At 47.1% G+C, this 57,671-nt stretch carries 45 protein-coding genes and 2 tRNA genes; 13 read left to right on the forward strand and 34 right to left on the reverse strand.

Annotated features, from left to right (window positions below; genetic code table 11):
- Positions 1-103: 103 nt before the first annotated feature.
- From C9I89_RS14255 to C9I89_RS14280, 6 genes are all read left to right on the forward strand, one after another.
- On the forward strand, positions 104-4,138 hold the full coding sequence (locus tag C9I89_RS14255; protein WP_211315257.1) for a type I secretion C-terminal target domain-containing protein: 4,035 nt from the start codon (positions 104-106) through the stop codon (positions 4,136-4,138).
- Positions 4,139-4,218: 80 nt separating this feature from the next.
- Positions 4,219-6,402: a type I secretion system permease/ATPase gene (locus tag C9I89_RS14260; RefSeq protein ID WP_107284011.1), complete on the forward strand. Its 2,184-nt coding sequence runs from the start codon at positions 4,219-4,221 to the stop codon at positions 6,400-6,402.
- The gene (locus C9I89_RS14265) at positions 6,395-7,777 is read left to right on the forward strand and encodes an HlyD family type I secretion periplasmic adaptor subunit (protein WP_107284012.1); all 1,383 of its coding nucleotides are present in this window, start codon (positions 6,395-6,397) and stop codon (positions 7,775-7,777) included. The genes C9I89_RS14260 and C9I89_RS14265 overlap by 8 nt, the downstream gene beginning before the upstream one ends.
- Positions 7,778-7,803: 26 nt before the next feature.
- Complete coding sequence (locus tag C9I89_RS14270; protein WP_107284013.1) at positions 7,804-9,207, forward strand: TolC family outer membrane protein; 1,404 nt, start codon at positions 7,804-7,806, stop codon at positions 9,205-9,207.
- Entirely contained in the window at positions 9,204-9,830 is a 627-nt protein-coding gene (locus C9I89_RS14275; RefSeq protein WP_107284014.1) for an OmpA family protein, read from the forward strand. The genes C9I89_RS14270 and C9I89_RS14275 overlap by 4 nt, the downstream gene beginning before the upstream one ends.
- A 172-nt stretch (positions 9,831-10,002) precedes the next feature.
- Positions 10,003-11,943 (forward strand): EAL domain-containing protein, encoded by a 1,941-nt coding sequence (locus tag C9I89_RS14280; RefSeq protein WP_170107705.1) that lies wholly within the window; start codon positions 10,003-10,005, stop codon positions 11,941-11,943.
- Positions 11,944-12,054: 111 nt separating this feature from the next.
- Here the strand turns inward: C9I89_RS14280 and rimI are convergent, their stop codons facing one another.
- From rimI to ubiT, 4 genes are all read right to left on the reverse strand, one after another.
- Complete coding sequence (gene rimI / locus C9I89_RS14285; protein ID WP_107284016.1) at positions 12,055-12,501, reverse strand: ribosomal protein S18-alanine N-acetyltransferase; 447 nt, start codon at positions 12,499-12,501, stop codon at positions 12,055-12,057.
- The gene (locus C9I89_RS14290) at positions 12,491-12,892 is read right to left on the reverse strand and encodes a DNA polymerase III subunit psi (protein ID WP_107284017.1); all 402 of its coding nucleotides are present in this window, start codon (positions 12,890-12,892) and stop codon (positions 12,491-12,493) included. Before C9I89_RS14290 ends, rimI begins: the two co-directional genes overlap by 11 nt.
- 189 nt (positions 12,893-13,081) lie before the next feature.
- Positions 13,082-13,585, reverse strand: coding sequence for a GNAT family N-acetyltransferase (locus tag C9I89_RS14295; RefSeq protein ID WP_107284018.1), 504 nt, complete (start codon positions 13,583-13,585; stop codon positions 13,082-13,084).
- Entirely contained in the window at positions 13,575-14,096 is a 522-nt protein-coding gene (gene ubiT / locus C9I89_RS14300; RefSeq protein ID WP_107284019.1) for a ubiquinone anaerobic biosynthesis accessory factor UbiT, read from the reverse strand. Before ubiT ends, C9I89_RS14295 begins: the two co-directional genes overlap by 11 nt.
- A 340-nt stretch (positions 14,097-14,436) precedes the next feature.
- On the opposite strand from ubiT, the gene C9I89_RS14305 reads away from it, so the two are divergent.
- The 3 genes from C9I89_RS14305 to C9I89_RS14315 all read left to right on the forward strand — a co-directional run bounded on the left by C9I89_RS14305 (position 14,437) and on the right by C9I89_RS14315 (position 18,498).
- The gene (locus tag C9I89_RS14305) at positions 14,437-16,476 is read left to right on the forward strand and encodes a sensor domain-containing protein (protein ID WP_107284020.1); all 2,040 of its coding nucleotides are present in this window, start codon (positions 14,437-14,439) and stop codon (positions 16,474-16,476) included.
- A gap of 126 nt (positions 16,477-16,602) precedes the next feature.
- Positions 16,603-17,610, forward strand: a complete 1,008-nt coding sequence (gene ubiU / locus C9I89_RS14310) for a ubiquinone anaerobic biosynthesis protein UbiU (RefSeq protein ID WP_107284021.1) — start codon at positions 16,603-16,605, stop codon at positions 17,608-17,610.
- 12 nt (positions 17,611-17,622) lie between these two features.
- Positions 17,623-18,498, forward strand: a complete 876-nt coding sequence (locus tag C9I89_RS14315; RefSeq protein ID WP_107284022.1) for a U32 family peptidase — start codon at positions 17,623-17,625, stop codon at positions 18,496-18,498.
- A 73-nt stretch (positions 18,499-18,571) separates the two neighbouring features.
- Here C9I89_RS14315 and nlpI read toward each other — a convergent pair whose 3' ends face one another.
- From nlpI to rlmE, 15 genes are all read right to left on the reverse strand, one after another.
- Positions 18,572-19,468, reverse strand: a complete 897-nt coding sequence (gene nlpI, locus C9I89_RS14320; protein ID WP_211315261.1) for a lipoprotein NlpI — start codon at positions 19,466-19,468, stop codon at positions 18,572-18,574.
- 213 nt (positions 19,469-19,681) lie between these two features.
- A complete protein-coding gene (pnp, locus tag C9I89_RS14325; RefSeq protein ID WP_107284023.1) occupies positions 19,682-21,805 on the reverse strand; it encodes a polyribonucleotide nucleotidyltransferase in 2,124 nt (707 codons plus the stop codon).
- Between the two features lie 402 nt (positions 21,806-22,207).
- A complete protein-coding gene (gene rpsO / locus C9I89_RS14330) occupies positions 22,208-22,477 on the reverse strand; it encodes a 30S ribosomal protein S15 (protein WP_107284024.1) in 270 nt (89 codons plus the stop codon).
- A 443-nt stretch (positions 22,478-22,920) separates the two neighbouring features.
- Positions 22,921-23,865 (reverse strand): tRNA pseudouridine(55) synthase TruB, encoded by a 945-nt coding sequence (truB, locus tag C9I89_RS14340; protein WP_107284026.1) that lies wholly within the window; start codon positions 23,863-23,865, stop codon positions 22,921-22,923.
- Positions 23,865-24,269: a 30S ribosome-binding factor RbfA gene (rbfA, locus tag C9I89_RS14345; RefSeq protein WP_107284027.1), complete on the reverse strand. Its 405-nt coding sequence runs from the start codon at positions 24,267-24,269 to the stop codon at positions 23,865-23,867. Before rbfA ends, truB begins: the two co-directional genes overlap by 1 nt.
- Before the next feature lie 124 nt (positions 24,270-24,393).
- Entirely contained in the window at positions 24,394-27,132 is a 2,739-nt protein-coding gene (gene infB, locus C9I89_RS14350; protein ID WP_107284028.1) for a translation initiation factor IF-2, read from the reverse strand.
- Between the two features lie 25 nt (positions 27,133-27,157).
- Positions 27,158-28,645: a transcription termination factor NusA gene (gene nusA, locus C9I89_RS14355; RefSeq protein WP_107284029.1), complete on the reverse strand. Its 1,488-nt coding sequence runs from the start codon at positions 28,643-28,645 to the stop codon at positions 27,158-27,160.
- Positions 28,646-28,667: 22 nt separating this feature from the next.
- Positions 28,668-29,123 carry a ribosome maturation factor RimP gene (gene rimP / locus C9I89_RS14360; protein WP_107284030.1) on the reverse strand — a complete coding sequence of 152 codons (456 nt, stop codon included), beginning with the start codon at positions 29,121-29,123 and terminating at the stop codon, positions 28,668-28,670.
- A gap of 178 nt (positions 29,124-29,301) precedes the next feature.
- A tRNA-Met gene (locus tag C9I89_RS14365) sits at positions 29,302-29,378 on the reverse strand.
- A gap of 57 nt (positions 29,379-29,435) precedes the next feature.
- A tRNA-Leu gene (locus C9I89_RS14370) sits at positions 29,436-29,520 on the reverse strand.
- Between the two features lie 11 nt (positions 29,521-29,531).
- Positions 29,532-29,864 carry a preprotein translocase subunit SecG gene (secG, locus tag C9I89_RS14375; RefSeq protein WP_107284031.1) on the reverse strand — a complete coding sequence of 111 codons (333 nt, stop codon included), beginning with the start codon at positions 29,862-29,864 and terminating at the stop codon, positions 29,532-29,534.
- A gap of 204 nt (positions 29,865-30,068) precedes the next feature.
- On the reverse strand, positions 30,069-31,406 hold the full coding sequence (gene glmM, locus C9I89_RS14380) for a phosphoglucosamine mutase (protein ID WP_107284032.1): 1,338 nt from the start codon (positions 31,404-31,406) through the stop codon (positions 30,069-30,071).
- Between the two features lie 78 nt (positions 31,407-31,484).
- Entirely contained in the window at positions 31,485-32,321 is an 837-nt protein-coding gene (gene folP / locus C9I89_RS14385) for a dihydropteroate synthase (protein WP_146155073.1), read from the reverse strand.
- Between the two features lie 76 nt (positions 32,322-32,397).
- Positions 32,398-34,350 (reverse strand): ATP-dependent zinc metalloprotease FtsH, encoded by a 1,953-nt coding sequence (gene ftsH / locus C9I89_RS14390; RefSeq protein WP_211315258.1) that lies wholly within the window; start codon positions 34,348-34,350, stop codon positions 32,398-32,400.
- A gap of 40 nt (positions 34,351-34,390) precedes the next feature.
- Entirely contained in the window at positions 34,391-35,020 is a 630-nt protein-coding gene (rlmE, locus tag C9I89_RS14395) for a 23S rRNA (uridine(2552)-2'-O)-methyltransferase RlmE (protein ID WP_107284034.1), read from the reverse strand.
- Between the two features lie 140 nt (positions 35,021-35,160).
- On the opposite strand from rlmE, the gene yhbY reads away from it, so the two are divergent.
- Positions 35,161-35,457 carry a ribosome assembly RNA-binding protein YhbY gene (gene yhbY / locus C9I89_RS14400; RefSeq protein ID WP_107284035.1) on the forward strand — a complete coding sequence of 99 codons (297 nt, stop codon included), beginning with the start codon at positions 35,161-35,163 and terminating at the stop codon, positions 35,455-35,457.
- Positions 35,458-35,590: 133 nt separating this feature from the next.
- On the opposite strand, the gene greA is transcribed toward yhbY, so the two are convergent.
- Positions 35,591-36,064 (reverse strand): transcription elongation factor GreA, encoded by a 474-nt coding sequence (gene greA, locus C9I89_RS14405; RefSeq protein ID WP_107284036.1) that lies wholly within the window; start codon positions 36,062-36,064, stop codon positions 35,591-35,593.
- Positions 36,065-36,551: 487 nt separating this feature from the next.
- Between greA and C9I89_RS14410 the strand changes: the two genes are divergently transcribed.
- Together C9I89_RS14410 and dacB are read left to right on the forward strand one after the other, a co-directional pair.
- Positions 36,552-37,472, forward strand: a complete 921-nt coding sequence (locus tag C9I89_RS14410; protein WP_107284037.1) for a porin — start codon at positions 36,552-36,554, stop codon at positions 37,470-37,472.
- Positions 37,473-37,594: 122 nt separating this feature from the next.
- On the forward strand, positions 37,595-39,019 hold the full coding sequence (gene dacB / locus C9I89_RS14415) for a serine-type D-Ala-D-Ala carboxypeptidase (protein WP_107284038.1): 1,425 nt from the start codon (positions 37,595-37,597) through the stop codon (positions 39,017-39,019).
- A 228-nt stretch (positions 39,020-39,247) separates the two neighbouring features.
- Here the strand turns inward: dacB and C9I89_RS14420 are convergent, their stop codons facing one another.
- From C9I89_RS14420 to murJ, 10 genes are all read right to left on the reverse strand, one after another.
- The gene (locus tag C9I89_RS14420; RefSeq protein WP_107284039.1) at positions 39,248-40,096 is read right to left on the reverse strand and encodes a magnesium transporter; all 849 of its coding nucleotides are present in this window, start codon (positions 40,094-40,096) and stop codon (positions 39,248-39,250) included.
- A gap of 561 nt (positions 40,097-40,657) precedes the next feature.
- The gene (gene carB, locus C9I89_RS14425; RefSeq protein ID WP_107284040.1) at positions 40,658-43,882 is read right to left on the reverse strand and encodes a carbamoyl-phosphate synthase large subunit; all 3,225 of its coding nucleotides are present in this window, start codon (positions 43,880-43,882) and stop codon (positions 40,658-40,660) included.
- A gap of 16 nt (positions 43,883-43,898) precedes the next feature.
- Positions 43,899-45,053, reverse strand: coding sequence for a glutamine-hydrolyzing carbamoyl-phosphate synthase small subunit (carA, locus tag C9I89_RS14430; RefSeq protein ID WP_107284140.1), 1,155 nt, complete (start codon positions 45,051-45,053; stop codon positions 43,899-43,901).
- Positions 45,054-45,596: 543 nt separating this feature from the next.
- Positions 45,597-46,406: a 4-hydroxy-tetrahydrodipicolinate reductase gene (gene dapB, locus C9I89_RS14435; RefSeq protein ID WP_107284041.1), complete on the reverse strand. Its 810-nt coding sequence runs from the start codon at positions 46,404-46,406 to the stop codon at positions 45,597-45,599.
- 114 nt (positions 46,407-46,520) lie between these two features.
- A complete protein-coding gene (gene ispH / locus C9I89_RS14440) occupies positions 46,521-47,462 on the reverse strand; it encodes a 4-hydroxy-3-methylbut-2-enyl diphosphate reductase (RefSeq protein WP_107284042.1) in 942 nt (313 codons plus the stop codon).
- 12 nt (positions 47,463-47,474) lie between these two features.
- The gene (gene fkpB / locus C9I89_RS14445) at positions 47,475-47,909 is read right to left on the reverse strand and encodes an FKBP-type peptidyl-prolyl cis-trans isomerase (RefSeq protein WP_107284043.1); all 435 of its coding nucleotides are present in this window, start codon (positions 47,907-47,909) and stop codon (positions 47,475-47,477) included.
- A 191-nt stretch (positions 47,910-48,100) separates the two neighbouring features.
- Positions 48,101-48,613, reverse strand: coding sequence for a signal peptidase II (gene lspA, locus C9I89_RS14450; protein ID WP_170107709.1), 513 nt, complete (start codon positions 48,611-48,613; stop codon positions 48,101-48,103).
- A gap of 5 nt (positions 48,614-48,618) precedes the next feature.
- The gene (gene ileS, locus C9I89_RS14455) at positions 48,619-51,468 is read right to left on the reverse strand and encodes an isoleucine--tRNA ligase (RefSeq protein WP_107284045.1); all 2,850 of its coding nucleotides are present in this window, start codon (positions 51,466-51,468) and stop codon (positions 48,619-48,621) included.
- On the reverse strand, positions 51,465-52,436 hold the full coding sequence (ribF, locus tag C9I89_RS14460; protein ID WP_107284046.1) for a bifunctional riboflavin kinase/FAD synthetase: 972 nt from the start codon (positions 52,434-52,436) through the stop codon (positions 51,465-51,467). Before ribF ends, ileS begins: the two co-directional genes overlap by 4 nt.
- A gap of 119 nt (positions 52,437-52,555) precedes the next feature.
- The gene (gene murJ, locus C9I89_RS14465; protein ID WP_107284047.1) at positions 52,556-54,115 is read right to left on the reverse strand and encodes a murein biosynthesis integral membrane protein MurJ; all 1,560 of its coding nucleotides are present in this window, start codon (positions 54,113-54,115) and stop codon (positions 52,556-52,558) included.
- A gap of 208 nt (positions 54,116-54,323) precedes the next feature.
- Here murJ and rpsT point away from each other — a divergent pair, with 208 nt between their 5' ends.
- The gene (gene rpsT / locus C9I89_RS14470) at positions 54,324-54,584 is read left to right on the forward strand and encodes a 30S ribosomal protein S20 (RefSeq protein ID WP_107284048.1); all 261 of its coding nucleotides are present in this window, start codon (positions 54,324-54,326) and stop codon (positions 54,582-54,584) included.
- Positions 54,585-54,688: 104 nt separating this feature from the next.
- Here the strand turns inward: rpsT and C9I89_RS14475 are convergent, their stop codons facing one another.
- The 4 genes from C9I89_RS14475 to nhaA all read right to left on the reverse strand — a co-directional run bounded on the left by C9I89_RS14475 (position 54,689) and on the right by nhaA (position 57,531).
- A complete protein-coding gene (locus C9I89_RS14475; RefSeq protein ID WP_107284049.1) occupies positions 54,689-54,988 on the reverse strand; it encodes an ArsR/SmtB family transcription factor in 300 nt (99 codons plus the stop codon).
- Between the two features lie 108 nt (positions 54,989-55,096).
- Positions 55,097-55,984 (reverse strand): transcriptional activator NhaR, encoded by an 888-nt coding sequence (gene nhaR / locus C9I89_RS14480; RefSeq protein ID WP_107284050.1) that lies wholly within the window; start codon positions 55,982-55,984, stop codon positions 55,097-55,099.
- Between the two features lie 101 nt (positions 55,985-56,085).
- Complete coding sequence (locus tag C9I89_RS14485) at positions 56,086-56,352, reverse strand: hypothetical protein (protein ID WP_107284051.1); 267 nt, start codon at positions 56,350-56,352, stop codon at positions 56,086-56,088.
- Positions 56,353-57,531, reverse strand: a complete 1,179-nt coding sequence (gene nhaA, locus C9I89_RS14490) for a Na+/H+ antiporter NhaA (RefSeq protein WP_107284052.1) — start codon at positions 57,529-57,531, stop codon at positions 56,353-56,355.
- Positions 57,532-57,671: the final 140 nt, after the last annotated feature.

A 57,671-nucleotide genomic window follows, 5' to 3' on the forward strand; every position in this document is an offset into this window, starting at 1 on the left:
GGCCGCGGTCAACAACGACGAGCTGGACCTGAAGAGCTTGACGGTCGAAGTGTCAGTGACAGACGGCGTCAACGATCCCGCATCGGACGCTGACAGCCTGGACGTGGTCCGTGTCAACGACGCGCCGGAAGCTGAAAACTTTACTATTTCACCTACAGGTGGGACTCCTGTAGGGGTCGTCTTTAACTCGGGTGATTTGGCAAAGGATCATATCTCTGATGAAGACGATGGTGATGATGCGCAGCTGAAAATCATTATCACTGACCTACCAGATAACGGAACATTGTTTTATACCTATACCGATTCTGATGACAAGGTTCAGGTTCGTGAAGTAACTGCTGATGACTTGAATAATACCGAATTTGAAGCTGACTCGATTACTTACCAAGCTTCTGAAGAAATCTCCGGTTCACCATTCTTACTGGGTGTTAAAGACGCGCCTTCTGATGATACCGGACCATCAACAACCGATTTCTATAACTGGGGAGAGCCTGTCGGAACCGACGGTATGGTTCGTCAGGTGACGTTAGCTAATGGCGACGTAATTACTGTTTCTTCTAATAACGGAGAATTAGCTCAGTATCGCGGTGGAAATACAGCTCATATTGGTCATGGTATTGGTGATAATGATGGTTCTGGTATAGAACATGGTGAAGTTATTACGATTGATTTCAGCCAAAACCCGGTTTCGGATGTTAAAGTCGGTCTTGATGGGTTAGGTGGTTTATTCGAAGCCGGCGATGAAAATGCGGCCCTTATTACCGTTCATTATGCCGATGGTTCATCAGAAACTATTGAGTATCAAAAACCAGCAGATTCATCTGGAGATACTGGCGTATTCCAAGAGCTTGAAATCCCGGGTAATGGTAAACAGATAGTATCATTAGATTTTTCTACTAAGTCTGAAGGTAACTGGGAATTACGCTATGTTGAAGGCACTCCGGCATCAGATGAATTTAAATACAAAGCAGTCGATCCTGACGGGCTAGAAAGTGAAGAGGCGACTGTCAGTATTGATTCGTCTCAACTCGATCTGGAACCAGTGGTACCACCAACGAAAGTGGACCTAGGGACAAGTAATGAAGATGAAGTTGTTGCGCTTGATCTGGAACTGTTACTTTCTGGTTCGTATGATCCTGAAGGAAATGAACTGAAAATCTCTGACTTAACTGTTGATGCCGCCTTTGGCGCAGTTGAAATGGTTAAAGACAGTAACGGGCATGTTATCTCAGCGCACTTTATTCCTAAGGATCATCTATCTATCGATGAAGTCGTATTTGACTACAAGGTGACGGATGGTGTGAATAGTAGCGATGCCCAAGCAACTCTAGAAGTGGCTCCAGTTGCGGATGGTGTTCATGTATCAGCTGAGCTATCAACACTTTCGACCAATCCGGTACAAAGTATTTTAGACTTAGTTAACAAAGAACTTACGGGGCGAACACCTGTAAGTTTAAATGAGAGTACAGACAACAGCGACTATATCGTAGCAACCGATAGCAATTGGGTTTATGGGAAAGGTGGTAATGATATTATTGAGCATGGAGACGGTGATACATTACTAGTGCTCGCCGGCAGTGGCAATGATATCGTAATCGGCGGTGCGAGCAATACTGATTACCTAAAAGGCGAAGATGATAACGATATTCTCATTGGCGGTATCGGTTCTTCATCTGTTACCTTACACGGTGATTCGGGAAATGATATTTTAATTTCACAAGACGCCACTATTGCATCGACAAGTTATTTTGGTGGCTCGGGAACCGATACCGCTTATCTGCAAGGTTCAATATCAGATTATACATTTACAACCGATGGTTCTCCTGACTTCATGCTGACACATAGTTCATCGAATGGACGTCATGAATTTTATAGCATCGAAAATGTCTATTTTGATAATGGGCACTACCAAGTCATTGATGGTGATTTAGTTAAAGTATCTGACCTATTCGAACTCAACATTGACGTTGATCTGATTGATATCGATGGTAGTGAAGTATTTACCGATATTATTATTTCGGGCCTGCCTGACGGTGGTAGCTTAAGCGTCGGTACAGAACTGGCCGACGGCACGTGGTCCATACCTAAAGAGCAACTAGATTTATATGGCAAACTGACAGTAACTGTTGAAGCCCCTGTTAGCTCCAATGGAATAAAACTGACCGTTACCGCTGGCTCTCAAGAGATTGACGAAAATGGACAGTCAGTTGGTGATGCTAAGTACAACGAAACAGATGTCGGTTTTGTTGCTACACCTGCGAACCCTAACGGTGATAATACAGTGGAAGGCGGCCGTGGTGACGACGTACTACTTGGTGATACCGGCGGCGTTGTTGTTTCTGTTCAGCCAGGGCTTGATTACAATATTGCTCTCGTTATTGATACGTCTGGCAGTATGGACTATTTCATCAAAGACGTTGATGGAAAGTACATTCAGAACGACGATGATTCCTATATGCGCCGTATTGATATGGTCAAGGAATCGTTAACGAGTCTGGTAGAAGACTTAGCGGACCATGACGGTACTATCAATATCAAACTGATTGATTTCCATTCTGACATCGATTTAGCACCTCAATTCCTTAATTTGAATTCAAAAAATCTTCCTGATTTAATCGCTAAAATTGACTCACTTTACGCAGATGGCGGGACGGATTATAAACCCGCACTTGAAGAAGCAAACTCTTGGTTTAATTCTGATGAGTTAAGTAATAATGCTGAAAACCTTACCTTCTTCCTGACGGATGGCGAACCCCATCCGAGTACTGTCGAGGGTTCTTTAACAACGTTTAATCAACTCAGTAGTAATAGTAAGGTCATGGCTATTGGTATTGGAGGCGACATCTCTGATAACCTATTGAAGTTCTTTGATAATACCGATATTACTAATTTGGAAGTTGTTGAAGAATTAACAACATCCGAAACGGTAACGGAATACAACTACGGTATTTTTGGTTCTCAGATAAGCTCCAGTTGGCAAGGTGATGTTTACACAACCGGCCGTAAACTAATACTCAGCGATGAGTATAATAATGGAATACCTGTGACTTATCGTTCATCGTCGATATCTGTCGATGCAGGTGAAAATGTTAACTTTGAATTTTCTATTAATGGCCAAGAATCAATGTCTTGGTCGCTGCATAATAACACAGGGAAAGTTGTTGATAGCGGTTACGGAAAAGGCACAATCACGACTGAAATGGTCCAGCAGGGAAATTATTTTATTGAGTTCTCATTTGATTCAACAAAAAATCATGGTAGCTGGAGTTCTGTTGATTACATCCAGCAAAATAATCTGACACTAGCACCGGCAGGCCAAGTAGAAATTGTCGATAGTCCTGATGATCTTCATGCTGCTTTACAAGGCGGTAAAGTAATATCTGAACTCGCCGATATGGGAAACGACATCGTCACAGGCAATGAAGGAAATGATATTCTATTCGGTGACTCTATTAATACCGATGAGCTTCCGTGGGGCGACGACGGGAACCCAGAACGTCCAGAAGGCTTAATTGATGGTTCTGGTATGTCAGCACTTGAAACATTCCTGAAGCTGGAAAATGGTGTTGAGCCTAATAGTGTTGAAATTTATGAATACATAAAAGCACACCATGACATATTTAACGTTGCTGGCGACACGCGTGGTGGCGACGATACATTAATGGGTGGGGCTGGCAACGATGTTCTTTATGGCCAAGGCGGCAATGATGTTCTTGTCGGTGGTTCAGGTGATGACCTCTTATATGGTGGCCAAGGCCATGATACCTATGCCTGGGCTGCCGGTGATACGGGTACGGACACTATCTTTGGTTTCAATGTCAATGAAGATAAGCTCAATCTTAGTGATCTGCTTAAAGATGCAACAAATGATACGATTGACAATTTTATAACCATCACAACAAGCGATGAAATCACCCAAACCACAATCAATATTGATGTCGATAATAACGGTGAAATAGATCAGAAAATCGTTCTTGATGGCATTGATTCGTCAACACTTGAAAGCAAGATTGGTATTATCACTAATGGGCTGCTTACCCACGATGGTCAAAATCTGGTGCTGCATCCTACTGAAGCTTCACATGATATATCGGTGTTCCAGTCGATGCATATTGATCTTCCGGATGATACCCAATAGTAACGAATGAACCGACCTCGGGTGCTGGCCTTTCGGCCGCACCCTTTTGTTGCGTCTTTAAATGAAAGCGAGAAGTAGTAGTGACAGCAACAGCAACCGCTGAAAAAATAAAACCGCAGTGGAGTATTTCGCCTTCGGTACAGACCACCGAAGACCCATTACTCGATTGCCTGGTGCTATTAACTGAACATTATGGCAACCCCTGCTCTGGTGATGCTTTAACGGCAGGCTTGCCGCTTTCTGGCGCGTGGTTATCCACCGATCTGTTGCCACAGGCGGCAGCAAGGGCAGGTCTAACGGCCAAGCTTATTCGTAAGCCGCTGGAACAGATCTCCCCTATCCTGCTGCCTTGTGTGCTTTTGCTCAAAGACAAGAAAGCGTGCCTGTTGCGAGAGCTGGATCTCGCCAATAATAAAGCCGTGATCCAATTGCCCGAAAATGGTGGCGAAACCGAGCTGGCACTTGAAGAGCTGGAAGCGCTCTATGTCGGCTACACCTTTTTAATCAAACAGCAATACCGCGGCGATCAGAGCGTTGATATCCACCAGCACAACCAGCAAGGCCATTGGTTGTGGCAGATGATTAAAGATGCCAGCCCGATCTACCGCGACGCTTTGCTGGCATCGGTATTCGTGAACCTGTTTGCGCTGGTTTCACCGCTGTTCATGATGAATGTCTATGACAAAATTGTGCCGAACCTGGCATTCGAGTCATTGTGGGTACTGGCGAGCGGTGCAGCAATCGCGTTTACTTTTGATTTTATCATGCGCCATATGCGTAGCCATCTTATCGATATCGCCGGGAAAAAAATCGATATCATTGTCTCGAGCCGGCTATTTGCCAAAGCCATGGGCTTACCGCTGGAGAAAAAATCCCCTAGCGTTGGTGCAATGGCAAAACAGCTAAGTGAATTTGACAGTGTGCGCGAAATGCTCACGTCGGCCACAATTACGACGCTTGTCGATCTGCCGTTCGCCCTGCTCTTTCTTACGATTATCTATCTCGTTGCTGGCGATCTGGCTGTCGTTCCCCTTATTGCCGGAATGATTATTATCGGTTATACCCTCTTCATTCAGCCTCGGTTAAAAGCCGCCGTTGAAGAAAGTAATAAATATGCCAGCCTCAAACATGGTCACCTGATCGAGAGCCTGGCGGCCATGGAAGCCATCAAATCTAACGTCGCAGAAGGTATTGTACAACGTACCTGGCAACAGATGATTTCCCACACAGCTAACTGGCAACTGAAAGTTAAGAAGATTTCAAATTCAGTCTCTTATCTGGCAACCTTTATTACCCAGCTCACCGCCATTGCGGTGGTGATCCTCGGGGTTTACCGGGTTGCCGACAGTGCCATTTCTATGGGTGGGATCATCGCCGCGGTCATGTTATCAAGCCGGGTTGTTTCCCCCATGGCCCAGCTGGCCGGCCTGCTAACCCGTGGCAACCAGACCATGAGTGCGTTGCGTCAGCTCGACACCATCATGAATGAAGAGGATGAGTTTGCCGACAAGGGGCATCTGATCAGCCGCAAACGACTGACCGGCCACATTCAGGCAGACAATATTAACTTTGCCTACCCCAATACAGAAAAACCCGTTTTGTATCCGATGTCACTGACCTTCAAGGCCGGTGAAAAAGTCGCGATTATCGGCAAAAACGGATCCGGTAAAACCTCAATCGCCAAGCTCATGGCAGGCTTATATCAACCCGGCCAAGGCAGCCTGCGTTTCGATGGTATCGACAGCAAACAGATCCACCCTGCCGATTTGCGCCGAAATATTGGTTACCTGCCGCAAGATATCACCCTGTTTCACGGCACCATTCGTGACAACATCATGTTTGGCACCCGCCAGGTCACCGAGCACCAGCTGATCCGTGCGGTTCAATTATCCGGCGTGGCGCTGTTTACCGCGCAAGATTCTGAAGGGCTTGATAAACAGGTTGGCGAAAGAGGGGAAGCACTGTCTCGGGGACAACGCCAGTCAGTAGCATTGGCTCGCGCTATTTTAAACGATCCCCCTATTCTGCTGATGGATGAACCGACCGCCAGCATGGATGCCTATGCCGAGAAACAGTTCATCCATGCCATGGATAGAGCGGGGCGCGATCGCACCCTAATATTGATCACCCATAAAATGTCTCTGCTGCAATTGGTTGATCGTATTGTTGTTCTTGAACGAGGGCAGATATTACTCAATGGGAAAAGGGATGAGGTACTGAAAAAGCTCAGTGCCGGTGTGAGTACCGGAGGCCGTAATGAATAAGTCAGTAATGTCGGCAGAGCTGGACATGACGGATGACGTCTACGGTGCCATGATGATCGATTCACCATTGCGCCACCGCTTATTAATTCGAGCGATTGCAGCGATGGTCGTCTCATTTCTGGTCTGGTCGTTTTTTGCCCAGCTGGATCTGGTCACCCGTGGCAGCGGTAAAGTGATCCCCTCCTCGCAGATCCAGATCATTCAAAGCCTCGATGGCGGGATATTACAAGCCATGTATGTCAAAGAAGGCATGATGGTAAACCAGGATCAACCATTAGCCCGTATCGATGATACCCGCTTTCGCTCTGATCTTGCCCAGCAAGAAGAGGAAGTTGATAGCTTACGGGCCAATATCATTCGCCTCCAGCATGAACTCGCCAGCATCGAAATCTCATCAAAGGCAACAGAGTGGCGCCAGCAAGTAAGGGTGATCCCACAGCCACTGACTTTTCCTGCTGATCTCACCAAAGGCGACCCCAAGATACTAGCACGCCAGCAAGCCGAATATACCGGACGCCTTGACGGCCTGATCAACCAGTTAGAGATCCTGGCCAGACAAATCCTGCAAAAACAACAGGAAAGCCAGGAGCTGACATCCAAGATAAAAACCTTAAAAAGCAGCCTGCAGCTTATTACCCGCGAATTGGAGATGACTCGCCCGCTCGCTAAAAAAGGCATCGTTTCAGAAGTCGACCTGCTCAAGCTGGAGCGCCAGGTCAATGACATAAAAGGCGAGTTGTCATCACTTTACCTGATGAAGCCAAAAGTCAAAGCAGCATCTGATGAAAGCATACTGAAACGCCGTGAAGCGGTATTGACCTATAACAAGGAAGCTAGGGCTGAGATGAACGAGCTTGATAGCCGTCTGTCTCGCCTGACGGAAGCCCAAGTCGGCGTTCAGGATAAAGTCGATAAAGCGGTGATTACCTCACCGGTAAATGGCACGATAAAAACCATACACATCAATACATTAGGAGGAGTGGTTCAACCTGGTGTAGACATTATCGAGATAGTACCAACCGAAGACCAACTGCTTATCGAAGCGAAAATTGCACCGAAAGATATCGCTTTTCTTCACCCCGGATTACCCGCTGTGGTCAAAGTGACCGCTTATGACTTCACCCGCTATGGCGGTCTTGACGGCACCGTAGAACACATTAGTGCCGATACCACTCAAGATGAAGAAGGCAACAGCTTTTATCTGGTCCGTATTCGTACTGATGTTTCAAATTTAGTCAAAAAAGATGGCACGCCAATGCCGATTATTCCGGGCATGTTAACCTCGGTCGACATCATCACGGGAAAACGCACGGTTCTTGAATATATTCTCAATCCGCTGTTAAGAGCTAGGGACACTGCGCTAAGAGAGCGCTAAATAATAATGATAATGGAGACAACTCAATGATACACCATGTTCGCCAGTCGCTAAGGAAAAGTATGGCGGCTCTGGCCGTGGCATCAGTGCTATTACCGGCTTCAGCACTCGCCCAGACTCTGGAGCAGGCAGTCGCGTATACGTTAGATACCCACCCGGAAATTCGGCAGGCTTTCAACCGCTTCAAAAGTCGTGAAGAACAAGTTAATCAAGCCTTTACTGGTTACTTACCAAAGGTTGATCTCACGGCAGGTTATGGCTGGGAGCAGACAGACAGCCCTTCAACCCGTCGTCAGGCACAAACCTCTAATGATGATGACAAGATTGATCTTGACCGTCGCGAATTGGGTATCAGTCTGAAGCAAATTCTGTTTGATGGCTTCTTTACCAGTAGTGAAGTCAGCCGTTTTCGTAACGAAGCCAGCTCAGAACAATGGACGTTATTCAGCACAGCGGAAAACACCGCGCTAGAAGTGGCCAAAGTCTACCTCAATTATATGCAGGCTCAGGAAGTCGTTAAGCTGTCGGAAAAAAACCTGGCTAACCACCAGGAAATTTACGAACGGATCAAAGAAAAAACCGAATCAGGATTGGGGTCAACCGCGGATCTTTCACAAATAAAAGGGCGCTTAGCCCGGGCGAAATCGAATCTGGTCTCAGCGAAAAATAACCTGTTTGATACTAGAAGCCAATACCAGAAAGTCGTCAACCGTGCGCCGGATGATATGATTTTGCCCGTTCCGGATGCTGTGATGATACCAGCCAACCTGGATGAAGCGCTTAAATGGGCGCAAGAAAATCATCCAACCCTGAAAGCGACTAATAGTGATATTCAAGCAGCCAAATATGAGCGCAAGTCGGCGAAATCGAACTATTACCCGCAAGTCAGTCTTGAACTCTCCGGAAACTGGGATGAAAACGTGGATGGAGTCGATGGCAGCGGCATAACCTCAGACGTCGGTGGTGAAAGCAATGAACTACAGGCCATGGTAAGGCTGAGATATAATCTGTTTTCAGGGGGAAAAGATCAGGCCAGAGACAGAGAAGCCTCCTATAAACTGGGAGAAGCCACTGAACTGCGTCAGCGTGCCTATCGCGATATTGTTGAGGGTACCACCCTGGCTTGGAATGCCCGAACGTTTGTTAATGAACAAAAGCGATATCTCCGTGAACATGTCATTGCTGCGAAAGAGACGCAACAGTCTTATGCGCAGCAATTTAAGATTGGCCAACGGACGTTACTTGACTTACTTGATTCAGAAAATGAGTTATTTGAAGCCCGTAAAGATTACCTTAGCGCCGAATTCGATGAAATCACGGCCCAGTACCGGATCCTCAATGCGACGGGTCAGCTACTCGGCGCACTTCGGGTCACCACACCTGATACCTGGCTTGGAGAAGAACAATATGAAGGAGGCGTGCGTCAATGAATGGATCTAAGCAAATAAACATGTGTCTTGCCGTTATCGCCACACTGCTGCTTGCCGGATGTGCCAATAACGACATTGTCGCGATGGATACCCCGACCGAACAGGTTCATGACTTGCAAGATGTCGATCGTGACGGGGTGATCAAAGCCAGAGAAATGTGCACCGACACCTTAAATGGTGCCCAGGTAAACAATGACGGCTGCGGTAAAGTCAGATCCATTGCTGAGCGGCGTGAACTGAATATTTTGTTTGCCAATAACTCATCTTATATTTCACCTCGTTACTACGGACAAATCGATATACTGGCAAAGTTCATGCGTAGCTACCCGGATACTCAGGTTACCATTGAAGGGCACTGCAGTAAGATTGGATCTCATGAGAAAAACATGACTCTTTCCCAGCAACGCGCTGATGCCATTGCAAATGCGCTTGTTTCAGAATTCGGTATTGATAACGTGCGGGTAAAAGCGGTCGGCTATGGCTTCACTCGCCCCGTCGATCCCAGCCTCAGTGAAATTGCCCACCAGCGAAACCGCAGAGTGATTGCGGAAGTAACCGGAAACAACAAGGCTACGGAAATGAGATGGGATATCTACACAGTCGATCAACAGCCAGATGAATAAAGCGTCGACTTATGCGGGCTTGCTGATAAAGCGGCCTGCCAATGACAAAAGTCACACTTGGCCATTACCGTCATTTTTTGTCATTAATACCAATGCCTTATGATTAATCATGCTGGTATCGAATGTGTCCGAAAAGTGCGGCATACATTCTGAACTTGGAATCTTGTTTTATATGTCTATTTTTAAACAATTTTACTCTCTGCTTCTGGGGCTTTTTCTGTTAGTTGTTACCGGTATCGGCTACATACAATTTACTGAGATCCGAGAACTTTTAGCGCACCAAATGGATTCTGAGCTTAACAATACCAGCCAGACCTTAGCGGTTACCCTGGAACCAGCCTTAGAAGCAGGTGATTCAGATCGCGTTGAAACACTACTCCAGGCTTTATTTACAAAAGGCAACTATCAGGAAATCACCTTAACCTGGGTGGTTGACGGCCACCAACAAAGCTGGACAAGCACCGATGAAAAGATGGTGGCCCCGGCTTGGTTTACTGGCTTGAACCTCTTCACCGTTCCTGAAGAAACAATCATGATCCGCTCCGGTTGGATGGATCTGGCTGAACTAAAAATGGTAACTCAAGCAGATGTTGCAAACACTCAGCTTTGGGAAATCGTCAGAAATAGCCTGATCATATTCTGCGGCTTATTTATTTTGATCGCTCTACTCGCCCGATTCATCTTAAGCCGCCTGCTACGTCCTCTCAGCGCCATTGCATCTCATACCCATAAAATTGCTCAACATCAGTTTGATGCACCGTTACCGGTACCGGAAATACAGGAACTTCGCCCCGTTGTTATTGGCATCAATAATATGTCGAAGCAGCTCCAGCAGAACTTTTTGATCCTCAATGAAGAGGTCATCACCTTACGGGAAAATAACCTTATTGATAAGGTTTCAGCCCTTCCAAACCGCCAGTATTTCATTGATCGTATCAACAGCTGGATGGATGAACCGGGAACCGGTGCCATTTTGCTGGCTAGATTCGATTGGTTGCAACAGCTGCATAATCAGCTTGGTTTCCAGATACGAGATGACACCATTCACTTATTGTCGCAGACACTTAAACAGAAGTTAAACCAGGCATCAAATACGGTCGTTGCCCGGATAGCCGACTATGAGTTTGCTTTCTTGTTCACCGAACAGGAACACAAGCAACTCCAAAAACAGCTGCATACCCTGATCCAGGCGATCAACCAAGAAATCAGCAAAGCGGGTTATCAGCCAAACCACGGTTTTGCCATTGGTATCAGTGAACGCAGCAATCAAAATTCAGCCTCCGAGCTATTGGCCCAGGCCGACAATGCGCTACAACAAGCCGTTCAAGGCAACACGGTTTACCACTGGTTCGAAAATCATCAACAACTGCTTTTCTCTAAAGAGCAGTGGCGTGACATGTTAAATAATGCGCTTACCCACCAGCAATTCAGCTTTCGCTGGCAACCCGTGCATTACCATCATGATGGCGCCATCATTCACCAGGAAATTTTTTGCCAGTTAAAACATGACCAGCAACGTATACCTGCCCGACACTTCATGCCCTATATTGAAATACTGGCGCTAGGGGCTGCATTGGATCGGTGTTTAATCGAGTCTCTGCATCAAAATGGCATTCTAAAGCAAAGCCAGACCCCGGTAGCAATCAACCTTACGACGCACAGTATTACCGACCCTGACTTCCGCGATTGGCTGGCCGGCTATCTGGCCGGTTCGCCGTATACAGATAAACTTCTCTTTGAACTGCCTGAATCGGCAATTTATGCCAATCAGCAGGCTTGTGAGCATCTGAGTGAAATATTCAAGGCTACCGGCGCCGAATGGGGGATCGACCACTTTGGTCGCCAGCTAAGCTCGATGGACTACCTGCAGTCGTTGCGCCCAAGCTATGTGAAGCTCGATCAGTCTTTTGCCGGAACCAAGGATAACCATCATAAAAACGAGTTATGCCGGGCCCTGATCAATATTGCGAGAGGGATGGAGATCAATATCATCCTGACCGGCATTCAGACCAGAGAACAGGTTGATTATGCCGCTACGCTTAACACTTGTGCATATCAGGGGTTCATTGCCCCTCCCGTCGATATTACTGAGGTAGTACAGGAATATGGCTAGGTTCGAGTATTGAGTACCAAGTCTCGAGTACCTCGATTCTCGATTCTAAACCATAAACAAAAAGCGCCTTTCGGCGCTTTTTTTGAAAAAAATTTTTCAGAAGCTCGTCTGTCAGAAAATCATGTAAGTCATGATCAGCGCATCTTCACGCCCGTTCTCAGCAGGGTAATAACCAATACGGCGATTAATTTCATTAAAACCGATAGCTTCATATAATTGGTACGCGCGGGTATTACTGGCACGAACTTCAAGCCAGATTTCTTCGGCATCACGCGCTTGTAACGCCTCGATAAAACCTTCTAGCAATACCTTGCCATACCCCTTGCCCTGACAAGCCGGATCAATGGCAATATTCAATAAAGTCGCTTCACCTGCCACATTCTGACCAAAGCAATAACCAATCACCTTCGCATCGACCAGCAAGACAAAGTTAGCTGCAATTTTATTCGGTGCATTACGAATTAACGATTCCGCCCATGGAAAGGCGTGAGCCGCCTGTTCAATGCGCCATACATCATCATGGTGCTGTGGTTTGAGAGGTACAATTTTATGTGTCATATGAACAAATCTGCTGCCATAAGGCTTTTTTAGTCGCCGGGTTAGAGTGCATAGCTTTCAACGAACTAGATGTCAATATCTGGCAACCTGCCGGGTGTACACCCTGGCAGCCTGCAAACCAACACCAGACTAAATGGTGCTCTCCCACTTGCTCCAATGCTTCAAGTGGTAAGGCCAGGGCCTGCTCTGGTGTCAGCTTCATGCTGTTCAGAATGCGGCCAAACAACCAGCCATCGTGTTCATCCAGTTCGTCAGAGGTAATGAACAGCAATTTGCAACTTTCAGGCAGATCAATGACCGGTATTTGCATCTCAGGAAAAAGCTCAGGCTTTCGCACCTGCCAATAGGTTATACCCATTTCCTGCAATACCTGAATATCACGCTGTTTCATTCAATTCCCGTCGTAAATTGTGTTATACCAATTGGTATTAAATCACTTGGGTGGCAATCCTACCTCAATACCAAAGACCTTTCCATCAGTACAAAAATACCACCCGCAGGTGGTATTTATAACTCGTCCTTTTGGAGGCCATGTTTTTGGCGCTACCGTATTATGCCGATTGGTATTACCGTTCGGATATTACAGTTCAGAGAACTCGGGACAATACTCAACGACGCCTGATTTACCGGCTAATGTATCAGGTATCAACTCAAGCACCATGAAAGCCTCTTCCGGTACCGGCCAGCTACACCGTAATCCGTGATCCGCCGCTTTTTCAAACCCCACTTGCGGGTAGTAATCACTGTGACCGAGTACAACAATAACCGGATAATCAAATTCTATCAGAATGTTTTTCGCTTCTTCCATCAGGGCTTTACCTATCCCCTGACGCTGATACTCCGATTTTACTGCCAGTGGTGCCAAACCTTGCCAGCGGTCATCTTGTCCTTCAACCGTTACCGGGCTGAAGAACAGGTGACCAATCACTTCCCCTTCATCGCTGCAAGCCACCAGCGACAAAGTCCGACAGCTGTTTTCCCGTAGCTTCATCACCAGATTTGCTTCGGCTTCAGTCTCGAATACGTCTTTGAGCAATCGGTCTATAGGAAGAATATCTGCTGGCGCTTCGGTTCTAATGAGCATTAATGACCTCTTTATCAACATCTGCGTCCTGCATCCCTTTCTGGATGAAATCTGCTGATTGCTGCAATATATATTTAAGGGGGGCTGGCAATGAATCCAGATCAATGCTGTCCATCAGGTTTTTCACTTCCAGTCCCAGTTCGGTATCTCCTTCGATACGAAGACGACGTTGAAAAAACAGAGTATCCGGATCTTCTTTGCGTGCCGCTATCAGCACTAAGTCATTACACTCACCGCTAAAGCTTACATCTTCCAGCTCGACCTGATCAGATACAACCAGTTTGTCATCCTGATAACTGATATACCAGTGCAGCCCCAGATCTCTGACTTCGACTTTTAGCCAGCGCTCATCGAGAAATTCAAAATCACCATCTTCGAGTGCTTCTTTGAAAACCGTCGTTAAGCCTTCTAACATCATTTTCTTCTGAATAGGAAATGGCGTCAGTTTTGCAGGAATACGCAGTAACGCCGGGCCGTGTTGAACCATGTGCTTTCGAAGTTGGGCTATCACTGTTGGTCTTTTCCTATCATTATCGCATTTAATACCTGATTGTATGGCAACCCAGGGAGACGGTTTTATGCCTTGAGTCAAAAAAAACGTTTCTCTCGACGCAAAGTTTGGAATTCTGCCTTGCTCACGGGTTATATTACAGAGCACGGCGGATGAATTACAACAATCGAATTCAATCGTCACGATTCTATCGCTGTTCAACTGACGGCTAGTTTGTCCAACAACAAAGAGAAAGCGCAAAGTTTATCGATATCAATGTGCTTTTTCTCTGTGGAGATTGGACGAAACAGCAATGAAGTAAATAGTTACACTTAACCTGCATACGGAATACGGTGCTTCAATGCCGACAGAGCAACTCAATTACTGGTTCCCTCTGCTCACAGACAACAGTCCGTTTCTGTTTGCAGTGCTAGACCAAGATCATAACTACCTTGTGGTAAATAATCGCTATTGTGAAGTCAGCGGTCTTCGTCGTGACGAGCTGATCGGACGCAATGACAAAGAAATCCTTGGTCAGGCCTACTATAACTCGTTACGCCCGTATTATGAGCGCGCATTCAGTGGCGAGTCAGTAGAAGGCGAAGTGGTGTTAGACGACAACCGTCATGATACCAGCATGCACTTTAGCCTCTCTCCTCTGCGTAATCGCTCAGACGATATTCAGCATATTGTCCTGCACTCTGCCGACACCTCTGAGCGACAGGTACTGGTCAATACCATAGAAGAACTCGAAAATCAGCTGTACCAGCTTAACGAGCTGATCTCTGATGGTATCTGTATTGTCGAAAGCAATACCGTTATTAACGCTAACGCAGCCGCTGCAACCTTGTTGGGCTTTGAATCATCAAAAGAATTATTAGGTGAAGATCTCGGCCGCCTGCTGATTGACAGCCATAGCCAGCGTATTTTAGGTGAGCAGTTACACCAGCAGCCAAAAAGTGGACCACGTAAATGCCATACCAGCCCCCGCTGCTGCAGCGAACGTCCACTACTGGTCTCGACCTCTGAGATCACTTTGCTTGGCTCACGCGCCACCATAGTCATGCTGAAAGACGCCTCTGAACACGTCGTTCAGCAAGGCCAGATCGAACATCTGGTTCATACCGATCCACTGACCGGTCTCTATAATCGCCATGGTTTCAGCCGCCGGTTAGAACAGCTGATTGCCAATGAAACGCCTTTGGTGATGCTGTATTTGGACATTGATAACTTCAAGAATATCAATGACTCACTTGGCCATCATATTGGTGACCGGGTGCTGCAGGAAATATCCCAGCGCCTGCGCCGTTTATTACCGGAAAATGCCATTCTCGGCCACTTGGGCGGTGATGAGTTCGGTGTTTTAATTCCGGATCCTGAACATGACCGTACCGGTGATTTGATTTCTGAACAGATCATCGCGTTGGTTAACCAACCGTTTGACCTTCACCATTTCAGTAAACACCTTGCCTGCTCTATTGGCATGGTCACCTCTCCCGGCAATGGCAATGATGCCCGAATTCTGCTGCAAAATGCTGATACGGCAATGTATGAGGCAAAGAACCGGGGCCGAAACCGCTTAGTCAAGTTCAGCGAAGCCATGAATAAAGAAGCGCGAATGCGTTTATGGCTGGAAATTGAGTTACAAAAAGCACTACAAAACAATAAATTAGAGGTTTGGTATCAGCCAAAAGTCAATGCCCGGGATTTTGCTATCAACGGCGCGGAAGCTCTCGTGCGCTGGAAGCACCCGGTTGAAGGTTATATCAGCCCAGCCCAGTTCATTCCGGTCGCTGAACGTTCCGGCTTGATTGAACAGGTAGGCCGGGTGGTCATGCGAGAAGTATTTACGACGGTACGCCGCTGGAAACAGCAAGGGATCTTCCCGGGTCGGGTCGCAATCAACTTATCACCACAGCAGTTTGGTAACCCTAATTTGATTAGCTTTGTTGAGAAGCTACAAAAAAGTATTGGCGTCAATGCCAATGACATTACCTTCGAGCTAACAGAAAGTGCGGTAATGAGTGATGGCGAGCACACCATCCAGATGCTTAATGGAATAAAGAAACTCGGGTTTGCCCTCTCTATTGATGATTTTGGTACCGGTTATTCCTCGCTCTCTTATCTGGCTCGATTCCCATTGGATGAACTCAAAATCGACCGTGCTTTTATCAATGATATCGATAGCGTGCCGAAACAGGTCACCCTGATAGAAAATATCATTAACCTGGGTAAGGCTCTCAACATGAGCATTGTCGCAGAAGGGGTCGAAACCCATCAGCAGGCAACGCTATTATCGAACCTGAACTGTGACTATATCCAGGGTTTCCACTTCTACCGTCCGTTACCGAAAAACGAACTGGAAGCGATTTTGGTTAAGAACAGTCGCCGAAAAGATTAACGAGATAGCCGTCATAAAAAATCATCCTAAATCAACAAAACCTGCCTAATGTCAAAACAAGGGGGCAACAAGCCCCCTACTATTTGTTTAATTACTTTCCTTCCCACACTGGTAAATAAAAATAATATGGAGCTACTTTGCCCCGCAGGCAACCTTCCAGCGTTAAAGACCGCCATTGATCATGGTGCAGATGCGGTGTACATCGGCTTTAAAGATGACACCAATGCCCGCCATTTTGCAGGTCTTAACTTCACAGGTCGTAAACTCGAAAAAGCCGTACAGTATGTCAAAGATCACAACCGCAAATTGCATGTTGCTCTGAATACTTTTGCTCACCCTGACGGTTTCAACCGCTGGAGCCAGGCTGTCGACAATGCAGCTGCCATGGGGGTTGATGCGTTAATAGTTGCCGATATTGCCGTGCTGGAGTACGCTGCGACAAAATACCCGGAGCTGGAACTCCATTTATCCGTGCAGGCTTCAGCGACCAATACCGCCGCCATTGATTTTTACCAGCAAAATTTTAATGTGAAGCGTGTGGTTCTGCCGCGCGTATTATCCATTCACCAGGTTAAACAGTTAGCCCGTAATACCGACATGCAACTCGAAGTGTTCGCCTTTGGTAGCCTGTGCATTATGTCGGAAGGACGCTGCTACCTGTCATCGTACATGACGGGCGAATCACCGAACACGGTAGGAGCCTGCTCGCCGGCTAAATATGTGCGCTGGCAAGAAACGTCTGACGGGCTGGAATCACGCCTTAATGACGTGTTAATTGACCGCTACAAAGAAGGCGAGAATGCCGGTTATCCAACCCTCTGCAAAGGCCGTTTTGATGTCAGCATCGAGGGGGAGAATAAGCGCTATCACGCGTTGGAAGAGCCAACCAGTTTGAACACCTTGGAAATATTGCCTGAACTGTTTGCAGCCAATATAGCGTCAGTCAAAATAGAAGGTCGCCAACGTAGTCCGGCTTATGTCGAGCAAGTGACGAAAACGTGGCGTGCTGCCATTGACCGTTACCTGGCAAACCCTGACGGCTATCGCGTCGATCCCGCTTGGAACGCATGTCTGGGCAATGTCTCTGAAGGTAAACAAACGACTCTTGGTGCTTATCACCGTAAATGGCAATAAAAGGAGCCAACAATGAAATACTCCCTGGGTCCTCTGCTATATTTCTGGCCAAAAACAGATGTCGAGGCGTTTTATCAGCAAGCCAAAGATGCTAATAGCGATATCATCTATTTAGGTGAAACTGTCTGCTCTAAGCGCCGTGAAATGAAACCGGCACACTGGTTTGAAATCGCTAAAGATATTTCAGCAACCGGTAAACAAGTCGTGTTGTCGACCATGGCACTGCTGGAGGCACCAAGCGAAGTCAATGCGATGAAAAAGTACATTGATAATGGTGACTTCATTGTTGAAGCCAACGATGTTTCGGCCATTCAGCTCGCACACGAAAAAGGTATTCCTTTTGTCGTTGGCCCGGCGGTGAACTGTTACAACGCCCAGACCCTGAACCTGTTCTTGAAAAAAGGCATGGTGCGCTGGTGCATGCCGGTAGAGTTGTCTCGCGAATGGCTGCAAAACGTCATGACTGATTGCGAAAAATTGGGGATCCACGGCCAGTTTGAAACCGAAGTGTTCAGCTATGGCTACCTGCCATTAGCCTATTCAGCCCGTTGCTTTACAGCCCGAGCTGAAGACAAAGCAAAAGATGAATGTGAAACGTGCTGCGTTAAATACCCCAATGGTATTACCGTCAACAGCCAGGAAACACAAAAAGTATTCACCCTAAATGGAATTCAGACCCAGTCAGGCTACTGCTATAACCTGATCAATGATCTGAAAGGGATGCAAGCGTTAGTCGATGTCGTGCGTTTAAGCCCGCTCAGTATCGATACCTTAGGATTAATCGATACGTTCCGGAGCAATGAAGGAAGTACCATTCGCCATCCGCTGGAGAATGGCCACCATTGTAATGGTTACTGGCATAACCTGGCTGGTCTGAACATCGAATAGCAGGGCGGGGACACCGCATAAAAACATAAAAGCCGCGAACATCGCGGCTTTTTTCTGAGTACGGTTTCAAATCCTATTCTGCTTCTTGCGTTCCATTTTGCGCTTCATACAGTGACATCACCCGGCTAAGCTCAAGCAATGCAAACCGATGCTCAACAAACTCGTACACATTACCTGCCAGGGTTATTTTGTACAGCATGATAGCGGCAGGGTAATCACCTTGCAGCTGATAAGCCTTGGCAAGGTAGAAATAACCTTCGGTTAAGCGCTCTGCCAGCTGAGTATTATCTTCGCTTTCTGAGCTTATTTGCTCCAAGAATTGGGATTCGGTGATTTCACCCAGGTACAAACGTACAATTTGCCAGCCCCAACTTTCTTTGTCACTCGCGTCAAAACGCAGCTTTAACTTGCCAAGCGCCGCTTCAGGTGTGCGTTCCCGGTCCAGTATATATAACCAGATCACCCGATAAGGATCATTCAGATCCTGCTGGTAATGGGCAAGAAGATCTTCATGCGCCAGATCCAGCCGACCACCATAATACAGGGCAATCCCACGGTTACGTTGGGCAAAGGGGTGCTGAACATTGAGCTCAAGGGTCGAATCAAAGGCTTCATATGCTGCATCGAAGTGGGCACTTTGGGTAAAATACACCCCCAGAATATTGAACACATCTGGCTGGTTCGCTTTCAGTGATAACGACTGATTAAAATCCAGACGAGCCAAATCACGCAGGCCCAGACTGTCATTCAGCAAGCCACGTTCATAATACATTTGCGCGACTGTTGCTTTATCCAGATCATTTCGCTTTAACAGCTGATCAATACGCGCTAACTGAATTTGTTGCTGTATCGTCGGCTGAAGTGGCACCGCCATCGGTGGATGAGTCCAATTCGATTGAGATGATGCTGTACAGCCCGTTAACATCATCAGCGCCGCAAGACATGCGAGCTTTAACCTGTTTGCTATCAATGCCGTTCTCCCTGACATACAAAAACCGTTCATCTCTTTCTGTCGCTGTTCAGTCACCGTTATATCCATCAAGAGCAAAAGAAAGGGCGGAGTTTATGGTTATAAATAAGCACTTTCGATAACGACTATTGGTTGATATTACAGTGTTCTGAATTGTTACTATAAAAAAAGGGGCTTATTAGCCCCTTTATAACATGCTTGAAGAAGAAAGACTTAGCCTTGTGGCTGCTCGTCTTGAGCTGGCGCAGGATTTTGGTCAGCTTGTGCTTCTTTCATGCTTAGGCGAATACGGCCCTGACGGTCGATTTCTAGAACTTTAACCTTAACTTCCTGGCCTAGCTCTAGGTGATCTGCCACTTTCTCTACACGCTCCTGAGAGATTTGAGAAATATGAACCAGACCTTCTTTGGCACCGATAACAGAAACGAATGCACCAAAGTCAACCACACGCATTACTTTACCAGTATAGATGCGACCAACTTCAACGTCAGCTGTGATTTCTTCGATACGGCGAATTGCTTCTTTAGCCGCCTTGCCTTCAGTTGCAGCAATCTTGATTGTACCGTCATCTTCGATTTCGATAGTTGTGCCAGTTTCTTCAGTCAGCTGACGAATAACTGCACCACCTTTACCGATAACATCTTTGATCTTGTCAGAGTTGATCTTCATCGTATAGATACGAGGAGCAAACTCAGAAATTTCATCACGGTGAGTACCGATTGCATCGTCCATCACGCTAAGGATGTGCTTACGCGCACCTTTAGCCTGGTTCAGAGCGATCTGCATGATCTCTTTAGTGATACCTTCGATTTTGATATCCATCTGCAGTGCAGTGATACCATCGTCAGTACCCGCAACTTTAAAGTCCATGTCACCCAGGTGATCTTCGTCACCAAGGATGTCAGAAAGAACAACAAAGTCATCGCCTTCTTTAACAAGACCCATTGCAATACCCGCAACAGATGCTTTGATTGGCACACCAGCATCCATAAGTGCCAGAGACGTACCACATACAGAAGCCATTGAAGATGAACCGTTAGATTCTGTGATTTCCGATACAACACGTACTGTGTATGGGAATTCTTCAACAGAAGGCATTACTGCAGCAATACCGCGCTTAGCCAGTTTACCGTGGCCGATTTCACGACGCTTAGGTGAACCAACAAAACCAGTTTCACCTACACAGTATGGAGGGAAGTTGTAGTGTAGAAGGAAGTGATCTTTCTTCTCACCCATGATGCTGTCAATAATTTGTGCGTCACGCTGTGTACCAAGCGTAGCAGTAACTAACGCCTGAGTTTCACCACGTGTAAACAAAGAAGAACCGTGAGTACGTGGAAGAACACCTGTACGTACGTCTAGCGCACGAACCATGTCTTTTTCACGACCATCGATACGTGGGTTGCCCGCAATGATACGGCTACGTACAACGTTCTTCTCTAGAGAACTTAGCATGCCGCGGATTTCGCGCTCATCTAGTTCTTCGCTTTCAGCAAGAAGTGCTTCAACAACGTCGTTCTTAATAGCACCAACTTCGTCGTAACGCGCCATTTTCTCAGTGATCTGGTATGCGTCAGCAAGACGAGTTTCAGCTTTATCCGCAACACGAGCTTTAAGCTCAGTGTTAACTTCCGGTGCTGTCCAATCCCAAGCAGGAGTGGCAACTTCCGCCGCAAACTCGTTGATTGCATCGATAACAACTTGCTGCTGGTCGTGACCGTAAACTACAGCTTGTAGCATTTGTTCTTCAGACAGACGATCTGCTTCTGATTCAACCATCAGAACAGCGTCTTTAGTACCGGAAACAACAAGGTCTAGACGGCTTTCTTCCAGCTCAGTGTTGCTTGGGTTAAGAACAAGCTGATCATTGATGTAACCAACGCGTGCCGCACCGATAGGACCATTGAATGGCAGACCAGAAATCGCCAGTGCCGCAGACGTTGCGATCATAGTGATCATGTCTGGGTTTACATCTGGGTTTACAGAAACTACAGTCGCAATAACCTGAACTTCGTTTTTGAATGCATCAGGAAATAGCGGACGAATTGGACGGTCAATCAAACGGGCAGTCAGTGTTTCGCCTTCAGAAGGACGACCTTCACGCTTGAAGAAACCACCAGGGATTTTACCTGCAGCGTAAGTACGCTCTTGGTAGTTAACTGTTAGCGGGAAGAAGTCTTGGCCTTCAACCGCTTTTTTCTTGCCAACTACAGATACGAACACAGACGTATCGTCCATGCTAGCCATAACAGCGGCTGTCGCTTGACGCGCCATAACACCAGTTTCAAGGGTAACGGTGTGGTTACCGTACTGGAAAGTCTTTACGATAGGATTCACGTGAATTTCCTTAAATATTATCCGCTTTCTATTTGCGTCGTTAAGTATATCTGACACAAGGAAAAGCGTCATGTGATGAAACCCACTTTACGATGATTTCACACATCGCGACTAATGATAATTATCTACTGAATAGCCAATATCGGCTTAATCGTAAAAAACTGTCATTAGCCGCGACCTTTAGGTCGGGAGAACGACTGATCAATCAGGGTAAAGTAAGTATATTTATATCTTGATTAGTAATTCAACTTGCCACTATTTCGTTCAAGATCTCGAAGAGAAAGCACGGAGTTTATCGCTAAAATTAGCACTTTCGATGCGGATACTGGACTAAATAGTGAGTAAGGAGAGTTACTGAATAAAAAAGAAAGGAGCCATAAGGCTCCTTTCTCGAAAGCAATCTTAGCGACGTAGGCCTTGACGCTTGATAAGATCTTGGTAACGATCAAGATTCTTACCTTTTAGGTAGTCTAGAAGCTTACGACGGCGAGAAACCATACGTAGCAGACCGCGACGGCTGTGGTGGTCGTGTTTGTGAGCAGCAAAGTGACCTTGAAGGTGGTTAATTTGTGCTGTTAAAAGCGCAACCTGAACTTCAGGTGAACCAGTGTCGTTTTCACATTGTGCGTATTCAGCAACGATTGCTGCTTTAGTTTCTGCATTCAGAGACATAACTCTTCCTAATACTAGATGTTTTAATTTGTGCCGCCAATCTCTGATTCAGCCGGCACCCAAGCCGCGAATTATACTGGCAGCAATAGTCGGCTGCAAGCGAAATAATCGCAGAAGATATTAGTTGCGAAGTTCGAGAGGTGAGGTAGATTTCTAGGTCCTATGGTCCTATGGTCCTATGGTCCTATGGTCCTATGGTCCTATGGTCCTATGGTCCTATGGTCCTATGGTCCTATGGTCCTATGGTCCTATGGTCCTATGGTCCTATGGTCCTATGGTCCTATGGTCCTGCAAGGCAGGCTCCCAGAACCACAAGGAAAAACAAGCTTTTTTGCTCTTCCTAGGAACCAAGGAACTCGTACCTTCATCTCCATAGGGCCACAGGGCCTTAGTGCCGCTCTTCCCCGCTTCTCGGAACGCAGCGTCACTCGCCTCTCGCTTCTTTAGTCTTGCTGGTTCGCCATCACGCGCTTTGGTGCCAGCATGTCATCTTGATCAATCACGCCCACCCCGATGAACTCACGCGGCTCACCGACGGTAATACGGACTAACGTTCCCGTTTCAGGCACACGACCCGCATTAACCGGATTACCGTTAAGGACATAAACCGCACTCGCCGGTAAGATATTCACTTCAGGTAAATCCTGAACGGCACTATCTGTCGGTAGCAATAGCGGATCAAGAAGTTCACTTGGTGCCATTCCCTGCTCATTCGCTTGATCAAGCAGTGCCTGTAACTGCTCCAATGTCACTACACGTTCCATTGGATAGTTAGAAACGCCGGTACGGCGAAGGTAGGTCACGTGCGCGCCACAACCTAGCATTTCCCCCAGATCATCAACAATAGTGCGGATGTAGGTACCTTTCGATACATGCAGTTCCATCTCGACTTCGTTGTTTTCAAACCGGAGCAGATCAACAGAGAACACCGTGATTTTACGTGACTCACGTGGAACTTCGATACCTTCACGGGCGTACTCATAGAGTTTTCGACCCTGGTATTTCAATGCCGAGTACATAGACGGAATTTGATCCGTTGTTCCGCGGAACTTGGCGATGCAACGCTCCAGCTGACCACGGTCGACTTTCACTTCGCGGGTTTCCACCACTTCGCCGTCAGAATCTGAGGTATCGGTACGCTCACCCAGTTTCGCAATAACACGATAGCGCTTATCTGAATCTAGAAGAAACTGAGAAAACTTCGTCGCTTCACCAAAGCAGATTGGCAGCATACCGGTAGCCAATGGATCCAGCGCACCGGTATGGCCCGCCTTTTGCGCAAAAAAGATACGCTTTACTTTCTGCAGCGCATCATTCGAGCTGAGTCCGGTTGGTTTGTCGAGCAGGATGACCCCATCGACCGGACGCCCCTTACGACGACGTGCCATTACTTATCCTCACCTTCTTGTGCGTCACCTTCATCAACGCGACGCTCGTTGTCATCACGAACCGCATTGGTAACCAGGTTGGAGATACGCATACCTTCCGTCAACGACTGATCGTAGATAAAGGTTAGCTCAGGCGTCACACGCAGGCGAATTTGCTTGCCCAAGAGTGAGCGAATGTAAGGTGCCATTTCCCGTAATACTTCAAGGCTGCCTTCAGGCGTCTGCTCACCGACAGTAAAGAAGGTAACGTACACTTTGGCATAACCCATGTCACGGGACACTTCAACACTTGATATAGTCGTCATGCCAATACGCGGATCTTTAATCTCACGTTGAAGGATAACCGCAAGTTCTTTTTGTAACTGTTGTGCTACACGCTGGGTGCGGCTGAATTCTTTTGCCATTTTAGCTATCTCTCTTAAAGAAGAGGGCTCTCTTAAAGAAAAAAGCTCTCTTGCAAGAATGGGGAGCCGAAGCTCCCCATTGGTTTGTTTGTTTACTTACCTAGATAAGTAACGATGTTGGCTATTAATCAAGGGTACGTTGAATTTCAACGATTTCATAAACTTCGATCTGGTCACCGACACGAACATCATTATAGTTCTTAACGCCGATACCACATTCGTAGCCATTCTTAACTTCGTTGACGTCATCTTTAAAGCGACGTAGTGATTCTAACTCACCTTCGTAAATAACAACGTTATCACGTAGTACACGGATAGGGTTGTTACGCTTAATCAGACCTTCAGTTACCATACAACCAGCGATTGCGCCGATCTTAGGTGACTTAAATACGTCACGAACAGCTGCAAGACCGATGATTTCCTGACGGAATTCAGGAGCCAGCATGCCGCCCATCGCTGCTTTCACTTCGTCAATCAACTGATAGATGATTGAGTAGTAACGCAGATCAAGGTTTTCATTATCAATGATACGGCGCGCAGGTACATCAGCACGAACGTTGAAACCAAGGATGATAGCGTTAGACGCTGCTGCCAGTACGGCATCAGTTTCTGTAATACCACCAACACCAGAACCAACAACGTTCACTTTAACTTCATCTGTAGACAGTTTCACCAAAGAATCAGCGATTGCTTCGATAGAGCCCTGTACATCCGCTTTCAGTACTACGTTCAGTTCAGCAACGTCACCGGCAGTCATGTTAGAGAACATGTTTTCAAGTTTCGCTTTCTGCTGGCGTGCTAGTTTAACATCGCGGAATTTACCTTGACGGTAAAGTGCAACTTCACGTGCTTTACGCTCATCACGTACAACAGTCGCTTCGTCACCAGATGCCGGTACGCCAGAAAGACCTAGAATCTCAACTGGGATCGACGGACCTGCAGATTCAATATCTTGACCATTTTCGTCGCGCATTGCACGAACACGGCCATGCTCCAGACCACAAAGAACGATGTCGCCCTTACGTAAAGTACCAGACTGAACCAGAACGGTTGCAACAGGACCACGACCTTTATCAAGGCGAGACTCAACGACAACGCCGCTTGCCATGCCTTCTTTAACTGCTTTCAGTTCAAGAATTTCAGCCTGAAGCAAAATAGCTTCTAGTAGGCCATCAATGTTGGTACCTTGCTTAGCAGAGATGTGAACGAACATGTTCTCACCGCCCCACTCTTCAGGGATAACATCGTACTGAGCCAGCTCGTTCTTAACGTTGTCTGGGTTTGCATCTTCTTTATCGATTTTGTTCACAGCAACAATCAGAGGTACACCTGCCGCTTTCGCGTGCTGGATTGCTTCAATTGTCTGTGGCATCACGCCATCATCTGCCGCAACAACAAGGACAACGATATCTGTCGCTTGAGCACCACGGGCACGCATAGCGGTAAACGCTGCGTGTCCAGGTGTATCAAGGAAGGTGATCATGCCGTTACCGATCTCAACGTGGTATGCACCGATGTGCTGGGTAATACCGCCGGCTTCGCCTGATGCAACGTGTGCTTTACGAATATAATCAAGTGTTGAGGTTTTACCGTGGTCGACGTGACCCATGATAGTGACAACAGGCGCGCGAGGTTCAGCAACAGCCGTGTCATCACGATCAGACATTATTGCTTCTTCTAGTTCATTCTCTTTACGAAGAATAACTTTGTGACCCAGTTCTTCAGCGACAAGTGCTGCCGTTTCTTGGTCGATAACCTGGTTAATGGTAACCATAGCGCCCATCTTCATCATGGCCTTGATGATTTCAGTCGCTTTTACTGACATTTTACTTGCCAGTTCAGAAACAACGATGGTTTCACCAATGACGACATCAGACTTAGCAACGGTTGCTGTTTTATCAAAACCGTGTTGCATTGATGTCGGCGCATTGACCTGGGCTTTCTTCTTGCCACCGCGACCGCGTTGGTTACGACCACCACGGCCTTTAGGACCACGTTCATCGACTTTAGCTGCTGGCTTTTTCTTCTTACGACGAGTACCGGTAACTTCTTCTTTACGGTCTTGCTCATCTTCCGCAGCACGGGCATGAGTAGACGTCGTAACGTGGTAATCGGCTTCTTCCATCTTTGTCTTAGTCTGCTGGTCTGTTTCCGTCCAACGTTTTTCGTTTACTTCTGCCATTTTGCGTGCCTCTTCTAGCTGACGCTGACTCTCTTCTTCGGCTTTACGCTTGGCTTCCTCTTCCTGGCGACGTTTTAGCGCCTCGGCTTCTATCTTAGCCTGTTGATCAGCGGCGGTGCGCTCAGCCTTATCGGCGGCTTTACGCTTATCTGTAACCTCTCGCTTAGTCGTTTCCTCGACCTTACGATTAGCCTTGTCTTCTGCGTCACGCTTAGCTTGTTCTTCAGCCAAACGTGCCTCTTCCGCTTTACGTGTTGCTTCTTCTGCATCACGCTTAGCTTTCATTTCTGCTTCTTGCTGAGCCTGAGCTTCACGTTGAGCAGCTTCTTCTGCCTGGCGCGTCGCCTCTTCCGCGGCACGCTGCTCTTCTTCAAGAGCCGAGCGTTTCACATAGGTGCGCTTTTTGCGCACCTCAACTTGTACGTTTTTACTCTTACCACCCGTACCAGAAACACTCAGTGTACTGCGCGTTTTACGCTGCAAAGTAAGACGCGATGGAGCTTCGCCATTACTGTCACCGCCATGCTCTTTTTTCAGATGGGATAACAGTGACTGTTTCTCGCTCTGGCTTACACTATCTTCAGCTTTCTTGCTAATACCAGCGTCTGAAAATTGTTGAAGCAACCGATCAATAGGCGTACCCACTTCTTCAGCCAATGCTTTAACTGTAACTTCTGACATACTGCTTCTCCCTTGCTTAATTTTATTACGCTTCGTCGCTGAACCAGCAGATGTTACGAGCGGCCATAATCAACTCACCCGCTCTTGCTTCATTCATACCTTCTATATCGAGCAAGTCATCAGTTCCCTGATCTGCAAGATCTTCAAGCGTGCAAATACTCTTCGCGGCTAACTTAAACGCCATATCACGCTCAAGACCGTCCAGGCCTAAAAGATCATCTGCAGGTTCGACACCTTCAAACGTCTCTTCCTGAGCAAGGGCAAGAGTAGTCAGAGCTTCTTTAGCTCGATTACGAAGTTCGTTGATAGCCTCTTCATCAAGACCCTCAACGTCCTTTAGCTCGCTTACTGGTACGTAGGCGATTTCTTCTAGCGTAGTGAAACCTTCTTCAACCAGAACGGTCGCGAAGTCTTCATCAATATCCAAGTATTTAGTAAACACTTCAATCGATTCTTGGGCTTCTTCCTGGTGCTTTTTCTGCAGATCTTCTACCGTCATCACATTGAGTTCCCAGCCAGTTAGCTGAGACGCCAAACGGATGTTCTGACCATTACGACCAATTGCCTGAGCAAGGTTATCCTTCTCGACAGCAATGTCCATCGTGTGGTTGTCTTCATCAACGATGATTGAACTGACTTCTGCCGGTGCCATGGCATTAATAACGTATTGAGCTGAGTTCTCATCCCAAAGTACGATATCAATACGTTCACCGCCTAGTTCACTAGAGACAGCCTGAACACGCGCACCACGCATTCCAACACACGCACCAACTGGATCGATACGTTTATCGTTTGTTTTCACTGCGATTTTCGCACGAGAACCAGGGTCACGCGCCGCACCCATAAGTTCAATCAGCTCTTCGCCAATTTCTGGCACTTCGATGCGGAACAGTTCGGTTAGCATTTCTGCTTTTGAACGCGTCATGAATAGCTGGAAACCGCGCGCTTCAGGGCGCACAGAGTACAGCAAACCACGTACTCGGTCACCCGGACGGAAGTTTTCACGTGGTAGCTGATCGTCACGCTGAATAACAGCTTCAGCATTATTACCCAAATCGATAATAACCGCTTCACGATTCACTTTCTTGACAATACCGGTAATTAGCTCACCTTCATTATCCATAAATTGTTCGACAACTTGAGCTCGCTCAGCTTCACGTACTTTCTGCACAATGACTTGCTTAGCCGTTTGGGTCGTAATACGGTCAAACGTTACAGATTCAATTTCATCTTCAACGTAATCACCCAGCTCGATCGTTTCGTCGTCAAACTGTGCCGCTTCTAAAGTGATTTCAAGCGTAGGCTGAGTCACTTCTTCGACTGCTTTCCAACGACGGAAAGTTTCAAAATTGCCCGTTTTACGGTCAATCGCAACGCGAACGTCAATTTCTGCTTCGCTTTTTTTCTTTGTCGCTGTTGCAAGTGCGATCTCAAGAGCTTCAAAGATACGCTCACGAGGAACAGCTTTCTCATTAGATACCGCTTCAACGACAGCCAAGATTTCTTTGTTCATTTCTAATGCCCCAATATAGCGGTTAGAATTTTGGAATCAGGTTGGCCTTGGAAATATTGCTCAGTGCAAACGTTTCGTCATTGCCATCTACTTTAAGAGTGACCAATTCACCTTCAACGGCAATAATGTCACCTTTCCACTTGCGACGATTATTCATCGCCATTTTTAGCACCAGGCTGACCTCGTGACCAATAAATTGTTGGTAATGTGCTGCTTTAAATAGTGGCCGCTCAAGACCAGGGGAAGACACCTCCAGGTGATAAGCCACGGTGATTGGATCTTCTACATCCATAACGGCACTAATTTGACGGCTTACTTCGGCGCAGTCATCGACATTAATGCCATTTTCATGATCAATGAATACACGTAATGTTGAATGTTCACCCGCACGGATGAATTCCAAACCTACCAGTTCATAGCCTAAAGCATTGACAGGTCCGTCAAGCAATTCGGTTAATTGTGTCTCTAAAGCTGTCAAGACAACCCCCCGGAAACAAAAAAAGGGCCTAAAGCCCAGTAAATACCTGAATGGTCATGTTTCAGATAATAAAAAACCCCGATTTACGGGGTTTTTTATTACTGGACCCTGATTATCACAGCACGCTGTGATAGAAAACAAACAACCTCTATATAAGAATAGTCTGTTTTCGGAAAAGTGGTTGCGGGGGCCGGATTTGAACCGACGACCTTCGGGTTATGAGCCCGACGAGCTACCAAACTGCTCCACCCCGCGTCCGAATCTGAACGCATTATATCGCGCAGACGTTACTCTTTCAAGTAATCAGTATAATGGTGCCGAGAAGGGGACTTGAACCCCTACACCTTGCGGCACTAGCACCTCATGCTAGCGTGTCTACCAATTTCACCATCTCGGCTAAATCTTTAATTACTGAGGAATGTCACTGTTTTCAGAAACGCTCTCAGTTTTATCTACAATCTGTTCCGTTGCTGGGGCACTTAGCTCTTCCCAGCCACTCTTCTCTGCTGCTTGCTTAGCACTCATGTTGCCAAGAACCAGACTGATGACGAAGAATGTTGTCGCACAAATTGCTGTCATTCGGGTTAAGAAATTTCCAGAGCCGCTAGCACCGAACAATGTTCCAGAAGCGCCAGCCCCAAATGAAGCTCCCATATCTGCGCCTTTACCTTGCTGAACCAAAACGAGGCCAATAACACCAAGCGCAGCCAACAGATAAATCACAAGTAGAATTTCGTACATGGGTTCCACCTATGTCCATATTGTTGTGCCGGCTTTGCTAAAGCAGCGCCAGCGCTCTCCCGCAATTTAGGAGCGGAGGAATATTAGCGAATGCTTGCTGCAGTGACAAGTAAAATCTCACCAAATAGTTAATTAGGCGAACCACTTGAACAAGTTTTAAGCAAAACCGGCAACAAGGTAACCATTTAATCTAATAGTTGCAGACTAACAGTTATCTTTAACTGCCTGAGCGATTTCCAGTGCATATTCTTTAACCGAAGCGCTATCTTCGCCTTCAACCATAACGCGAATTAATGGCTCTGTGCCCGACTTGCGCAACAAGACACGTCCGCTATCACCCAGTTTCTCTTCAACCGCTTCTTTAGCGGCGATAACCGCCTCAGATTCCAACGGATTACCATTCCCTTTAAAACGTACATTTTCCAGCACCTGAGGGAACATTTTCATGCCATCACACAGCTCCTTCAGTGTCATCTTGCTATCGACTATCGATGCCATCACTTGCAAGCCTGCAACAATGCCGTCACCGGTCGTGATTTTATCCAGTAGAATAACATGACCTGAATTTTCAGCACCGATCAACCAGTTTTGCTTTTGCAGCTCTTCCATCACATAGCGATCGCCAACTTTAGAGCGAACAAACGGAATCCCGAGGTTCTTAAGCGCAACTTCCATACCCAGGTTAGTCATCAGGGTACCAACCACACCGCCTTTCAATTCACCACGACGCAGGGCGTCACGGGCAATAATATAGGCAATCTGATCACCGTCGACCTTATTCCCTTCGCCATCAACCATGATCACGCGGTCGCCATCGCCATCTAAAGCAATACCGAAGTCAGCTTTTTCTTCCAGTACTTTTGCTTGCAGTGCACCAACATCTGTCGCACCTACCTGATGGTTGATATTGGTGCCATTTGGCTCACAACCAATTTCAACCACATTCGCGCCAAGTTCACGCAACACTTTAGGGGCAATGTGATAAGTAGCGCCATGGGCGCAGTCGACCACAATATTAAGTCCCGACAGGTTCATATCATGTGGGAAGGTGCTTTTACAAAATTCAATGTAACGGCCTGCCGCATCGACAATTCGCATCGCTTTGCCGAGTTGGGCTGACTCAACACAAGTCAGCGGCTTTTCGATCTCAGCTTCGATGGCCAGTTCCACGTCATCGGGTAACTTGGTACCTTCTGAAGAGAAAAATTTAATACCGTTATCGTAGTAAGGATTGTGAGAGGCCGAAATCACGATACCTGCTTCGGCGCGGAATGTGCGCGTCAGATAGGCAACCGCCGGGGTCGGCATCGGGCCGGTAAAGGCCGCCTGCAACCCCGCGGCAGCAAGCCCGGCTTCAAGTGCTGATTCCAGCATATAACCCGATATACGGGTGTCTTTGCCAATCAGTACTTTTTTTGTGCCGGTCTGCGATAACACGCGACCCGCGGCCCAGCCTAGTTTCAGCACAAACTCCGGCGTAATAGGCCCTTCACCAACCAAACCACGAATACCATCGGTACCAAAATACTTACGTTCAGCCATTAATAGCTCCTAGCAATTTATTGTAATTTTCTCTGCAACCTTTCTGCAATAATCGTTGTTATCGCATTCAGGCAACAATTATAATTTTTCTTGTTCCAATGTCATTTTGCACACTTTCAGCACATCAACCGTTTCTTGGGCATCGTGAACGCGGATAATCTGCGCGCCTTTCATTGCCGCAATCGTGGCGCACGCTAAACTCCCGGCGAGGCATTCAGCAGGCTGTTTGTTTAACAGTTTAAAAATCATCGATTTTCGTGACATACCGACTAATAGCGGTAAGCGAAATTGATGAAACTTATCGAGATGTGCTAACAACTGATAATTATGTTCGAGGGTTTTACCGAAACCGTACCCTGGATCAAGTAGCAACTGCTCGCGACGGATGCCTGCGTTTTCGCACGCTTGTACCCGTTCTGCAAGAAATTCACTGACATCTGTGATCAGATCGTCATAATGCGGCTGCGTTTGCATTGTACGCGGCTGACCTTGCATATGCATCAAACAAATAGGCACATTTGCCTTTGCTGCGGCCTCTAATGCCCCAGGATCTTGTAACGCACGCACATCATTGATCAAATCAGCGCCCGCCATAACAGCTTCTGTCATAACTTGGGCTTTACTGGTATCAATTGAAACCCAGCAGTCAAACCGCTGCCGAATAGCTTCAATCACCGGGACAACACGCTCGAGTTCTTGTGCTAGAACGACATCGGATGCACCCGGCCGGGTCGATTCACCGCCGATATCAATAATGCTGGTTCCCGCGGTAAGCATCGCATCGACATGTCGTAATGCTTGATCGAATTGATTGAATTTTCCACCATCTGAAAATGAATCAGGGGTAACATTTAAAATACCCATAGCATGAGGATAAGAGAGATCGAGTGTTTTTTCTTTGCTAGTCAAAATCACGAATCAAGACTCCATGATAATTTGAATAAAAAAAAACCCCGACACAAGTTCGGGGCTTTAATCGTTTAAAGGGCAATTAAGCTTGTGGCTTATCGTCTTCTTTTGGTTGTTCTGACTCAGTGGCCTCGGCAGCCGCTGGCGTATCGTCAGCTTTGCTGTCGTCTGAATCAGTTGATGCTTTTAACGTATCGTCAGTATCACCCCAGCCTTTCGGTGCACGGATTTCTGCCTTACGCGCCATCAGATCATCAATCTGACCAGCATCAATCGTTTCGTACTTCATCAACGCATCTTTCATGGCATGCATGATATCCATGTTCTGAGACAGGATTTCACGTGCACGCTCATAGTTGCGGTCAATCAGAGCACGAACTTCATTGTCAATTGCGCGAGCAGTATCATCAGACATATGTTTGGTCTGTGTTACCGAGCGACCCAGGAATACTTCACCTTCATCTTCAGCATAAAGTACCGGCCCCATCTTTTCAGAAAAGCCCCACTGGGTAACCATCTTACGTGCAATATCAGTTGCACGCTCAATGTCATTTGAAGCACCGGTCGATACTTTATTTGCACCGTAGATCAACTCTTCAGCCAAGCGGCCACCGTAAAGGCTAGAAAGCATCGACTCCAGGAATTCGCGTGAGTGGCTAACACGATCTTGCTCAGGCAAGTACATGGTGACACCCAACGCACGACCACGTGGAATAATTGATACTTTATAGACAGGATCATGATCCGGAACCAAACGACCAATAATCGCGTGACCCGCCTCGTGATATGCCGTCGATTCTTTCTGCTCTTCAGACATAACCATCGACTTGCGCTCTGCGCCCATCATGATTTTGTCTTTAGCCAGTTCAAATTCCACCATTGAAACGACACGCTTGTTACCACGAGCGGCAAACAGTGCGGCTTCATTAACTAAGTTTGCTAAATCAGCACCAGAGAAACCCGGAGTACCACGCGCAATCAGAGACGGTTCAACATCATTTTCTAATGGAACTTTACGCATGTGAACTTTCAGGATCTGCTCTCGACCACGAACATCGGGCAAGCCAACCACAACCTGACGGTCAAAACGACCAGGACGAAGTAAGGCTGGATCCAATACGTCAGGACGGTTCGTTGCGGCGATAACGATAATACCTTCGTTACCTTCAAAACCATCCATTTCAACCAACAACTGGTTCAGGGTTTGCTCACGCTCATCATGACCACCACCGACACCAGCACCACGCTGACGACCTACTGCATCGATTTCATCGATAAAGATAATACAAGGCGCAGATTTCTTCGCTTGCTCAAACATGTCACGGACACGGGACGCACCCACACCAACGAACATTTCAACAAAGTCAGAACCAGAGATAGTAAAGAACGGTACTTTTGCTTCACCGGCAATTGCTTTTGCCAATAACGTTTTACCCGTACCTGGAGGACCAACCAGCAAGATACCGGTAGGTATTTTACCGCCCAGCTTCTGGAAACGGCTTGGATCACGTAAATAATCGACCAGCTCTTTAACGTCTTCTTTGGCTTCATCACAACCGGCAACATCGCTGAAGGTTGTTTTAATCTGGTCTTCACTCATCATACGCGCTTTCGATTTACCGAACGACATGGCGCCTTTGCCACCACCGCCCTGCATTTGACGCATAAAGAATATCCAGACACCAATTAGAAGCAGCATCGGGAACCAAGAGATGAAGATAGAAGCAAGTAAGCTTGGCTCTTCCGGTGGTGTACCCAATACTTTCACATTAGCGTTGATCAGGTCGTCTAACAGTTTCTGATCGTTGTAAACAGGTAGGTAAGTGACGTATCGCGTGTTGTCACGCTTAAATACGGTGATTTCACGCTCATTGAATCGTGCTTCCCTTATCTGATCCTGACCGATTTCACGGACGAACGTCGTATAATCGACTTGACGGCCAGCACTATCACTGGGACCGAAGCTCTGAAATACAGACATCAGAACCACAGCGATAACCAACCACAAAATCAAGTTTTTTGCCATGTCACTCAAGGTGTTAGCCTCGCAATCACTTAAAGATGGATGTAGAGTACTACAGTTTGTAACCTGTAGCCACAATGTAGACCTCACGAGAGCGATCTCGGGATGAGTCTGGTTTACGGATTTTCACCACTTTGAACATGCTTCGAATCTCAGCTAAGTACTGATCAAAGCCTTCCCCTTGGAAAACTTTTACCGCAAAGCTGCCATTCGGCGCAAGTACTTGTCGACACATATCTAATGCTAGTTCAACAAGATACATTGCTCTAGGTTGGTCTGATGCAAGATTGCCACTCATGTTAGGTGCCATATCCGAAAGTACCACATCCACCATATCGGGTTGAATACGTTCTAACAATGCATCTAACACAGCTTCTTCTCGGAAATCACCTTGCAGGAAGCTCACACCTGGCAGTGAATCCATCGCCAGAATATCACAGGCAATAACCTGACCACTATCCCCAACAATCTCTGCCGCATACTGAGACCAACCACCAGGTGCAGCACCAAGATCGACCACAGTCATGCCGGGTTTAAGCAATTTATCTTTGTTCTGAATTTCTTCAATTTTGAAGATAGCGCGAGAGCGATAGCCCTTTTTTTGCGCCTCCAGAACATATTTATCATCAAAATGTTCTTTCAACCAACGACCAGAGCTGGCTGATTGTTTCTTTCTACTCATGCTTTACCTAATGAGTTGCCGTATCTGTTAAGTATACTTCGGTAGCGGAATAGCCACACATACTAAACAAATTAGTCTTCTAGCCAAGATGGCGTTAGAATGACACGTTTTCAACCCTTGTAATAAAAAATAGAGCCACAATGAATCTAAGCACCAAACAGAAGCAATACCTGAAAGGCCTTGCTCACAACCTGAAACCTGTAGTCCTGATGGGTGCAAACGGCTTAACTGAAGCAGTTCTGGCCGAAATCGAAATTGCACTAAATCACCACGAGCTTATCAAGGTCAAGGTTGCAACGGAAGAGCGCGAAACCAAGGTATTGATCGTAGACGCAATTATTCGTGAAACTAAAGCAGAAAAAGTACAGGTCATCGGTAAAACACTGGTGCTGTACCGTCCAAGCGAAGAGCGAAAAATCGAGCTACCTCGCAAATAAAAAAGGCCGCCGATGCGGCCTTTTTTACGTTTCACTTTTGCTCACTAAAGCCTGTGGCATGGTTCGCTTTATATACATCAAAGTCACCGCTAAATTGTTACACTTGTTAACAATTCAGTCAGTATCACGTTTGCTAGATGTATTGAACTTGTTCAATCTCAAACTCTTTTGTCCCACCCGGCGTGACAATCGATACTTCATCGCCTTCAAGCTTACCAATCAAACCACGCGCAATGGGTGAATTAACCGAGATGCGATTTTGCTTAATATTCGCCTCATCGTCACCGACAATACGGTAAGTAATTTCTTCTTCGGTATCGATATCGATCAAATTGACGGTTACACCAAAAATGACTTTGCCCGTATTTTTCATTTTCGTCACGTCAATGACCTGCGCAACAGACAATTTATATTCAATGTCACGGATCTGAGCTTCACAAATGCCTTGTTCTTCACGTGCGGCATGGTATTCAGCATTCTCTTTTAAATCACCCAACTCACGCGCTTCACCAATCGCCTTTGAAATAATAGGGCGACGCTTCATCAATACCTCGAGCTCTTCACGCAGCTTTTTTTCGCCACGTACAGTCATTGGAACCTTTTCCATAAATATTATTACCTCAGTACCCCAAAAAGCGCTCGCCACTTTTTGAGTAAAAAAAGCCAGCCCAGCCTCAGCTGAACTAACACAGTGAAATAGGATTACAGATCATTTTAAACAAAGATGACCAAGAGATCACCCTAGAAACGAATTCTTACCAAAGACCACTCCCCCCCTTCATTAGCATAATAATGCCATATAAAGATGTGTATTAAGTCACAAATTAATTCAATATTACAATTTCCGTCCACTGCGAAAATATCAACAAAGTCTAAATACAACTAAACCAAATAGTCGACAAGGAACTTTAATAAATCTGCATAACCACCTGATTTGAAAGTAAAAGCAACATCAATAGTTAGCAAACCTTATTCCTCCAAAGTATTTTTCAGTTTTTTTTACTAACTGTTTTCAAATTAGTTCAGTAAAAAGAACATCATGCATTTAGATTTGAAATGCATCCAATAAAAAAATTCAAAAAGGGATTCGGCAAATGAACAAGAACCTAATTGCTTTAGCAGTAGCAGCAGCAACTCTTTCTGGCGCAGCAACCGCGGCAGAAGTTTACTCAGATGAAACATCTAGCCTAGCAGTAGGCGGTCGTTTCGAAGCACGCGGCGTACTAGAAGACAGCGACGTAACAGATGCAACCCGTGTACGTGTCAATATCGCGGGTAAAACAGACATTACAGACAACTTCTACGGCCTTGGTTTCTTCGAAAAAGAATTCCAAAGTGATGACAGCGCCGACGACGAAACACGTTACGCTTACGCTGGGGTTGGTAGCCAATACGGTCAGCTAGTATACGGTAAAGCCGATGGCTCTCTGGGCATGCTAACTGACTTCACTGATATCATGGCTTATCACGGCAACGAAGCGGGTGGCAAGCTTGACGCTGGCGACCGTACAAGCAACAACCTGAGCTACGTAGGTTCTTTCGACAACCTGACGGTTAAAGCTAACTACGTTTTCGATGACGGCGCTGACACTGATGGCTACACTGTCGGTGCAATGTACGTGCTAGATATGGGTCTGGGCTTCGGTGCAGGTTACGGTGAACAAGCTCAGGGCCTAAACACTAAGGACGCAAAACAGGCGTTCACCGCAGTTTCTTACACCATCGGTGATCTATATGTAGCGGGTCTGTACCAAGATGCAGAATACGCTAACGGCGTTGACGGTGACTCGCGCGGTTACGAATTTGCCGCGGCTTACACTATCGATAAATTGGTAATGTCTGCAACGTATAACTACCTTGAAGACAAAGAAGCAAATGAAGATCTTGCTGATGCAATTGCAGTAGACGCAACATACTACTTCAACAAGAACTTCCGTACTTACGCTTCTTATAAGTTCGAACAGCTTGATAACCAAGACGACGAGTTCGTACTGGGTGCACGTTACGACTTCTAATCCCCCTTGGATTAAAAGCACAACTTGCTAAAAAAGGCGCAGATCTTCGGGTCGGCGCCTTTTTGCTATACAGCCTTTTTACTATAAAATACATCCATTATCTTTCGATGGCCGTTAACTTGATGTTTCGCGCACTCCCTTTACGCCTTTTACCTCTACTTCTCAGCTTGCTGCTCAACCAGCCGGTACTGGCAAACTTTTCCCCTCAGCAAGCTATCAACCGATTACCCATCGGTCATGATGCAGCCCTGTTAGTTGCCGACCCATTAACGGGCAAAATCGTCTACGCCCAACGGGAAAACCAGTTTCAGCCGCCAGCCAGCACCCAAAAACTGGTCACCGCGCTGGCAGCCAAACTTTTCTTCGATACTGATTTCCGCTTTAGCACAGATTTAGAACTGAAAGATAAGGATGTCATCATACGTTTTAGTGGCGATCCGACATTTTCCCGCCAGCAACTGGCCATGCTGCTTACACAGCTGAAAAAAAACAAACAATCTCTTCTTAAGGGAAATATTATCCTTAACGGCTCGGTATTTAGCGGCTACGAACGTGCCCCGGGCTGGCCATGGGATATTCTCGGGGTATGCTACAGTGCACCCTCAAGCAGCATTTCACTTGAGCACAACTGCGTACAAGGCGCGTTGTACAGCGACAACGAGCTGGGTCAGCTTACCCGGGTTAACGTACCAGCCCACCAGCCAATCAAAGTCAGCAGCGATGCACGGATTGTCAGTAAAGAGCAGCAAAAAGCGCGCTACTGCGACTTAACGCTAACAGCCGATAACAGCAACGGTTACCAGCTAAGTGGGTGCTTACCTAAGCGTGACAAGCCCCTGCCGCTTAACTTCGCGGTACAGAACACGGTTGACTACACGGCAGCGGTTATTCGCAGTGAACTGAAACGAGCCGGGATCCGTTTTAACGGTGAAATACTGCGTGATGATCAGGCGAGCGGTAAGCGCATCGCCCGCCACGGTTCAGAACCGCTACATATACTGATCGACACCATGGTCAGAGAGTCGGACAACCTGATTGCCGATAACCTGGCCAAAACCCTCGGCCACCATTATTTCAGCCGACCGGGTACCTTCAATAACGGTATTGCAGCCATAAAAGCCATCTTAAATGATAAGGCGGGGATCGATTTAAGCCAGGCGGTACTGGTTGACGGCTCAGGACTCTCGCGCAACAACCGCCTTACTGCAACTCAAATGATGGAAGTGGTTACTTACCTTTACCAGCATGACAAGCAGCTGGGACTTCTTACAACCCTGCCGGTCAGCGGCCAAAGTGGAACTCTGCGCTACCGCCAGAGCATTCGCCACCAGCCCCTGAAAGGTAACATTGCCGCCAAAAGTGGTTCACTGTACGGCACCCATAACCTGGCCGGTATGATGACGACAAAATCGGGGAAAAAGCTGCTATTTGTCCAGATGGTGGCTAATTACCACCCAGAACAAAAAGCGGAAGATGCGCCGAAAACCGCACCGCCGATAGAGGCGTTTGAGCGGAAGTTATATCGGGCGTTGTACGAGAGTTTCTAGGGGCGGGAGACGAGTATTTCTAGGGGCGAGCGACGAGTGGCGAGTTAATTAAACTCGGCACTCGTTTATGGTCCTGGGGTCCTGGGGTCCTGCAAGCAGCCTCTCAGAGCCTCGAAAAGGAGCCAAGCTTTGGCTCTTTCTCGAAACTCAAACCTAGGAACTCAACACGGCTTCTCCATAGGCCCAGGGCCATAGAACCTCAGGATCACAGGGCCGCTCTTCCCGCTTTTAAGCTAATCCCAGCATCCAGTTCACCGTGGTGAAATAAATCATCATCCCGGTGATATCGACCACCGATGCCAGTACCGGGCTCACCAGTACCGCCGGATCCAACCGACAGGCTCTTGCTATCATCGGCAGCACACCACCGATACTGGTAGAAAGCACGACCTGAAATGATATCGCCATGCCAATCGCCAAGGCGATATGTTTGAGATCCATCCCGATAGGCAGTACTGTACTGTCGCTAAATATCATTACCCGACCGACAACCACGAGTGCTAATACTGCTGCAATAACAATAGCAACCCGGAACTCTTTCCATAAAACAGCGAGCCAGTCCCGACAGCGTATCTCCTCCATCGCGAGCGCCCTGACGACCAAGGTTGCGGCTTGCGATCCAGTATTACCACCCGCAGCAGCAATCACCGGCATATAGATCGCGAGTAGCACTAACTGGCTTAACGTATCTTCATAGTGAGAGATAATTAAGCCGGACACAATGCCTAGCAATGCTAAACCAACGATCCAGCCAATACGCTCTCGCACATGGCTCATCACGCTATTTTGCAAGTAGTGCCCTGCAGGTTCGGCCTCAGAGCACATAAGGCCGAGGCCACTCGCCAAATGACGCATACGCAACTGTTCATCCATTTCATCTAACCTATCAAGCAGGTTCTGTACATGACGGAGCGGACATTCATGAAGGACGGCAATCGCTTCGGAAATTGGCATAACAGCCAACAATTTAGCTTGCTCATCAAACGTGTACTTCAAAAAAGCATTTCGTGCGGCCAGAATATCACTCTGACCATAGTTTTCAGTTGCAGCCTCTGCTACATAGTTCATTACCGCCATGGCGAATCTCCCGATTGGCAATGCCCGCCCTGAGGACGCAGCATGGGTAACGACCATCAGAATTAAGTCACATATCAGAGTAAACGTGCTGATCACTTCCAGTTATCACTCAAATAAAGATGAGTAGTAACAACAGCAAAAAGCCTGTCATTTACAGCTAATTGACATAATTCTATATTGAGAAATTTGGAAGAAAATCGAGGAATGATTTGTCAGATTGGGTATAAAAAAAGTATACAAATAAAGACAAGTTATTCCGAACCCGGACAGGATCGGAACTATAGGAGACCGACACCGTTAACGGGTTTGATTTTCCACCTTCATACTCGGAGGATGGTCGGTATCGTTCATTAAAATCTCCAAAAATTTGCCGCCTGTTGCGACGGCAATGATTGTACGCAATTCAGTTACCACTTCAAGGTATATCTGGATAAAAGTTGATACAAACTGCCATCCATCACGAAATGACTCTCAACCTATCACCAAACAAAAAAACCCACCTTGCGGTGGGTTCTAACATTCTAACAACTTGCCATTAATACAGCATGTTATGAAGCAGCATTACGCGTTATTGATCCGAGCGTGAAGCTCCTGCACTGAAGTCACTTTGTTACGGTCATCAGCAGTGTGAGCCATACACGTCGCAAATGCAGCATTCAGCGTCGTAGTGTAGTTCACTTTTTCAGCCAATGCGCCACGACGCAGTACTTTAGAGTCTTCAATCGCCTGACGCCCTTCCGCAGTATTGATAATGTAGCTGTATTCATTGTTCTTGATACGGTCAAGAATATGAGGACGACCTTCGTGAACCTTGTTAACCAGACGCGGGTTAATACCCGCTTCACCTAAGATCACCGCAGTACCGTGAGTCGCATCTAACTGGTAACCCAGCTTCACTAGCTTGGAAGCCAAGTCAACAACGCGTTGCTTGTCGTTGTTACGTACCGACAGAAGCGCGCGGCCGCCATCTTCGTATTCTTTACCACAACCCAGTTCAGCTTTAGCAAATGCTTCTGCGAAAGTATCACCCACCCCCATCACCTCACCGGTAGAGCGCATTTCTGGGCCTAACAGTGGGTCAACACCCGGGAACTTGTTAAATGGCAGAACCACCTCTTTCACCGAGTAGTAAGGAGGAATGATCTCTTTGGTAAAGCCTTGCGACTCAAGAGACTGACCCGCCATAACACGAGCAGCAATTTTAGCCAGTGGCGCACCCGTTGCTTTCGATACAAACGGGACAGTACGTGCAGCACGAGGGTTAACTTCAATCAGGTAAACCTCGTTATCCTTAACGGCAAACTGAGTATTCATCAAGCCGCGAACACCTAGCTCAAACGCCAGCTTCTCAACCTGTTGACGCATCACATCCTGGATTTCCTGGCTCAATGTATACGCAGGAAGTGAACATGCTGAGTCACCAGAGTGAACGCCCGCTTGTTCGATGTGCTCCATGATCCCGCCGATAACGACACGCTCGCCGTCGCAAATCGCATCAACATCCACTTCAACCGCATCATCAAGGAAACGGTCAAGCAGAACAGGCGACTCGTTAGAAACACTGACTGCCTCGTTGAAGTAACGACGCAGGTCGCTTTCATCGTATACGATTTCCATCGCACGGCCACCGAGTACATACGATGGGCGAACAACCAGCGGAAAACCAATTTCTTTTGATTTTTCAATCGCTTGCTCCATCGTCGTGACAGTAGCATTCTCTGGCTGTAACAAACCTAAACGGTCAACGGCCTGCTGGAAGCGTTCACGGTCTTCTGCACGGTCGATAGCATCAGGGCTGGTACCAATAATCGGCACGCCGGCGGCTTCAAGTTCACGAGCGAGCTTAAGAGGCGTTTGACCACCATATTGAACAATAACGCCTTTTGGTTTTTCAACTCGTACAATCGCCAGTACATCTTCCAGTGTTACAGGTTCGAAGTACAAACGATCTGATGTGTCGTAATCCGTTGAAACCGTTTCAGGGTTACAGTTAACCATGATGGTTTCGTAGCCGTCTTCACGTAGTGCTAATGATGCATGAACACAACAGTAATCGAATTCGATGCCCTGACCGATACGGTTAGGGCCACCGCCAAGGATCATGATCTTATCTTTATCTGTTGGCTGCGCTTCACACTCTTCATCATACGATGAGTACATGTAAGCCGTATCAGAAGAAAATTCTGCCGCGCAGGTATCCACACGCTTATATACCGGGTGAATATCGTGCTGGTCACGTAATTTACGAATTTCGCTTTGCGCCACACCTAGCAATTTAGCTAAACGTTCGTCAGAGAAGCCCTTGCGCTTCAATTGGCGTAGTTCGGCAGCATGCAGGCCAGCAAAACCGTTATCTTTAACTTTTTGCTCTTCTTTAACGATATCTTCAATTTGTACCAGGAACCAGCGATCAACATTCGTTAAGTTGAAAACACCGTCAACCGACATGCCCGAACGGAATGCATCGGCGATGTACCAGATACGCTCTGCGCCTGGCTCTTTCAGTTCATGACGGATCTTGCTCATTGCATTTGGTTCGTCTAGATCAACCATTTCATCGAAGCCTGTTGCGCCGACTTCCAGGCCACGCAATGCTTTGTGTAGCGATTCCTGCTGGTTACGACCAATCGCCATCACTTCGCCCACAGATTTCATCTGAGTCGTCAGACGGTCGTTAGCACCGGCAAACTTTTCAAAGTTAAAGCGGGGGATCTTAGTTACAACGTAGTCAATGGTTGGTTCGAATGATGCTGGTGTTGCACCGCCCGTGATGTCATTCATCAGCTCATCAAGGGTGTAACCAATAGCAAGTTTCGCTGCGATTTTTGCAATCGGGAACCCTGTCGCTTTTGATGCCAGTGCCGAAGAACGCGATACACGAGGGTTCATCTCGATGATAACCATACGGCCATCTTTCGGGTTGATACCAAACTGGACGTTTGAACCGCCAGTTTCAACACCAATTTCACGAAGAACCGCCAGCGATGCATTACGCATCAACTGGTATTCTTTATCTGTTAGCGTTTGTGCCGGCGCTACAGTGATTGAGTCACCGGTGTGAACGCCCATTGCATCGAAGTTTTCAATCGCACAGACGATGATGCAGTTGTCGTTCTTATCACGAACGACTTCCATCTCGTACTCTTTCCAACCGATTAGTGACTCATCAATAAGCAGCTCATTGGTTGGTGAAAGATCAAGACCGCGAGAACAGATATCTTCGAACTCTTCTTTGTTATACGCGATACCACCACCGGTACCACCCATTGTGAAAGAAGGACGAATGATACATGGGAAGCCAACCATCTCTAGAACTTTGTAAGCTTCTTCCATGGTTTTTGCCGTATCAGCAGTCGGACACTCAAGACCGATAGATTTCATTGCCTTGTCGAAACGTGAACGGTCTTCTGCCTTATCTATCGCATCAGCCGTTGCCCCAATCATTTCAACATTGAATTCTTTTAGCACGCCATGCTTTTCAAGATCCAGAGCACAGTTCAGTGCAGTCTGGCCGCCCATGGTTGGCAATACTGCATCCGGACGTTCTTTTTCAATAATTTTTCGTACAACTTCCCAGTGAATTGGCTCGATGTAGGTTGCATCAGCCATATCCGGGTCAGTCATAATGGTTGCCGGGTTCGAGTTAACCAGGATAACGCGGTAACCTTCTTCTCGCAGCGCTTTACAGGCTTGGGCACCCGAGTAGTCAAACTCACATGCCTGACCGATAACAATCGGGCCAGCACCCAGGATCAGAACACTTTTAATGTCAGTACGTTTTGGCATTTCTTACTACTCCGGCTTAGGCGCTGCGTGCTTCATTAACAGAAAACTTAATTAACTCGATAAAGTGGTCGAACAGTGGTGCTGCATCGTGTGGGCCCGGACTTGCTTCAGGGTGACCCTGAAAACTAAATGCAGGTTTATCGGTACGATGGATCCCCTGAAGGGAGCCATCAAACAATGATTTGTGCGTTGCACGCAGATTGTCAGGCAGTGTTGCTTCATCAGCTGCAAAACCGTGGTTCTGGCTGGTGATCATCACAACATCACGGTCGAGATCTTTAACCGGATGGTTGGCACCGTGGTGACCAAACTTCATTTTCACCGTATTTGCACCACTTGCCAGAGCAAGAATTTGGTGACCAAGGCAGATACCGAAAATAGGCAAGCCTTTATCTAAGAATGTTTTCGTTGCTTCAATCGCATACGTACATGGTTCCGGGTCGCCAGGACCATTTGACAGGAATACACCGTCCGGATTCATCGCCAGTACTTCATCTGCCGAGGTTTGCGCAGGTACAACCGTCAGGCGGCAGCCGCGGTCCACTAACATACGTAAGATGTTACGCTTCGCACCGAAATCATAAGCGACAACATGGTATGGCAGCTCGCTGTCATCTTTTGCTTCAGGTAAACCGTTTAGCAATGTCCAAGAACCTTGCTTCCACTGGTAGGTTTCAGCCGCTGTCACTTCTTTTGCCAAATCCATACCTTTCAGGCCAGGAAACGCTTTAGCCTTCGCCAGCGCTAACGCTTCATCAAGATTGTCGCCAGCCATGATGCAACCGTTCTGAGCACCTTTCTCTCGCAGAATACGGGTTAGCTTTCGCGTATCAATGTCAGCAATACCGACAATATTTTGCGATTTAAGGTAATCAGAAAGGGAAAGTTCATTACGGAAGTTTGAAGCGAGTAGTGGTAAATCTCGAATGACCAGGCCTTGCGCATGGATTGAGGAGGATTCTTCGTCTTCGGAATTGGTTCCGGTATTGCCAATATGGGGATAGGTAAGCGTTACAATCTGTTGGGAATAAGAGGGGTCAGTGAGAATTTCCTGATATCCCGTCATCGAGGTATTAAAAACAACTTCACCAACGGCCGAACCATCTGCCCCAATGGACACGCCGCGGAACACTGTCCCATCTTCAAGGACTAACAGCGCAGATTTGCTCAAGACAACCTCCAAAAAAAATAAAAATGCAGTTAAAACAGATAAACTTGCAACTACCCATTCCATACAAAGTCAAAAAGCGAGTCAAGCTGAATTTTGACAAATTCCGCGCAGTCTAGAGATCGCTAACCAAACTGTCAACATTCAACCCGAAATAAGCTTTAAATATATCAACCTTAGACGAAAAACCCCACCAAACAATGAAAACAACAAGACATCACAACTAACACGGCGCTTACCCACCTGTAAAATACCATTTTATCGTTTGCCTCAATCAAGAAAAAACACACCACAACCAAAAAACCAGGCAAACGATTAAACGCAATAGGTTTACCTACATTTATAGGCATCTAAAAAAGAAATTACAACCAACACGCACAGAGAGACACAAAAGTAAGCGGTATTTAAGCTAAGGGGAAGATGAGGAGAAATTGCGAAATGAAAATTGGGAATTATGCACCACGCCAAACGTAATGCATAAAACCAACACATAAATACTCATGCGGAACAAGCCGCATTGATAGGACGACAAGCCCTCGCTAAAGCTTAAAGATCATCAAGCCCGAGCACATCTTGCATGGTATAGAAGCCCGGCTGATTATCAGCAAGCCATACCGCAGCACGAACGGCACCATTGGCAAAGGTCATACGATCTGTCGCTTTGTGCGTGATCTCGACACGTTCACCAATATCAGCAAACATTGCGGTATGTTCACCTACAATATCGCCGGCACGAATAGTCGCAAAACCAATCTCATCACGGCTACGCTCACCCGTGATCCCTTCGCGTGCATATACCGCAACATCACTGAGTTTATTGCCCATCGCGCTGGCAATGGCCTCCCCCATGCCTATTGCGGTACCGGAAGGTGCATCGACTTTATGACGGTGGTGAGCTTCAATGATTTCAATATCCGTGTAATCTCCCATCACCTTGGCGGCTTTTTCCAACAACTTAAACACCAGGTTAACCCCGACACTGTAGTTAGGCGCCATGACAATGGAAATATCTTTTGCGGCTGCATCGATCCGGGCTCGCTCTTCATCAGTGAAACCCGTTGTACCAATAACAATTTTTTTGCCATGTTGCTGACAAAATTCAATGTTCGCCAGTGTCACGACAGGCGCAGTGAAATCGATGAGCACATCAAAATCATCTGCTGCAGCCACTAAATTATCAACAATCTTGACGGAAAGCGGGCCAATGCCAGCGAGTTCACCGGCATCAACACCAACTAATGTTGATTCTGCCCGTTCAGTGGCAGCTCCAACCGTTGCTTGCTCTGAAAGGTGTGTCGCTTTTAAAAGCTTACGGCCCATGCGTCCTGCCGCACCAGCAATCGCAATTCTTACCATTGCGTATTTTCTCCCTGGGTAATGTTAGTCTTTAATGTAGCGTGTTGAGATTGCTAAATCTAGATACAAAAAAGCCCCGACTTTCGTCAGGGCTCTTTATTATTGTAAGAATAATTATATATTCTTCACTTGCAGCTCGCGTGGGACTTCAAAGAACATATTCTCTTCTCGGCCTGTAAGCTCTTCCACTTCAGCACCAATCAACGTCTGAATACGAACAATGATCTGATTAACTAAATCTTCCGGCGCTGATGCCCCGGCAGTAATACCGACTTTCGACTTACCAGCAAACCATATCGGCTGAACATCTTCAGGGCAATCAGTCAGATAACCAGGCGTTCCCAGCTTTTCAGCCAGTTCTCGAAGGCGGTTTGAGTTTGATGAGTTCTTCGAACCCACCACGATCATCACATCGACGTCTTGTGCCATTTCACGCACCGCATCTTGACGGTTCTGGGTCGCATAACAGATATCATCTTTGCGCGGGCCTTGGATCTCAGGGAAAACGTCACGCAGTTTTTCGATCACATCCGCAGTTTCATCGACCGATAGCGTCGTCTGGCTGACATAGTGCAGATTGCTCGGATCTTTGACCTGCAGCGTTTCAACATCTTCAGGCTTTTCGACCAAATACATTCCGCCAGCAACACTCGCATACTGGCCCATGGTTCCTTCGACCTCCGGATGACCGGCATGGCCAATCAGCACCACTTCCATATTACGACGACTGGCACGCGCAACTTCCATATGAACTTTAGTCACCAGAGGACAGGTTGCATCAAATACCGTTAACTGACGTGCTTTGGCTTCATGGCGTACCGCCTGAGAGACGCCATGGGCGGAGAAAATCACAATATTGTCATCAGGTACTTCGCTGAGCTCTTCGACAAAAATAGCACCGCGCTGTTTCAGTCCTTCAACCACAAAGCGGTTATGCACCACTTCATGACGCACATAAATTGGCGGTTGATACATTTCAAGCGCGCGCTCTACAATACTGATCGCACGATCTACGCCGGCACAAAAACCACGCGGATTTGCTAATAAGATTTTCATTTCTAACAGCTCTTAATCCTGAATATTGACAACTTCAACTTCAAAAGTGACACGTTGCCCGGCAAGAGGATGATTAAAATCGACGGTCACAGAGTCACCAACGACATTGGTTATAATTCCTGGAATATCATGGCCATCAGGGCCAGCAAAGGCCATAATAGTACCGACTTCAGCTGGTGCATCGGCACCAAACTTACTTAACTCCACGTGATGGATATTGTCCGGATTAGCGTGGCCAAAAGCATCTTCTGGCTCAAGTGCGAAGTCACTTTTTTCGCCTTCGGTTAATCCTAACAAACATTTCTCAAAATTTTCCGTCAGGCTACCATCACCCATACGGAATTTTGCCGGTTTCCCCATAGCCTGAGTTGAATCAGCTACCGAGCCATCTTCCAGTTTTATTGCAAAGTGCATCAGCACTTCACTGTTTTCCTTAATTACCGACATGTAAACATCCTAGTCTCGAGTTTCTAGATGCCGAGTGGCGAGTGTGTCGCACCTCTGAAGGCTTCTCGCTTTTGCCTTCGAAACTCGCCTCTCGAACCTGCGTTTATAACGCTCTTTTTACAACAAAGCGCCGTCCGTATCAACGGACAGCGCTCAGGGTTATAGCATTTATCTGGTTTTCAGTGGCTAACTTACTGTTTCTTTTTATCAGCAACAAAGCCTTCAAGAATGATCAGTGCTGCACCAACGCAAATGGCAATATCTGCAATATTAAATGCCGGCCAGTGGTGGCTGCCCACATAAAAATCGAGAAAGTCGACCACAAAACCATGGTAAAGGCGATCAAACAAATTACCAATCGCACCACCAATGATTAAGGCATAAGCGCTGTTTGCCAGCGTGTTCGTTACCGGCGTTCGACGCATCCAGAACGTCAGTAAGCCGCATACGCCCAAGGCTATCGCCGCAAACAGCCAGCGCTGCCAACCACCGGCATCATTTAAAAAGCTGAATGCCGCACCATAATTGTGTACATAAAGCAGATTAAAGAATGGCAACAGTTCGATACGGTTAGGCCAACCATAGTCCATGGCATTCATCACCAACAGCTTACTGCCAATATCAAGGATGAACACCAGAGCCGCCAGCCATAGCCAGCGAACTCCAGACTGTTTAAGCGATAGCCTTTGATTAGGCGCAGACATAGTCATTAGGCAAACTTACGCTCTTCACCTTCACCGCTGATGTTAGTCACACAACGACCGCACACTTCTTCATGGCCTTCAATTGTGCCCACATCAGCAACATGGTGCCAACAACGGTCGCACTTCGCGGCTTCCGAGGCCTTCACTGTCACGAACAAACCTTCAACATCGGTTTCGTGTGCATCGTCTGGCTTGCTGTCAGCAACAACAACCGTCGCTTGAGACGTTAACAATACAAAACGCAGTTCATCTTCTAAGTTATTTAACTTAGCCGCCAGCGCTTCGTTTGCATGCAGCGTTACTTCCGCTTGCAGGGCACCACCGATCACTTTGTCTTTACGCGCACCTTCAAGCAGCTTGTTGACGGCACCACGAACCTGCTGGATTTCAGCCCAGAAATCGTTGTTCAGTTTTTCGTCTTGAGCAAGACCGAACAGGCCTTCGAACCACTCACCGGTGAATACGAACTTGCCGCGCGGCTCGCCATTGCCTTGAGAAGCTGGCATCTCGTTCCAGATTTCATCTGCAGTGAACGACATGATTGGTGCCATCCAACGAACTAATGCTTCTACGATGTAGTAAAGCGCGGTCTGACAGCTACGCTGTGCGTGGCCACCTTGTTTCGCCGTGTACTGACGGTCTTTAATAACGTCTAAGTAGAAAGAGCCCATCTCAACAGAGCAGAATTGCATCAGGCGCTGAGTAACACCGTGCAGGTTGTACTCATCGTATGCTTTGATGATTTCTTCCTGCGCAGCCATCGCACGGCCGACAGCCCAGCGATCAAGAGCTACCATTTCTTCTGCCGGAACCAGATCGGTTTCTGGGTTGAATCCGCTCAGGTTAGCCAGGAAGAAACGCGCAGTATTTCGAATACGGCGGTATGCGTCAGCAGAGCGCTTCAGGATTTCGTCAGAAACCGCCACTTCACCGGTGTAATCCGTTGATGCAACCCATAGACGCAAGATATCTGCACCCAGTTTATTGGTTACATCTTTTGGCGCGACAACATTACCGACCGATTTCGACATTTTACGGCCCTGGCCGTCAACGACGAAGCCATGAGTCAGTACTTGTTTGTACGGGGCTTTGCCTTTCATTGCTACAGATGAGATCAATGAAGACTGGAACCAGCCACGGTGTTGATCTGAACCTTCCAGGTACAGATCCGCTTCGTTACCGTTATATTCTTCGCGGCTGTCAACCACAGAGAAGTGAGTCACACCGGAATCAAACCACACATCAAGCGTATCGAGTACTTTTTCGTAATCTGCCGCGTCCGCTTCACCCATTAGCTCCGCAGGATCCAGATCCCACCACGCCTGAATTCCCTTTTGCTCAACAAGCTGCGCAACTTTTTCAATCAGTTCGCGACTATTCGGGTGAAGTTCTTGCGTTTCTTTGTGTACGAACAGTGCAATTGGCACCCCCCATGTACGCTGGCGCGAGATACACCACTCAGGACGACCTTCCACCATACCTTCGATGCGGCTTTGGCCCCACTCAGGTAACCACTGAACGTTCTTAATTTCACTCAGAGCTTTAGCACGCAAACCCGCTTTATCCATCGAAATGAACCACTGCGGGGTAGCACGGAAGATGATAGGTGTCTTGTGGCGCCAGCAGTGTGGGTAGCTGTGCTCGTAAGCATGGTGGTGTAATAACGCACCGTGCTCTTTTAATGTCTCAACAACGGCGTCGTTGGCTTTGAATACGTGCTGACCAGCAAACAGTTCAGTATCCGGTAGGTAAACACCGTTACTACCGACCGGGTTAGCAACTTCAAGCCCGTATTTTTGACCAACCACGAAATCTTCCTGACCATGTCCAGGCGCGGTGTGTACACACCCCGTACCTGACTCGGTAGTAACGTGATCACCAAGAATAATTGGCACATCAAAACTGTAGAACGGGTGGTTGAAGCGCATCAGCTCCAGATCCGCACCGCTACAGAAGCCAAGGTTATGGAAATGCTCGATACCGGCACGATCCATCACATCTTTTGCCAGCTCTGCGGCAACGATCAGACGTTGAGGCTCATCACCTTCAACTTGAACCAGTACATATTCAAGATCATCACGAATGGCTACTGCACGGTTCGCCGGCAGTGTCCATGGTGTCGTTGTCCAGATAACAACAGACACGTCACCTTGACCTTCATGGCCTTCGGCACAGTTAAATTTAGCCACAACAGCAGCTTCATCAACGGCTTTGAATTTAACGTCGATAGACGGTGAGACTTTGTCTTGGTATTCCACTTCTGCTTCAGCCAATGCTGAACCACAATCCGTACACCAGTGAACAGGTTTAAAACCTTTCAACAGGTGATCGTTATCTGCAATTTTACCCAGAGAGCGAATGATGTTCGCTTCTGTTGTAAAATCCATCGTACGGTATGGCTTATCCCACTGACCCAGTACACCCAGGCGGATAAAGCTTTCTTTCTGACCTTCAACCTGACCTGCCGCATAGGCACGGCATTTTTCACGGAACTCTGCTGCGGTCAATTTACGACCGGGCTTGCCCCACTTTTTTTCTACCATCAATTCGATAGGCAGACCGTGGCAATCCCAACCCGGGATATATGGTGCATCAAAGCCTGACAGAGTCTTTGACTTAATAATAATGTCTTTAAGGATCTTATTCAGCGCGTGACCAATGTGAATATCACCGTTGGCGTATGGAGGGCCATCGTGCAATATGAAGGATTTCTTACCCTTCTTAGCTTTACGGATTTCACCGTAGAGATCTTCATCATTCCAACGCTTAAGCATTGCAGGCTCGCGTTGAGCTAGATTGCCTCGCATCGGAAACCCTGTTTCAGGCAGGTTCAGGGTATCTTTATAGTCGCTCATTGATTCTCGATTCCGTTACTTGGGCGAAGTTGGACATTATTACGCTCAGACAGCCACACCCGTGCTGTTTGAGCATCACGCTCGATTTGTGCTTTTAGCGCATCGAATGATTCGAATTTTATCTCGTCGCGCAGCTTATGTCGCAGCACAACTTCAATCTGACGACCGTATAGGTCCGATTGGAAATCAAAAAGGTACACCTCCAGTTGCCGGCGTACACCTTTCACTGTTGGTCGATGACCAACGTTGGCAACTCCCGGTATAGGAGCACCTTCAACACCAAACACCTCGACCGCATAGACTCCAGACACCGGAGATACACGTCGCTTCAATGGTACATTTGCTGTTGGAAAACCGATTGTGCGGCCGAGTTTGCGTCCATGAGACACGCGTCCGCTAATACTATACGGGCGGCCTAACATGGATTCAGCCAGCAGCAAGTCATCATTGACTAAAGCCTGACGTATTGCCGTACTACTGACCCGTTGCTCTGACACGCAAAAGCTCTGAGTACTGACAACCGTAAAGCCGAATTCTTTTCCGGCTGCTACCAGCATAGCAAAATCCCCGCAGCGGCCTTTGCCGAAGCGAAAATCATCACCAACAACCAGAAACTTAACACCCAATTGCTCCACCAACAAGCGGCGAACAAAATCTTGTGCCGACATATCGGCAAAATGGGCATTAAAATTGATACAAAGCAAACGTTCGACACCAACTTGCTTCAACTGCAAATATTTATCGCGAAAACATGTCAGCCTTGCCGGCGCCTTATCACCCGCAAATAATTCCAGCGGCTGGGGCTCAAAGCTCATCACCGTTGCAGGCAAGCCTAATGCGCGGGCCTTCGCCAATACCTGACGCAATACCGCCTGATGACCTAAGTGAACACCATCAAAATTACCAATCGTCACCACGCTGCCGTGGTGCTCTGGCTTGATATTATGTATGCCTCGGATTAATTCCATGCGCCGCTTAAATTTTCGCAGAGTGAAAAACTGACGGATTATATACTACTCTGAGCCCATGATTCCAATATGAATCATTCTCAGACCGCCCAATCGCATATATTAAGGCTCTGAACGGATTAACTTTCCGCTTTTAGGTGGTGCGGGCGAATGCCCAGCAGTACCACGGTCGCCAGATAAACTGTCGCACCCAACGCAATCATCCCGGTCAACCACAAAGCCCGGGAACTCAGTGGCCAAGCCAGCCACTGCTCCATCGCCGGGAGTATCCATAGCAAAGCTGTAACCATCATCACACCGGCCACCGCCAAGCGCAGTACAAACATCAGGGTGGTTTTCGATACCCGATAGACATTTGCACGGTGCAAACCCCGATAGAGCAAGGCAGCATTGACTAACGCTGACAGCGCGGTGGCCATCGCCAGCCCAATATAGCCATAGAAATAAGCAAAGATGGCGTTAAACACCATATTCGTGAGCATGGCGATAATGCCGTAACGAACGGGCGTCCTGGTATCCTGTCGGGCGTAATATCCCGGGGCCAGCACCTTAATCAACATAAAGTTCAGCAGGCCAGAGGCATAAGCCAACAATGACAACGAGGCTTGTTCGACATCCGCGGGCAAAAACTCGCCACGCATAAATAACACCATCAGCATCGGCTTCGCTAATACCATCAGGCCCAGCATAGCCGGAATTCCTAGCAACAGCACCATGCGCACCCCCCAATCCATCGTATGGGCAAAGTGCTCGCTGGTTTGTTCGACATGTTTACGTGACAAGGCCGGCAAAATCACCGTGGCAATCGCAATACCAAACAGACCGAGAGGAAACTCCAGCAACCGATCAGAATAGTACAGCCAGCTGATCGACCCCGTTGCCAGGAAGCTGGCGATAAAGGTATCAAACAGCAGGTTGATTTGACTGACTGACACCCCAAACAGCGCCGGGATCATCAGGGTACGTATTTTTACCACGCCTGGGTCATTCCAGCCCCATCGTGGTTTTACCAGCATCCCTGCTTTGGCGAGGAAAGGCAGCTGGAACAAAAACTGGATTAAACCACCTAACAGAACCCCGATGGCCAAGCCAATTTCGGGTTGATCCAGGTTCGGTGAGACAAACCAGGCACAGCTAATGATCGCCACATTCAGGAACACCGGCGTAAAAGAGGAGACGGCAAATTTACCCAGGGTGTTTAAAATGGCGCCTGATAGTGCGACAAAGGTAATAAACCACAGATAAGGAAAGGTGATCTTTAATAGCAAGCTGGCTAATTCAAACTTTGGTGCCGAAGGGCCGTCATTTAACCAGTCGATAAACCACCCGGCACCGAACAGAGCCGTCACAATACCCGATCCTAAAATGCCCAGCAGAGTCACTATCGTAACAATCACTCCAAGGGTACCGGATGCGCGCGCAATCAACTGACGGATCTTATCTCGGTCTTCTGCAGCATGATATTCTGTCAAAACAGGAACAAACGCTTGAGAGAAAGCACCTTCGGCAAACAGTCGGCGTAAAAAGTTCGGGATCTTGTTGGCAAAGATGAAAACATCGGCCGTAGCCCCCGCCCCCATTAGGTTCGCCACCACGACATCTCGTACTAAACCGAGCACTCTAGAGACCAATGTCATGGTGCTAACTATCAGTCCAGAGCGTAAAAGACGCTTACTCACAAAAAAAACCTCATAAAGATGGCCCAGAAAGGTGTCTTCCAGACCTAAATGCTGGTAAAATCTGCCGCCATATTAACCGTGTTAATCCGCAAGTGCCAACTAGATTGGTTAGGCGGATATTTGCACAAATCATTTGACAAGATTCGGTTAAGCAGGCATAGTCCTCGGCCTTAAATTGTCACCGTACCAAGATTTGGGAGTTACACCCTTGGCAAATATCAAATCTGCTAAGAAACGTGCTATCACTTCAGAAAAACGCCGCCAGCACAACGCTAGCCGCCGTTCTATGATGCGCACTTTCTTCAAAAAAGTTATTGCTGCTATTGAAGCTGGCGAGAAAGAGAATGCAACTAAAGCATTCGCTGACATGCAACCTGTTTTGGATCGTATGGCTACTAAAGGCCTAATCCACAAAAACAAAGCTGCACGTGATAAAGCTCGTCTAGCTGCTAAAATCAAAGCTCTTTAATTTTAAGAGTTATGATTAAGCACAAAAAAACCGGCATCAGCCGGTTTTTTTATATCTGTAAAGTGCTGATAGCCTTTCAACAAACCATGTATACCCAAACGGCCCTAGTCTTTACCACAGTACATATTATGCAGCAGCTGAATCATCGCCCTGACTTCATCGCTCTTGAGGCGATAAAAGACCGTCTGTGCTTCCTTCCGGGTTTCCACTAACCCATCTCGCCTTAACCACGCCAAATGCTGAGATAATGCAGACTGGCTTAAGCCAAGTTTCTCACTCATCATCCCCACCGACATTTCCCCTTCAAGCAAATAGCAAAGAATGAATAAACGTCGCTCATTGGCCATGGCTTTTAGTAAAACTACAGCTTCGGGCGCATTTTTCTCCATCTGTTGCAGATCCATACTCTCACTGCCAATCAACTTAAGTTAATGCTAATATACTTGTTTTAAATCGGTTTTACTAGCTATGAAAGAAGAAATAAAAACATTCCAATCAAACCTTTGGTAACACTATTTAAACAACCGCCTAAAGTCAGCCTCACAGATTTTTTTCACAGCCGGATGCATAATCATCCGTTCTGCAAAGATGACATAATACTCTTCTTTAATTTCTTCAACGCGTTTCACTTCACGAATGGTATTAGACTCTTCAATCTCGTCCGCATAAATAGAGGGCGCAACAAACATCGAGTGATGGTAAGAGCCAAATGCTTTCATTAATGCGGCATCATCAAATTCACCGAGAATATTTGGTGTGATCCCTTGCTGATCAAACCATTGATGCAACTTTCGCCCCATGGCAGTACGCCTGCCTGGTACCAGCAATTTATAATCTTCGATGCAGGCCGGAAAATTCAATGGCTTCGCCGGCACTGAACAAAAAAAGCTCATGCTCGACTCTCCCAGCTTTTTACTATACAAACCGGGGCTTTGTGCTGAATCTACCGGACAATCAGAGAGGATCATATCCAGCTTGTGCTGTGACAGCTGCTCTAGCAGCATCTCGTGGGTCGATTCATAGCAACGTAAGTGAATACGCGCATCATCGGGTATCCCCTCCAGCAAGACTTTACTCACCAGCCGCTTGGAGAGTGCATCTGCCACCCCGACTTCTAACAGTTGATTCTCGCGCTGGGTATAGTTAACGATATCGAGCATCTCATAACTCAAATCAAACATCTTATCGGCATACTTAAATACCAGCTGTCCGAGCTCTGTCGGCTCGATATTACGACCAACCCGCTTGGTCAGCTTACCTTTAAGTCGCTCTTCTAAGGTGCGGATCTGCCCCGTTACGGTTTGTGGTGCCAAAAACAGGGCATCCGCAGCTTTGGTCACTGAACCTTGCTTGCAGACCATCCAGAAGTAGTAAAGGTGGTTATAATTCAGGTGGGACATTCAGTCTCATTCTTATAAATAAAAAAACCCCAGAACGCAGCTTACGCTGAGCATCCGGGGCCTTCAATATTTTTCATATTTAGAACAAGATCTAATGGGGGTTAATTTTCCATTTGAACCGATTTTTTCTCCATCTGCACCGTTTTACGGTAACGCTCTCCTACCCGTTGCTCTAAAGCACGAGAGCGATATGGATCTTCCTGTTCAACCATGGCTGTGCTATCAACGGCTGCCTTTCCGTGGCTTAAGCCCGTTAAATAAGCCTGGCAAAGTTCTGTATTACTATTGTCGATACAACTGTCATAATCGTGCCCTGCATAGGCTGATGATGATGCCAGAATCACAATACTTAGAAGGTAACTCTTCATTTATGCCTCCGTTTCTGGCTGATACGTTTCTGCTTTTGACAGAACGCGACTCAGTAAGAAGTAACCCACGACAGCTGCCATCGTTGATCCCAGCAAAATCCCCAAACGTGAGTAGGTGTTAAAATCAGCGGGTGCGCCAACAAAAGCTAGCGACGAGATAAAGATAGACATTGTAAAACCGATACCGCACAGCACTGATACCGCGAAGATATGATTTAGCCCAATACCATCAGGTAGTTTTGCCAGGCCGGTTTTTACCGCAATATAGCTTGCGGTGAAAATACCTAACGGCTTACCGATAAATAAGCCCATCGCGATACCAACCGGCAACATCGATGTCATGCTTTCCAGTGATACGCCTTCTAACGAGATCCCCGCATTTGCAAAAGCAAATAACGGCAAAATGAAGTAAGCGACATAAGGGTGCAATACATGCTCCAGGTGCTTGAGCGGCGAATGCTTGTCCGAATGTCCCTCTTTACCGTTTAATGGAATGGCAAAGCCCAGTACCACACCCGCTAATGTGGCATGTACGCCCGACTTCAATACGCTGAACCACAGTACGGAGCCTACAATGAGGTACAAGGAGACTTTAGTGACATTCTTCGCGTTCATGACAAACAAGGTTGTGGTTGCAGCAAAAGCAACCGCTAGCGCTATGGTTGACAGATCAGAACTATAGAACAGCGCAATGATCACGATAACGCCTAAGTCATCGATAATTGCCAGGGCTAACAAGAAGACTTTTAAGCTAACCGGCACACGGTTACCTAGCAACGCCATAACCCCAAGCGCAAATGCAATATCCGTCGCAGCTGGGATCGCCCAGCCCTGTATCGCGACCGGATCGGCAAAGTTAAACGCAACATACACTAACGCTGGAGCAAGCATGCCTCCCACAGCGGCAATCGCCGGGAAGATCGCTTTCTCTTTGGTGTTCAATGCGCCTTCAATAAGCTCACGTTTTACTTCCAGCCCAATCAGCATGAAGAAGATAGCCATCAAACCGTCATTAATCCAATGCTCAACGGATAGGCCCGCGACATAAGAATGCAGTGTGCCACTATAAAGATCTTGTAACGGAGAGTTAGCAATCAGCATTGCAACCATGGCTGCAATAATCAAAATGATGCCGCCTGCTGACTCTAATTTAAGAAACTTACGAATAGTATCGGTCATTGACCGCCACTCCTTAACATAACAAACATGACTAAATACTAATGAAACTAGTCTAATCGCCCGCAGGCATGACCGATAATCGTTTGTTTAGTGCAAAAACCTCGGTAAAACCGAGCTATTATCAACCTAACCAAGCAATA

Source organism: Photobacterium lipolyticum (assembly GCF_003026475.1).
In the GTDB taxonomy this organism is placed as follows: domain Bacteria; phylum Pseudomonadota; class Gammaproteobacteria; order Enterobacterales; family Vibrionaceae; genus Photobacterium; species Photobacterium lipolyticum.

What these genes read in the sequence shown, in the direction of transcription:
- C9I89_RS14265 (WP_107284012.1), top strand. Translation starts at nt 6,395, where the DNA reads ATGAATAAGTCAGTAATGTCGGCAGAGCTGGACATGACGGATGACGTC.
- C9I89_RS14270 (WP_107284013.1), top strand. Translation starts at nt 7,804, where the DNA reads ATGATACACCATGTTCGCCAGTCGCTAAGGAAAAGTATGGCGGCTCTG.
- C9I89_RS14275 (WP_107284014.1), top strand. Translation starts at nt 9,204, where the DNA reads ATGAATGGATCTAAGCAAATAAACATGTGTCTTGCCGTTATCGCCACA.
- C9I89_RS14280 (WP_170107705.1), top strand. Translation starts at nt 10,003, where the DNA reads ATGTCTATTTTTAAACAATTTTACTCTCTGCTTCTGGGGCTTTTTCTG.
- rimI (WP_107284016.1), bottom strand. Translation starts at nt 12,501, where the DNA reads ATGACACATAAAATTGTACCTCTCAAACCACAGCACCATGATGATGTA.
- C9I89_RS14290 (WP_107284017.1), bottom strand. Translation starts at nt 12,892, where the DNA reads ATGAAACAGCGTGATATTCAGGTATTGCAGGAAATGGGTATAACCTAT.
- C9I89_RS14295 (WP_107284018.1), bottom strand. Translation starts at nt 13,585, where the DNA reads ATGCTCATTAGAACCGAAGCGCCAGCAGATATTCTTCCTATAGACCGA.
- C9I89_RS14305 (WP_107284020.1), top strand. Translation starts at nt 14,437, where the DNA reads ATGCCGACAGAGCAACTCAATTACTGGTTCCCTCTGCTCACAGACAAC.
- ubiU (WP_107284021.1), top strand. Translation starts at nt 16,603, where the DNA reads ATGGAGCTACTTTGCCCCGCAGGCAACCTTCCAGCGTTAAAGACCGCC.
- C9I89_RS14315 (WP_107284022.1), top strand. Translation starts at nt 17,623, where the DNA reads ATGAAATACTCCCTGGGTCCTCTGCTATATTTCTGGCCAAAAACAGAT.
- rpsO (WP_107284024.1), bottom strand. Translation starts at nt 22,477, where the DNA reads ATGTCTCTGAATGCAGAAACTAAAGCAGCAATCGTTGCTGAATACGCA.
- truB (WP_107284026.1), bottom strand. Translation starts at nt 23,865, where the DNA reads ATGGCACGTCGTCGTAAGGGGCGTCCGGTCGATGGGGTCATCCTGCTC.
- rbfA (WP_107284027.1), bottom strand. Translation starts at nt 24,269, where the DNA reads ATGGCAAAAGAATTCAGCCGCACCCAGCGTGTAGCACAACAGTTACAA.
- infB (WP_107284028.1), bottom strand. Translation starts at nt 27,132, where the DNA reads ATGTCAGAAGTTACAGTTAAAGCATTGGCTGAAGAAGTGGGTACGCCT.
- nusA (WP_107284029.1), bottom strand. Translation starts at nt 28,645, where the DNA reads ATGAACAAAGAAATCTTGGCTGTCGTTGAAGCGGTATCTAATGAGAAA.
- secG (WP_107284031.1), bottom strand. Translation starts at nt 29,864, where the DNA reads ATGTACGAAATTCTACTTGTGATTTATCTGTTGGCTGCGCTTGGTGTT.
- glmM (WP_107284032.1), bottom strand. Translation starts at nt 31,406, where the DNA reads ATGGCTGAACGTAAGTATTTTGGTACCGATGGTATTCGTGGTTTGGTT.
- rlmE (WP_107284034.1), bottom strand. Translation starts at nt 35,020, where the DNA reads ATGAGTAGAAAGAAACAATCAGCCAGCTCTGGTCGTTGGTTGAAAGAA.
- yhbY (WP_107284035.1), top strand. Translation starts at nt 35,161, where the DNA reads ATGAATCTAAGCACCAAACAGAAGCAATACCTGAAAGGCCTTGCTCAC.
- greA (WP_107284036.1), bottom strand. Translation starts at nt 36,064, where the DNA reads ATGGAAAAGGTTCCAATGACTGTACGTGGCGAAAAAAAGCTGCGTGAA.
- C9I89_RS14410 (WP_107284037.1), top strand. Translation starts at nt 36,552, where the DNA reads ATGAACAAGAACCTAATTGCTTTAGCAGTAGCAGCAGCAACTCTTTCT.
- dacB (WP_107284038.1), top strand. Translation starts at nt 37,595, where the DNA reads ATGTTTCGCGCACTCCCTTTACGCCTTTTACCTCTACTTCTCAGCTTG.
- C9I89_RS14420 (WP_107284039.1), bottom strand. Translation starts at nt 40,096, where the DNA reads ATGGCGGTAATGAACTATGTAGCAGAGGCTGCAACTGAAAACTATGGT.
- carB (WP_107284040.1), bottom strand. Translation starts at nt 43,882, where the DNA reads ATGCCAAAACGTACTGACATTAAAAGTGTTCTGATCCTGGGTGCTGGC.
- dapB (WP_107284041.1), bottom strand. Translation starts at nt 46,406, where the DNA reads ATGGTAAGAATTGCGATTGCTGGTGCGGCAGGACGCATGGGCCGTAAG.
- ispH (WP_107284042.1), bottom strand. Translation starts at nt 47,462, where the DNA reads ATGAAAATCTTATTAGCAAATCCGCGTGGTTTTTGTGCCGGCGTAGAT.
- fkpB (WP_107284043.1), bottom strand. Translation starts at nt 47,909, where the DNA reads ATGTCGGTAATTAAGGAAAACAGTGAAGTGCTGATGCACTTTGCAATA.
- lspA (WP_170107709.1), bottom strand. Translation starts at nt 48,613, where the DNA reads ATGTCTGCGCCTAATCAAAGGCTATCGCTTAAACAGTCTGGAGTTCGC.
- ileS (WP_107284045.1), bottom strand. Translation starts at nt 51,468, where the DNA reads ATGAGCGACTATAAAGATACCCTGAACCTGCCTGAAACAGGGTTTCCG.
- ribF (WP_107284046.1), bottom strand. Translation starts at nt 52,436, where the DNA reads ATGGAATTAATCCGAGGCATACATAATATCAAGCCAGAGCACCACGGC.
- C9I89_RS14475 (WP_107284049.1), bottom strand. Translation starts at nt 54,988, where the DNA reads ATGGATCTGCAACAGATGGAGAAAAATGCGCCCGAAGCTGTAGTTTTA.
- nhaR (WP_107284050.1), bottom strand. Translation starts at nt 55,984, where the DNA reads ATGTCCCACCTGAATTATAACCACCTTTACTACTTCTGGATGGTCTGC.
- C9I89_RS14485 (WP_107284051.1), bottom strand. Translation starts at nt 56,352, where the DNA reads ATGAAGAGTTACCTTCTAAGTATTGTGATTCTGGCATCATCATCAGCC.
- nhaA (WP_107284052.1), bottom strand. Translation starts at nt 57,531, where the DNA reads ATGACCGATACTATTCGTAAGTTTCTTAAATTAGAGTCAGCAGGCGGC.